Raw genomic sequence first — 56,142 nt, forward strand, 5'->3', positions numbered from 1 at the left:
AGGCTCGGCAAGCCGCGGTTCGGCGCGCGCCATGTGCTGGAGTCGGAGGCAGGGGCGATGGCGGGCTGGGGCGTGCGCCCGGGCGTACAGCTCACGATCGAGCCCTGAAGCCGACCGTTCCGGCCGCTGTGGCTGCTACGGCCGCGTTGGCCGCTACTTGAGCTTGGCGATCTGGGCGGCGAGGAGAGCCGGCGGAATCGTCGGGGTCTGCGGCCCCTCGAGGTTCGCGGTGTAGAAGGTGGCCAGCGAGCCGCCGGAGCGTACGACCTGAAAGACCAGCGGTACGGAGTCGCCCTCGAAGTCGCCCGTCACCTGATAGGCGAACGCGTCGTCCCCGACCTTGGCGACAGGCAGCGACTTTACGCTCTTGTACGTCGACGGCCCCTCGCCGCCGCTCGCCTTGAAGCCGCCCTTGCACGCCTCGACGGCGGTCCGCAGCCGACTGAGCACCGTCGCCGCACCCTGCGCCCCATGGGCGGTGAGGAATTCGGAGACAGCGGGCCGGCCGTCCTTGGCGCCGGTGAGCTGCCGGTACACGGAGGCCTGGGCGACGGGCTCCGGCTTGCCGTTGATGGCAGCAGTGATGGGGATGCACGCGGTCTTGTCAGCGGTCTCACCCTGGAGCGGCGGAGGGTCCATCGGCCCGACGTTGAAGCCGGACACATCACCCTTGGCGAGGACCACCTTCTCCAAGTCGGCTTTGGAGATGTCCTTTTGGGGAGCGCGGGGAGCTTCGGGAGGGGGCGTCGCGGAGGCAGTGGCCTTCTGCGTCGGCGTCGGCGTCGGTTTCGAGGCGTGGGCGGCGTTGTCTCCGCTGTTCCCGCTCTTTCCGTCGCAGGCCGCCGTAAGCCCCGCCGCAAGGGCGAGGACCGCTGCCGCCGCTGCCGTGCGCTGCCGCCTCATCCGTGTCCCGTCCCGCCGGTGTGAATGGTGCCGTTGACGCACGCTAACAGCGGTGTTCGCGCCCTCGCATGGGCCCACGGACCCAATCGGCTGCCTCTACTGCCGTCTCTACGGCCGTCGTTCCGGCGCCGCTTTCAGCGCAGGCCAGCGTTCGAGCATGCGCCGCCGGACATCGGCGCTGAGCCGGCCGAGTACGCCCAGGGATTCGCTCCCGTCGGCCATCCGCGCCACGACCCCGAGCCGGTGCAGCAACCGCTCCCGCGCGCTCACCGTCCCCCACTCCCAGTCCTCGTCCAGAACCCGGGCCAGCTGGTCGACAGTCCCCCGGTGCGCGCGCTGGACCAGCGCGTCGCCCCGGATCAGCCACCCCGCGCAGGCATCGACGAGCTCGCCCTCGACTTCCGCACCGGTCGCCGCCCGCCAGGTGGTGCGGTACGCCGCCTCGGCTTCGGCCAGCAGCGGTTCGGGAGCGGCGGTCACACACCAGCAGGTGGGGAAGCCGATGCGGAGATAGGCGAGTTCCATGAGGCCATTGCCGAGGCAGGCCTGCTCGAAGTCGATGAAGCGTATGCCGTCTGGGGTGTGCAGATCATTGCCGGGGCACGGATCTCCGTGCAGCAGCGCACGCGGTCCGTTCAACTTGCCCAGTCTTGGCAGCAGTTGGTGAAGTTCGTCCTCGACACCGTCCGGAACCCCGGCACCGAGCGCCTGTGCGAAGCCGAGAAACGAGCCGACATCCCTCGTATCGGGCCCGACCCAAGCCGGCAACCCCTCCCCGCCCTCGCTCCCGCTCGCCGCCGCATGCAGGCGGGCGAGCCCAGCCCCGTACTCGACCTCCCACCCCTGGCGCGCCCGCCCGTTCTCCACGTACTCCAGGACGACCACCCGCTCGTCGGCGTCCACGCCGAGCACCCGCGGCACAACGGCCGGCCGGACCCGCGCGGCCAGCCGCAGCGCGGCCACCTCCCGCCCGTACCGCTCATCGGCCTCCGCGCCGGCCACCAGCTGCTTCACGACGGCAGGCGTACCGTCGCCCAGCTCGACCTGCCAGACGGCGGAACGCGGGCTGCTGTCGAGCAGCCGGGCCCTGCGCGGCGCACCCAATTCGGCCCGCAGCCGTTTCCCGAAGGGCACTCTCACCCTCAACTCCCTTCCAGAGGACGGTCAGCCCTTCCCCCCACGGGACGGCTCCGGCAACTGTTTCAGACCTGCGGGCCGCTTACATCGACCGCGCCAGCGCCTGCTTCTCCTCCCACAGCGGCTTCTCCGCCTCGGTCTTCGGCCGGATGACGGTACCCGTGCGCTCCAGCACCACCAGCGAGGCAAGCAACAGGCCCTTGATCAGGCCGTGTTGGACGGGGTGACGGGTCGAGAAGTAGACCTCGTGCAGGCCCTCGACGAAGCCCTGGAACGCCCTCGGGTCGATCTCGCACGTGTCCTGCTCGGACGGCGTGAGACCGGTCGGCACCTGCATCAGCTCCGCCGTGCTCTCGGCGAGAGCGAGGTACCACTTCGCGATGCGCAGGGCCGGATCCCAGACGGTTTCACCGGAGATTTCGAAGTAGTAGCTCATTCCGTGAACTCCAGCCTGATGTCCAGCCCGGGATTCTCGTCCCTGAGCTTCTGAATGCGCTGCTCGAGTGCGGCACGGAATCGAGGGTCGACCTTGGGATTCGTGAACCTGAATCCAATGGGGGCCTGTTCGTACCCCTCCATATGCTTACGGGCTTCCAGATACTTCGCAAGCTTTCCGTTCACCTGTTTGGTGAGCCACGACTCGTCACCGAAGAGTGCGCTCTTCTCTTCCCACAGGACTCCACCATCGATGTGGTCGATATCGGTAATCCTGTTTTTGGTCTTCGGATCGTACACGTCGTACTCGCGCTCACCGTCGAGCGGACCGCAGCCGGTCGGGTCCTCGTTGTGCACCAGAACGGGCGTCCGCCCGGCGAGCACGTAATAGGTGTGTGTCTGAGCGACGGTCAGGTCATGGGTCGTCCGGCGCTCGGTGTAGCGACGCGTGGTGAGCACCTTCAGGTCCGTGCCGTCCAGCGCGCGCAGCCCGTCTCCGGCCCTGATGTCGCCGGCGTCCGCCCAGCGCCGCTGCCCGGTAAGCCAGAAGGGGTGGGTGTCGGTCGCCTCGACCACTGCGGTACCGGACTTCGTACGCACGGTGAGCCGGGTGAACTCCTTGTCGTCGTAGGTGGTGATGGTGTTCGTCACGAGGCGCGTCGCGGTCTTCCCGGTGTACGGGTCGGTGGCCTCGACCCGGTCGCCGATGCGTACCTTCTCGATGGGCATGCGACGCCCATCGGCGAGCAGCACGGGCGTACCGGGCGGGAAGCTGTGCCGTGGGCACGTCTTCGGCTTGTCGTCCGGCTTCTTCTCGCCGTCCTTGGGTTTCTTTTTCTCGACGTCGAGCTTCTTCTTCGCGTCGGCGAGCTTCTTCTCGGCGTCGCTCACGCGTTTGCGGTTCTTGATGAGCCCCTTCAGCCCGTCGTACAGGTCTCCGCCGTGCTTCTTGAGCTTCCTGACGAGCCCGACGGCCTTCTTCCATTTCCATGGCGCGCCGTACTTCGCGGCGAGTTTCCCGACCGCGCCGCCGATAAGGCTGAGGAGCACATTGATGAGCGTCTCGGTACAGGCGCCCATGTCGCCTTTGGTGATGCAGTCGAGGGCGTCGGTGATGCCGAGTTCCTCGGCGAGGATCTTCGCGAGCTCCTTCGCGGCCTCGATCGCCTTGTCCTGGTCGGACTTCTCCGCGCTCTGGGCGTCCTGGAGCTCTTTCAGCGCCTTGTCGTAGTCGAGCTGGGTCTGTGTCTTCTGAGTGTCGCCGTCGTCGTCGGAAGCGGGCCGGCCATCTCCGCGATCGCCCGGGTCGGGATCGTCCTGGTCGCCCTGTGCCTGCGGGTCTTCCCCGCCGTCGACACCACAACTACCGCCGACCGCCTGGCAGATCTTGTTCCCGAGGGCCTTTCCCACCTCGGGCACACCGCCGGTCGCCACCAGCGCACCGATGATCGCGATCACCACTACGACCAGACCGATGTACTCCACCGCGGTCTGCCCCGACTGCGACTTCCGCAGCCCCAATGCCCGGGCATCCGTGCGCGGCAATAACCTACGCACCCACCGGCGAAGCTGACGCACAACCCCCATACGCGACATGCACACGACGCTAGGGCCGGGTGCGTGTGCAGTCGTGGGCCCCAGGACCCAAAGTCGGGCTCACCTTGTGCGGGCACAAGCAGTGGGCCCCGCCGCAGGGAGACTGCGACGGGGCCCACTGCGCGCTCACATCAGAGAAGTTGTAGGGCCTCGCACCTCGTGGCACTCGGCATCGCTCTGACCTGCGCTGTCTCACGGTCGGCGATCGGGCTGCCGAGCCACCCCGTCTCAGGGCGTTGGCATTTCCTCGGTTCGGGGCGCGGGCCGATAGCCGCTGACCTTGGTTGTTTGAGACCGTTCAAGGGCTGGAAGCAAAGCTCGCAGAGACGTCCAGCTCGAACGCCGAACCAGGGTGCGTCGAACTCCATCCCCGGGTCAGCGCGATGCGGATGTGGTTCGCGACGGCAGCGGGTAGAACGGCACGGCTTGCCTGCCGAGCCAGTTGCTGGGGTGTGGTTGATCTGTGCGGATGCGGCAGCTCTCAAGATGTGAGCGTTCGAGGGGAATCGTGGGTTTCCGGCCCGGGCCTCTTACGCCCAGGCCAGCCGCGCTCTCTGCGCCCAGTAGGCTTCGGCGGGCTCAGCCAGCCCGGCCAGCTGTTCGAGCTGATCGAGATTGAGGTGCAGGTCCGCCGCCGTGAGATTGCTGGTGAGTTGCTCGACCGTGGCCGCTCCGGACAGGACGATATCCGCCCAGGGTCGCGCGGCGACCGCTGCCAGGGCCAGGGCGTCGCACGACGCGCCCGCCTCGCGTGCGATCTTCCGCAGAGCGGTGGTGTCCGGCCACATGGCGTGCCGATCGGCCAGGCGGCCATTGGCCATGGCCTCTTTGACGATCACTCTTCGCCCGGTGGCGTGTGCCATGGCGAGCGCCGGGCCCACGGACGGTTCCATGAGGTTGTAGGTGGCCTGCACGCTGCCGAACAGCGCCTCGCCCCCCACCGTGATCTCGAGCGCCGCGCGGATGGCGTCCGCCTGGGCCGGTCCGCTGGTGGACAGCCCGATCGTCACACCCTCGGCGCCGAGCGCCGCCAGCCGCTCGTGCAGCGCGGGATCGGTCAGCGCCGGGCTGTCGGGGGTGACGGAGTGGATCTGGTAGAGGTTGAGCCGGGTGCCCAGCAGCGCGCGTGTCTCCGCGAGCTGCCGGTCGTATGTGGCGGCGCTGTGGTCCTTGACCTCGTGCACGTCGGCGTCGGTGTGCCAGCCTGCGGTGTAGGTGTAACCCCACTTGCTGCCGATCACCACGTCCTGCGCATCGGGACGCCCCTCCAGCCAGGTGGCGAGGAACTCCTCGGCCATGCCGTAGGAGCGGGCGGCGTCAACGTACCGCACGCCCCGCTCGTAGGCCGCGTCCAGCAGCCGGTGGGCGTGTGCTCGCAGCGCGTCGACTGAGCGTTCGGCGGGCAGGTCCGCCTTCCGCCCCAGGTTGATGTAGCCGGGACGGCCGACGGCGGCCAGGCCGAGGCCGAAGGGTGAAATCGGCGAGGCGATGGGGCGTTCAAGGGGCATGCGAGGTGTCCTCCGGTATCCGATCGGCGCGGTATGCGGGTCGTACCAGCCAGCGAGCAGTGGGGGTCTCGCACGCCGTCCGGGTTTCTGAGCTCCCCATGGCTGGGCGAGGGTCGCGATAGCGCTTACTCCTTGCTGGCCAAGCGGGCGCCATGACGGCGTGTCCGGAACGCGCGTTTGGCCAGTGTGCTCTCGTCGAGTTGCTCGGTCGTGCCGTAGTTGCGCCAGCCGGTGAGGCGCCCTTCCGCGTTGTACCTGGCTGACAGCCCGGGAGGGTCCATGTGATCTCCGTGTTCCCGGACCAGATTCTGGGGCAACATGACCACTGCTGTGATGCCTCGGGGGGATGGCCTGCGGAGCTGGACGCGGATGCCGTGGCGGCCGGAGAGCTGGCCGATGACGAACATCCCCATACGTCGCGCCACCGACACGTCGACGACTGGCGGGTTCAGGAGCTTCTCGTTGGCCTCCTCAAGGTCCTTTGCAGTCATGCCGATGCCGGTGTCCTGGATTTCGACTTTCGCGCCGCCGCCGGACAGCAGCCGGCTCGTGACGAGCACCTCGGTGTCCGGCGAGGAGAACGTGGTCGCGTTCTCCAGCAGCTCCGCGATGAGGTGAACGATGTCGTTCACTGCCCGGCCGTCGACGTCCGCAGTTACCAGTCCGCGTAGCTGCACACGTTGGTACTGCTCGACCTCACTGATGGCAGCCCTAAGGACATCCACGAGCCGGACCGGGGCGCTCCAGCGGCGGCCCGCCTCCTCGCCCGCGAGGACGAGTAGGTTCTCCCCGTTGCGGCGCATGCGGGTGGCCAGGTGGTCGAGTGTGAAGAGGCTGGCGAGCAGGTCGGGGTCCTGCTCTCCGTTCTCCAGATGGTCGATCAGCTCCAGCTGCCGTTCCACGAGGCTCTGGCTGCGCCGCGAGAGGTTGACGAACATCGCGTTGATGCGGCCTCGCAGCTGAGCTTGCTCGAACGCCAGCCGTACGGAGTCGCGATGGACGTCGTCGAACGCGCGGGCGACACCGCCGATCTCTTCGGTCGAGTTGATGCCCGTGGGCTCGACCTTGATGGCCTCCAATTGCGCGTCGCTGGAGCCCCGCAGCAGCCGGACCACCTCCGGCAGGCGACGTTCCGTGATATCGAGCGCGGAGGCGCGCAGGGTGTGCAGCGGGCCAACAATCGACTGCACGACGACGTGCGTCACACTCAGCGTGAGCAGGAGGATCAACAGCACGACGAGCGAGGCGATGAACACTGAGCGCTCGGCCTGGTGCTGCTCGCGCGAGCTCTCATCTTCGACCGATCCGACGAGCCGCTTCTCGACCAGACGCATCAGCTCTAGCTTGCGCGTCATGGTGTCGAACCACTCGCCGGCGTCGAGGCGGAGGCGGCTGGTGCCCTGCCGGGTGAGCGCCTGCTTCTGGAGCATCTCAGCCCTGTCGACGTCCCTTCCGCTGACGGTGCGATCGTAGAACTGACGCTGCGCCAGCGGCGCACCGGACTGGAACTCGCCGATCAACGCCTGTTGCTGTCGGCTGGCGAGGGTCAGGACCTGGGCCTCGTTCGAATCGAGGTGTCCCTCGGTCAGCGCCCCGCCGAGCAGGGCGCGTTGCTGGGAGGCTACCTCCATGGCCTGTGTGAAGGTCTCGAGCGCACCGGCCCTCGCGGCAAGGGCCTGGTGGGCGATGTCCGGCGTGAGAAGGTCAAGGGCGTCGGTGAGCTCGGCGATCAACGCCGTGTATGCGTTGACCACGGACAGCCAGCGCATTTTCGAGTGGGCTACCGTGTGGCGCAGTGATGCCACCTTCCCGCCAGCGGCGTCGAGCACCGCGAGCCGGGTAGCCGGAACGGAGTTCGTCCCGCGGCGGACATGGACGGCCTCGGCACGGACCCGGGCGAGTGCCGCGTCTACCTTGGAGCGCTGAGTGTCCAGTCGGCTCGTGTCGCCCGTGCGCCCGGCCGCAACGTAGAGCGCGGTGAGATCGCGTTCGTCCTCCAGCTCCTCCAACAGCCCCGTGCCCTTGTCGACGATACGGACGAGCTGACGGACGTTGTTGATGTCCTGTGCGTTCTGCACTGCGGATCCAATCCGCAGACCGCCGAGCACCAGCACGGTGATGATCGGGATGAGCACCACAGCCAGCAGTTGGGTCCGCACACTCCAGTTACTCGGGGCGAACGCCGCCTGGTTGTTGCCCCGGCGCGGGCGAGGCCCTCCACCTGCACGCCCGGGGCCCGGATCGGCACTTCCGTTGTCGGAACCGTTGCCCCTCGCCCCGGGGGGCTGCACCGGTTCCGTGTCGTGGCGATGCACCGCAGGTTGTGTTTGCACTTGCCCTCGCACCTTCTCCCCGCCATTGAACGTGCGCGATTCAGCGGGGCGCCCGCGCATCGCGGACGCCCCGCTCATCGCGCGAGTGCGCTTGTCGTGACGTCGATGAATGAGGCCATGGCCCCGTGCGTCCCCTGGCAGGTGCCTGCGGACGCGAACTACGCGTCGGTTTCGGAGCTGTTCGCGAACACTTCGTCGGCGGCGGTCGCTGTGGCGATCCGCTCAGCACCGGGGCTCAGCCGTCCGTCGTCTGTGCCCGCTGACCCGTAGGGCCTGGCATCGTCGGCGAGTTCGGCCGTGCCGGCGGCGAGGCCGCCTCGGCGCCGTGGGCCAACCGAACATGCAAGAGGGGTTACTGTCCGCGCCGGCCCAACGCCTGACCAACAAGACCAAGACTCATAGCGAGTCGCTACGGCACGTCCTTATCGCCATGTACGAGCGGGGGTACGCGGTCGAGACCAGGTACCGGCGGGTAGCGGTCGCTCGACCCGCCACGACGCCGCGACGGCTGTGCCGGGCCCCATCTCGGCGCCGGCCCGCCGGCTGGGCACGACCCTCATGACGCCGTCCCTGGGCCTGGCCGCTCGCTCTTCCGCTCGCCCGCCGAGCTGACGGTTGCGAGGGCAGACAGAATGAGTACGGTCGACGCCGCGCCGGGGTCCTCGTGGCCGATGGTGCGGGCGCCGAGATAGCTCGCGCGGCCCTTCCGGGCCTGCATTCCGGCGGTCTGCTTCAGGCCCCGCACGGCGGCGTCGTACGCCGCGCGGGTGGCCTTGGTCAGGTCGCCGCCGGCGGCGATGACGGCCTCGTAGGCGGTCACGGCCGGGCTGAGGGCGTCGATCATCGTCTTGTCGCCCTCGAGCGCCGCGCCGATCCGCTGGATGCCGGCGAGGGCAGCCGCCAACGCCGCCCCGAGTTGTGCCGCAGACACGTCCGGATCCTCGCCGAGGACACTCGCGGCCTGCCGGAACCCGGTGCCGTACAGCGGTCCCGAGGCGCCGCCGGTCTTGCTGATCAATGCCCGGCCGACGGTGGCGAGCACCGCACCGGGGGTGGATGGGTCGGTTTCGTCCAGCATTGCCACCGCCGCCTGCAGACCACGACGCATGTTGATGCCGTGATCGGCGTCGCCTACAGCGGAGTCTAGGTCGGTCAGATGATCGGCGTTGTCTGTCACCAGTCGGGCGGCCTCATGGATCCAGGCCCGGAACATGCTCGCGTCCATTCTCGTCCTTCTCCCTCGTGTGTCCGTGGTCGGTGTCCGGGGCCGCTCAGCGTCCCCAGCGCAGCGCGGGGGTCTCGACAGGGGCATCCCACAGATGGGTGAGCTGTGGCGTGAGCCGGCACACCGTGATCGTGCAACCGGCCATGTCCAGGCTGGTGATGTAGTTGCCGACCAGGTTGCGGGTGATCCACACACCATGGCCGGCGAGCCACTCGGCAACCGCGGCATACACCACGTACAGCTCGATCAGCGGGGTGCCGCCCAGACCGTTGACCATCACGAGTACTTCGCCTGAGAGCGGCATGTCGGCGTGGACGGCGTCCAACGCGACACCGACGATCTCCTTGGCGGAGACGAGCCTGCCGCGGGCGCGACCGGGTTCGCCGTGGATGCCGACGCCCAGCTCGATCTCGTCCTCGCCCAGCTCGAAACCGGGTTTGCCCGACGCGGGCACGGTGCACGGCGTGAGCGCCACCCCGAACGAACGGGTCCGGTCGTTGACCTCCTGGCCCAAAGCTGCGGTCGTGCCCAGGTCCGCGCCGAGCTCGGCGGCCGCACCGGCGATCTTCTCCACGAACACGGTCGCCCCGGTGCCCCGTCGGCCCGCCGTCCACGTGCTGTTCTCCACGGCGACATCGTCATTGACGACGACGCCCTCCACCCGCACGCCGTCGTCGGCGGCCAACTCGGCGGCCATCTGGAAGTTCAGCACGTCGCCGGTGTAGTTCTTCACGATGTGCAGTACCCCCGCCCCGCCGTCAACGGCCCGCGTGGCGGCGAGGATCTGGTCCGGCACGGGAGAGGTGAACACCTCACCGGGACAGGCCGCATCCAGCATTCCGTACCCGACGAACCCGCCGTGCAGCGGCTCGTGCCCGGACCCGCCACCGGACACGAGGCCGACCTTCCCGGCCCTCGGCCCGCCCGCGCGGACGATGTAGCGCTCGGATGTGTTGACCGTCAGCGAGGGGTGCGCGGCGGCCACGCCGACGAGGGCATCGGCAAGCACCTCATCGGGCGAGTTGATGAGCTTCTTCACGGTTGAGGCCCCTTCTCGACTGGATAAGAAACATCAGCGGAAATCGCGCCGTGTGCGCTGCTCGGGTCAGGGCAGCGACGGCTGGCAGCACTGCTCGACGAGTCGCCAGACCTCTTCGGGGGTTTCGCGGGTGAGGGCGATGGCGGCCAGAGAGGTGCAGGTGTCGTGGCGGAGCCGGCGGATGCGGGCGCGTACTTCGTCGAGGGCGGCGGGTGCGACGGAGAGGCTGTCGCAGCCGAGTCCGATGAGGAGGGGGGTGACGAGGGGGTGCGCTGCGGCGTCGCCGCAGACGGAGACCTGACGATTGTGGCGGTGTGCAGCCTTGACGACCCGGGCGATGGCGTCGAGTACGGCGGGGTGAGCGGCCATGGCGGGGGTGGCGGCGGGGTCGCGTCGGTCCAGGCCCAGGATCTGGCAGGTGAGGTCGTTGCTGCCGATGGAGAGGAAGGAGGCTTCGCGGGAGAGGTCGTCGGCTGCGGCGACGGCTTCCGGAAGCTCCACCATGATGCCCAAGGGTGGCGTCGGGACGCCGGCTTCGGCGGCTGCGGCCTGGAGAAGGGTGCGGCAGGCGCGTAGTTCGTCGATGCTCGCGACCATGGGGATCATGATGCGCAGGTCGGTGTCGGCTCCGGCGCTGAGCAGGCTGCGGAACTGGTCGGCGAAGGCGTCTGGTTGGGCGAGCATGAGGGGGAGGCCGCGGCCGATCCGCGCGCCCTGGAGGCGGGACAGGAACGGCGGGAGTTTGTCGTCGGCGAAGTCGAGGGTGCGGACGGTGACGACCTGTCCGGCGAGGTTGCGCAGGACGGGGACGAGGATGGCCGCGTGCTGGTTGCGGGTGGGCCAGGCGGGATGGTTGAGGAAGGGCAGCTCGGTGCGGAGCAGGCCGACACCTTCGGCGCCCGTGGTCAGGGCCGCGCGGGCCTCGGCCGGGGTGGCCACGTTGGCCCGCAGAACAACGCGATGGTGGTCGAGTGTCTCGGCGGGCAGGTGGCGCTCTTGGGCGAGGGCGAGGCGGCGGGTTCGGGCGGTCTCCATTGCGCGCAGGGCCCTGGTGCGTTGGTCGTCGTCGGGGTGGGCGACCGCGGTGGCTCGGTCGGCGTCGAGCAGGATCTCCTGCCCGTCCGGAAGCTCGAGCAGCTGGGGGTCGACGGCCAGCAGGAAGGGTATGCCCAGCGAGCGGGCAACGATCGCAGCGTGGGAATTCGGGCCGCCGGTCACGGAAATGGCGGCTGTCACCGTCCGGCCGGGTTCCAGCAGGTCGGCGGCGCCGATCTCGTGAGCGACCAGGACGAGGGGCTGGTCGGGTGCAGGGCTGGTGTCGCCGTGCAGGTGGGCCAGGACGCGGCGGCCGACCTGGCGGACGTCCGCGGCGCGTTCGGCAAGGGTCGGGTCGTCCAGGGCGGCGATGGTCCGCGCGTAGGTGTCGACGGCCTGCCGGACGGCGACGGGTACCGGCTCGCCGTCGTTCGCTCGTTTGACGGCCTGCTCGCGCAGGTCCTGGTCCTGCGCGATGTAGCCGTTGACCTCCATGATGTCGGCCTGTTCGTCCTTGCCCTGTTCGCGCAGCGATGTGGACAGGTCGAGCAGGCGGGCGGCGACGGCGTCGAAGGCGTCGGTGATCTGCTGCTCCGGGTTGCCGCCGGTGCGGTGCGGGAGCACCGAACTGGTGGGTGGCCGGTCGGTGCGGTGGAGGAAACCCAGGGCTATACCGGGTGCGGCGGTGTGCCCGGTGTAGGTGCGGCGGTCGGTCACCGGGCCACCACCGTCTCGGCGAGGGCGCGGAAGATGAGGGCGGTGGAGGTGGCGCCCGGGTCCTGGTGGCCGATGCTGCGGGCGCCGAGGTAGGAGGCGCGGCCCTTGCGCGCCTGCATCGGCGTGGTCGTGCGCATGCCCTTTTCGGCTGCGTCCGCCGCCGCGAGGGCTGCGGCGGCGAAGTCGGCTCCGGCGTCGGCCTGTTGCTGGAAGGTGGCCAGTGCGGGGGCGTAGGCGTCGATCATGGTCTTGTCGCCGGGTGCGGCGGCGCCGAGCTTCTGGACGCTCGCCAGGCCGGCGGCGAGTGCGGCGGCGAACTGCCGTGTGTCGGCGGTGGGTGTGTCCAGGGCTTTGCCGATGGCGCGGAAGGCGCCGCCGTAGAGCGGTCCGGAGGCTCCCCCGACGCTGGAGATCAGGGTGTTGCCCGTCTTGGCCAGCACTGACCCGGGGGTGTCTGCCTCGTAGTCGGCGAGTGCCGTGGTGGCGGCGGAGAAGCCGCGGTGCATATTGACGCCGTGGTCGGCATCGCCGATGGCCGAGTCGAGCTGGGTGAGGTGGTCCTTGTGCTTCTCCACCGCGGCGGCGATGGCCTGCACCCACGTGCGGGCGAGGTCGGTGTCCACGGAGTCTCCGTTCCTGGTTGGGGTGTTGCTGGCTGACGGTTGGGTGAGTCGGGGGCGGGGGCGGACGTGCGGGGGATGCGGTCCGGTGGAGCTGGCGCGGGAAGGCTCCGGCCCGGCCCTCGCGTATCGCGCGGCCCCGCCCCCGACTCGGCTCAGGTGCCCCAGCGCAGGGCCGGGGTGTTCACGGGTGCGTCCCACAGGGAGAGCATGTCGGCATCGGCCTTGCACAGGGTGAGGGAAACACCGGCCATGTCCAGGCTGGTTATGTAGTTGCCGACCAGGTTGCGGGCGATGACGATGCCCTTGTCCGCGAGTGCGGTGGCTACTTCGTTGAAGACGACGTACAGCTCGATGAGCGGGGTGCCGCCCAGGCCGTTGACCATGACGATGGTCTCGTCCCCGGCGGCCAGCGGCTGGTCGGCGAGGATCGCGTCGAGGGCGGTGGCCACGATGTCCTTGACGGGACGGTGCTTTTCCCTGCTGCGTCCGGGTTCGCCGTGGATGCCGACGCCGACCTCGATCTCGTCTTCGGGCAGGTCGAAGCCGGGCTTGCCGGAGGCGGGGGTGGTACAGGCGGACAGCGCGACGGCGAAGGACCGGGAGGCGCCGTTGACCCGCTTGGCCATCTCCGCGACGGCGGCGAGGTCGGCGCCCTGCTCGGCGAGAGCTCCGGCGATCTTCTCGACGAAGACGGTGGCCCCGGTGCCGCGACGTCCGGCAGTCCAGGTGGAGTCCTGGACGGCGACGTCGTCGTCGACCAGGACGGTCTCGACCGTGATGCCCTCCTCGGAGGCCAGTTCGGCGGCCATCTGGAAGTTCAGGACGTCACCGGTGTAGTTCTTCACGATGAACACCACGCCCGCGCCGCCGTCGACAGCCTGGGCCGCGGCCAGCATCTGACCGGGAACGGGCGAGGTGAACACCTCCCCGGGACAAGCGGCGTCCAGCATGCCGCGTCCCACGAAACCACCGTGCAGGGGCTCATGCCCGGACCCGCCACCGGAGATCAGGGCGACCTTGCCCGGCTTGGTGCCGCCCGCCCGGGCGATCACCTTGTTCTCCGCATCGACCGCCAGCGCGGAGTGCGCCGCGGCGATCCCGGCCAGCGCCTCGTCCAGGACCGCTTCGGGTGTGTTGATGAGCTTCTTCATGACAGGGCTCCTTCGGCAGCGGCGGGCTCGACGACCCGGTTCTCGGCTGCGGCTGCCTTGCGGTGGGAGTTGAGAGCGACATAGAGGAGGCCGGCAGCAACCGCGCCGAGCACCTCGGCGGCCAGATAGACAGGCAGCTGGTCCCAGTGGACCGTGCCCCCGAACAGCTCACCGGTGATCATCGGGCCGAGCGTCCTGGCCGGGTTGATGGATGCACCGGTGGCGGGCGCCACCGGAATGATGATCGCGAACACACCGAGGCCGATGGCCAGGCCCGCGAAGCCGCCGGCCGAGCGCCGGTCGATGGCGCCGAAGACGACGAAGGCGAGCAGGAACGTGCCCAACGCCTCGGCGAAGAAGGCCTGGCCGGTACCGACACCGGTGCCGTAGGCGGCGATACCCAGGCCGACATCGACTGCCTTCCTTCCGAGCACGCCGACTATCGCAAGCGACCCCAGCACGGCCCCGGCCACCTGGGCGGCGATGTAGCCGGGAACGTCCCGCCAGGGCATCTTCTTCGTGGCAGCGAGCGCCAGGGTGATGGCCGGGTTGATCTGGCAGCCGGATATGTGGCCGATCGCGTACACCATGGCGATGACGGCGGTGGCGAAGGCGAGCGAGATCATTCCCAGCTGCGCCATGGTGAACGGGGCGTCGCCGCCCACGATGAGCGTGGCGGGGACCGAACCGACGCCGATGAACACCAGCACCGCGGTGCCCAGCATCTCGGCGAGAAGCTTCTGTGGGTAAGTGTTTTCTTCCATGATGGCGCCCAGCGCCGAGCGGCGACTTGGGCGTCTCACCTCCTCCGCAAGGAGCGGGCTATGAAGGGAGGTGGCCGCCAGGTGGTCAGGGTCGGGAACAACCTGGCGGCCGGCCAGGGGGAAGCCGGGGAACTCAACATCCGGCTGCAATCAGTTCACTATGGATGAACGTTGTTCCGAAAATTAAGCCCACGTTTCCTACCTGTCAAGAGGTTCGGCAGCCATCGCGTTCCGTGGACGTTCCATGGACGCTCCGCGGACAAGGAGAAGGCCCCACGGCGGCGTGCCGAGGGGCCTGGATCAGAGGGCGGGCGCGGAAGGAGGACAGCCAGCGCCGGGCTGCGGGGGCAGGTCAGGTCATCGTGGCGCGCGCGGCCCCCCGGGGGGCGCCCAGGTCGCGGGAGAGGTTGCGGGCGGTCTCCCGGACAGCGACAGCAAGCTCCTGACGTGCCGATTCGTCCAGCAGGCGCTCGACAGGCCCGACGATGCCGATGGCGCCGACCACTTCGCCGGAGCGGTCGAAGACAGGTGATGCGATACCCGCGTCCCCGATGGCGGACTCCTGGTCCTCGATCGCGTACCCCGTCCTGAGGACCTCCTTCAGCTGGCCCGCCAACTCCTGCGGGTCGGTGATGCTGGCGCCGGTGAGTACCGCGGGCTCGCCCGCGAGCAGACCGTCCCGCCCGCCGGCCGGAACGAAGGCCACGATCGCCTTGCCCAGGGCGCAGGTGTTCCACGGGATGCTGGCGCCCACCTCGAGGATCTGCACGGCCCCTTCCGGCCGGAAGGCATGGTGCACCACCAGGACGTGGTCACCGGTGAGCACGGCCACCCACACCGCCTCGTTCGTTCGGTTCGCGAGCTGGTCCGCCCAGGTCAGCGAGCGGGTCCGCAGTTCCTGGGTGTCGAGGTAGGCGTTGCCCAGCTGCACCAGATTCGGGCCGAGCTGATACTTCGAGCTGTCCCGGTCCTGCGTCACCAGCCCCTCGGCCTCCAGGGTGCGCAGCAGCGCATGCACAGTGGGCTTGGCCACGCCCAGGCGGTCGGCCAGCTCGGTCACACCCAGCCGGGGCCCGGTGGACGCAAGCTCCCGCAGGATCTGCACCGCCCGCTGCACAGCCTGCACCATCGAAGATTTCTCCCTCGTTCAGTATTGATGAACAGTATTCCGAGATGTAGCGTCGCTGTTCATGAGAACACCTGTCGGCATAGTACTCGTGTCCCACAGCGCCGAGCTGGCCGCCGGCCTTCGCCTGCTGGTGGAGCAGATCGGCTCCGACACAGTCCCCCTCGCCACCGCCGGCGGAACCGACGACGGCCGCATCGGCACCAGCTACGACCTCGTCCTCGCCGCCATCCGGCACGCCGACCGTGGCGGGGGCGTCATCGTCCTGCCCGACCTCGGCAGCTCCGTCCTGACCGCCCGCACCGTCCTGGAAGACCATCCCCGTCCCGACGTGCTGATCGTCGACGCCCCCTTCGTCGAAGGCGCCGTCGCAGCAGTCGTCACCGCCGCATCCGGCGCCGACCTGAAGACCGTCGCCGACGCCGCCAAGGAGGCCCGCCATGTCCACAAACTCTGACACCACCGCCACGACCACCACGACCACGTCCAAGCACGAGACCGCCGTCGTACTGCCCGCCAACCTGCACGCCCGCCCCGCAGGCCAACTCGCCCGCACCGCAGCCGGATTCACCAGTGCCATACAGCTGGAGTACGCCGAACGGACGGTCAACCCCACCGGCGTCCTCGCCGTGATGGGCCTGGGCGCCACCGCCGGAACCACCGTGACCGTCCGCGCCGAAGGCCCCGACGCCGAACAGGCCGTCACGGCGCTGGCCGCGATCCTCGCCACCGCCGAATAAGCCGACCGCCGCCCCCGCAGCGGAACCACCCCCGTCTTCCGACATGAGCAGCAACAACCAATGGAGGTGGCCGAGGATGAGCATCCCGGCCATGAGCACGTCCGACATCGACGTAGCCCCGCCCCGGCGAACCGAGCATGTCAGCGCGCTGCCGCACATTGCTGAGGCCGTCTCCGCCGTACGCCGACGCGCACGCACCGTCCTCACCCAGTGGCACGTGCCCACCCCGACGGCGGACGACGCCCTCCTGGTGATCTCCGAGCTGGCCACCAACGCGATCGTCCACGCACTGCCCCCAGCAGTGCTGCGGCTGTCGATGCCGGGGAGCGGCGGCCGTCGGGCCCTCCGCATCGAGATCACGGACGCCGGGCCCCCAACCCGGCCGCGCCGGTCACCCGAAAGCCCGCAACCCGCCGAACAAGAACACGGCCGCGGGACCGGCATCATCGCCGCCCTTTCCACGCGCCTCGGCATATCCCACCACCCCGACGGGATCACCCGATGGGCCGAACTCCCCCTGGCACCTTGACCAAACTGGCAGTGCGGCCGCTGCAAGCCCATGAGGACCTCCCGGCCCGCACAGGAATGGCCGGACCCGTGCGGCTCTGAGACTCCCGGAGAGCACGCTGACCTGGTGTCCTGCGGCGCGCTCGACGAGGTGTGCAACGTCGATGTGGAGGTCCGTCTGCCGGACGGTTCCTGCTGGAGCGCGACAGTCTTCACCGTCGCTGAGGTCGAGCGGCTGATGGACCGGTGGTTCAGCAGGGGCGAGGCGTTGAACGGCCGATACTTCTGGTGCTCGGACGGCTTGATCGTCAAAGAGGCTGGGATCACCTCGATGGCCGAAGTCATTGTTGGTCTGCTCGACAACGGTGAGTTTCGGCAGGTTCTTCAGCGGCTGGACGATCCCATGTGATTCGTTCGTCGGTTGACCAGCATGCCTCCAGCTCAGGGCATTGGTGTGAAGTCTGCAGCCTGGTCGAGCAAGAACGGAGAGCCGGTCTCGGCCGGTCTCCAGCCCTGAGCCAGCGCCTCCTTGATGCTCGCGGCAACATGAGCCGGCCGAACGGGCTCTGCCTCAATGCCCAACCAGTTACCGGGGTGCGCCTGTCCAGTCGTGATCACCAACGTCGCGCCCGGACGGTCGGAGCTGGCGAGTTCAACTGCGTAAACCAAGGGTGTCCAGCAGAGACCTTGCATGTAGGAGGGCTTTCTGCGAATCCGCCAACGGTAGGTGATCCCGTCGACAGCGATCCGGCGGGATCCCGTCTTGTTCAGCGTCATCATGCTCGCTCTCTCCCATCGTGGACTGTAGTTCCCTTCCGCTGGGTCATCAGTGGATTTGTCTGGCAGCAGCGACGGTCCCGAGCTGTCGGGCGATGTCGGCCCACTCGTCGTCGGTCAGTAGGTGGGTGGAGTCGATGCGTCGTCGTCGCTGGTAGTTGATCGGGGCCGGCTGCGCGTCGAGGTGTTCCGCGATGTTGGTGAGCGCGGTCTGGATGCTTGGCCAGTGGCGGTGTTCCCGGAGCTGGTTGAGCATGCGGGAGGCCATGAAGCCGGCGGTGGCCTTGCCCAGGTGCCGGGCGACGACATCGATGGACTGACGGATTCCAGCTCAGCCGAGTGGTGCGACGGCCGGTCTGGGCCAGTGCCGCGTCCCCTGTCGCCTCGCCTTCGCTGAACAGACCCTTGTCGACGAGTCCGACTCCGATCATCAGCAGGGTCACGGGGAATTCGTTGGCGATCCATTTGAGGTGATTACTCACCTCGATGCCGCTGCCCGTCAGCCCGACGCGGCAGACCGGCCACCGCTCGTGCCCCTGGGCGGTGAACTCACCGTTCTCGGCGATCTCTCTGCGGTGGAACTCGCGGAGGAAGGCCAGCACCGACGTCGTCTTGCCCAGGCCCGGAAAGGCGTCGACGGCCACGGCACCCTTGGCCTTGTCACCGTCCTGCAGGTTGCTGTCGACGATGTCCCACAGATCCTCGTGGAGCTCGTTCAGCTGCGGGGTCTTGATCGGGCCGAGGTTGGCATGCCAGATCCGCCGCAAGCGGTCGTACTCTGCCCTCGCCTCCGTGCTCAACGCCCTGAGCTGGGCCCGCGTCAATAACTCGGGCCGGCCGCGTCGGGGGGCGTCGGCGAATGCCTTGAAGTCCTCCTTCTTCGACAGAGCCAAGTTGCCAGGTTCGGCAGTCCGGCAACAGGGCTCACGCATCCTCCAGGGCATCCGCGTAGAAGTCGCCCTCGTCAGTCAGGTCTTCCAGATCGGCGTCGTCGTCATCCCCTGTCTCGGCGACGACCGGCTCCGCTTCTGCCGTCTCGGACCGCCCCGCTTCCTGCCCCAAGGCCTTGCGTACGGACGGCAGTGAGGCGACCGACTCCGCCTCGTTCTCCGGCAGTTCGATACCGACCTGCTTCCGCGACAGTCGCAGGGCCATGCGCCGCTCGGCGATCGAGGTGCCAAGACCGAGGTTCCAGCGCTCCAGCAGGTCGGCGACGGCCAGCCTGCCAGCGATCACCGCCCGGGTGGCCCGGACCGAAGTCCGGGCCACCGAAACGAGTGAACCTTGCGACCTGGCAGTCTCAGAACTACGGCATATCTGCCATCTCTTGGCCATCTCTTCTGAGAATTGGCCAAGAAATCTGAGACCCTACAAGAAGTGATCCAGAACCAGGAGACTACGAAGCCGTGCCGCGCGGGAAGGAGACCTCCACGCGCCGGTTCTTCCTGCGGTTTTCCTCGGAGGTGTTCTCCGCGATCGGGAACTGCTCGCCGTATCCCCGGATCTCATAGGTGATGCCTACAGCGGCGAGTTCCTTGGAGAGAACCCCGTGCACCGCGTCGGCCCGCTGCTTGGAGAGCAGATCTCCGTGCGATGCCGACCCCAGATCGTCCGTGAAGCCGAACACCCGGACCTTCGTGGCGTTCTGTTTCTTGATCTCCTCGGCGATCGCCTTGATACGGGAGTTGGCGTCGCTGCTCAGTTCGGCGCTGTCCTTACCGAAGAGGACTTCGGCCTGCAGGCTGAACTTGACCTCGGAATTCGAATCCTCACGTTGCTGGTCGCCCGCCTCATCGCCGACGACCTGTTTGATCTCCAGAACCTTGCCCGGAGCGAGCGTCGCTCCGTCGACCATCTTGAGGTCGGGGTCGCTGACGTCGATCTTCCCCTTGTACACGGAGGTGGCCTTGGGGCGCGGTCCGTCGTCGGCGCCTGCCGACGGGACGGCAACAACAGTCAGAGCGAGGGCGATGGAGCCGATGAACACGGCCCTGCCGCGCACGAATCCTGAAAGGACTGGCATACCCTCACTCGCTTCCGAGCCGGAGCGTCACAGACTGGAAAGTAGGTAGCGAGAACGTCACCTGGTTCACGGTCTCGGGCGGCGCGGGGAACTGCATGAACACAGGGACAGTGGACTTGGCCTCGACACTGCTGAGAGTAGTCACGAGGGGGCGGTTCTCAGTGTCTCGCAGAACGTAGTAGCGCTTCTTCTCCTTGGAATCCACGAAAGTGGCCCCGGCAAGCGAACCGCCTCCGACAGCCTGAGCGATCTCCAACTCGGACCCACGCCAGTCCGTGGTGTCCTGGAAGTCCTGGTCCGTTGTGTTCCGGAGGTTTCCATTGATGGTGACGAAGCCACCCGAGTCCCGTACGGCGGCGGCGATATCCAGTTCGATCCCCTTTTCGCCCTTCAAGGTGGCGATAACCTTGTCCGGCTGAGGTTTGGCGCTGCCTGGATCCCCCTTGCCCCCCTGGTCGACGGCGCCTCCGTTGTCCGGGGTCGACTGGCCGGAGTCGGAGTCCTTGTCGGGCCTGTCACCGTCGCTGCCGCACGCGGCCAGCGCGAAGATCAGCGCCACCGCCGCGGTGACGGCCGCCGCCGCCCTGCGCGCCTGTGAGATCTGCCGCATGCTCATCACTGCATTCCTCTGCTAGTTGTCACTCGGTCAGTTCGCGTCGATCAGACGAACGGTGAAGAGGTCAGCCAGGTCCGGCACGCTACCGAGGTCGTCCGGGTCGATCAACGAAGCCATGCCGTCGCAGTCGAGCTTCGCGCCACTCAACGAGCATTCGGGCACGACGACGGCCCTGGCCTGTGCCTCGCCCTTCTTGTCCGCCGTGCCCGGGATCACCGAATCGCCGATGGTTTTCTTCGTTTCGACCCCGACGGTGAACCCCCAGTACTGCCCGTAATAGCCATGGCAGCCGGTACTGTCCGAGTCGTTCTTCTGCGCGTAGTCGTCGGCGATGGCGCACGCGGCGCCGGTTTCGAATCCCCTGCCGAGGATGAGCTCCGCCCAGTTCTCCGGCAGCTTCGGCCCGAGCAGCTCGTCCACGATCTGATCCCGGGCATCCCGGGCTGCGGCCAGCGCGGCGGCGTCGGCAGCACCCTGGGCACCGTTTCGCTGATCGGCGGACACGCCGACCACGAAATACGCGAACGCGAGGAAGAGCAGGCCCGCCACCACCGTGATGTAGATGGGGAAAGCCTGCCCTGCCTCGCGTTGCCTGCGGGTCACTCCAGCAAGCGTCAGCCGCCGGCCGTGCCGACAACCGTCTTGATCTTCTTGCCGATCGTCTCGCCGATGTCCTGCTTCATCGTCACGATGATTGCGATGATCGCGATGACCGCCACCAGCATGCCGATGTACTCGACCGAGGTCTGACCCTTGTCGGCCCTGCGGCTCATGCGCTCGATCGCTGTGTTCTTCCAGCCGCTCACACGAAGCTGCGTCGCAACGGCGGCCTTGAGCGCGAGGTCCTTCGACATGGTGTTCCCCTCCGGGTCCGGCCGGCCGCACACCGGCCGGTTCGTATGTCTCCTGAGCGCCTTCCGCGTTACCGGCTTCCTCCTGGCCGGTGCCGCTTTCGACACGAGAAACGTACGCCGGACCGATGGCTCCGACAGAGGGTCCCAGGGCCCAATCCAAGGCCCAAAGGGAAGACTGGGCCCGGACGTTCGGAAGCTGGGTCCGAAGGCCCGCATCGCGCATCGTGGCCCTGTCAGCCATGGCCGACCGCCCCCCTCGGCGCACCGCCGCCGCCGTATCCCCGTGCGGTGCCGAGCCATACCGCGATGGCTTCACTGCGGCTGGCGCTGTGCAGCTTGGCGAAGATGCGGTTGATGTGGTTCTTGACCGTCTTCTCGCTGATGAAGCAGGTGGCAGCGATCTGCTGATTGGTCATGCCCGACGCGATCAGGTCCATCACCTCCGCCTCCCTTGAGCTCAGCCCGAACTGCGGCCTGGATCCCGCCTGTTGGGTCGAGCCGTGGCCCGTTGCATGCCGCGCTTCCGAAGACTCTCCCACATTCGATTGCATACGCGAAGAGTCATGCAGCGACTGCAACGAGTTTGATACATAGGAGCCGGGCTGGTGACCGGAGTTGGGACTCCAGTGCGGATCCACTCGCGGCGCCTCAGTGTGTGCAGTCGCACCATCGCGTGTCTGCGGAGCGCCCGGACCCCCTCCGTACGGAGCACCGGTGGTGAACGCCTGCCCCAGCCCTTCCGGTAACGGATGCGGCTCCGCCGGCGCGGGTTCGCCCCGCATATGGGCCAGCAGGGCGGTGGCGGCGGTGGCCGTGAAGTAAGCCCTGCCCTGCCTTATGTCCTTCACGGCGTCGACGAGTTGGTCCGCGCTGAACTCCCCGTGGACCAGGTAGCCCCCCGCCCCCAGGCGCAGCGCCTCCTGCACGATCTCGCTCTCACGGCTGTACGTCAGCATCATCACCGGCGCGATACGCACCAGGTGAGGCAGCGCGGAGATCCCGTCGACGCCGGGCATCCGCACATCGAGCAGAACCACGTCCGGGCGGTGTTGCTGGGCCATCTCATAGGCCTGCCGTCCGTCGGCGGCCTCGGCGACGACCGCGATGTCCTCGCGGCCGGAGAGCAGTACTTGGAGCCCGGCCCGTACTACGGGGTTGTCATCGGCGACGACGACCCGCAACGGTGCAGGTGCCGCCGGAGTGGGAAGGGCGGGGAACCCTCCGGATGCCGCGGCCGGCGGGGGAAGTGGCACTTGGGCAGGAGTGTGCTCGGAGCGCATGGGTGTGCTGTGCGACGACGTGTGCTGGGACACGTGCGACCTCGGCGTCTGCTGTCCGGATGTGTACGACGAATCGTCCGGCATGGTGCGGCCTCCTTTCAGAGTGTGTGGGGACTGTTGTCGGTTGGGACCGGCCAGCTCGTGGGCGACGGGTGTACGGCGGCCGGCAGGCCGCTGGGCAGTAGGGCATTGACGGGGATCTCGAGGCGGACTTCGGTTCCTCTGGTCGCCCGTCCACGGCCGATGCGGATGCGGGCGCCGATTCCGGCCGCGCGCTCGACCATGCCGACGAGTCCGAAGTGACCCGCCTTTCTGAGGTCGTCGAGCGACGTACCTGGCGGCAGGCCGCGCCCGTCGTCGTAGACACTGATCCGTAAGGCTCCGTCCACGACGCCCACGGACACGTCGAGGCAGGTGGGTCGGGCGTGGCGATGGGCGTTCTCCATCGCTTCGGACGCGATGGTCAGCAGGTGGCGGGCGACGGCGTGCGGGACATCGGGGACGGTGGCGTCACCGAGGGTGCGCCAGGTGGCCCGCAGTCCGGTCTTCCGGGCGAAATCATCAGTACGGGCGCTGAGCTCGGCGACGACATCCACCCCGGCGGCGCCGAGGTCGGTCTGACGGCGCAGGTCGGAGAGCAGCTCACGGGACTCGGCGGCGGCACGGCGGGCGGATCTGGCGACCATGCCGGCCTGGTGCTTGACGGTGAGCGGGTCCATCCGGTCGGCGGAGGACGCCAGGCCGTCGGCGGCCATCGCGACGCCGTGCAGGGTCTTGGCGACAGAGTCGTGCATCTCCCGCGCCAGTCGGGCACGTTCACCTTCGACGGCCTCGGTCACCGCGAGCCGTGAGCGTACGTCGCTGAGCGCCTGGGTCGCCGTGCCGAAGCGGAGCATCAGCTGGCGCAGGCTGACTCCGACCGCGCCCAGCACGGCACACAGGCCCGGCAGCAGCGTGGAGCCGGCGATCGAGACCCTGAGCTCGGTGTTGGCTCCATAGGCGGCGAAGATGATCAGGATGGTCAGTGCGGCGAAGACACCGGCGCCTCGCCAGCCGTAGACAAGTCCCGCCAGCAGCGGCGTGCAGATGGTGACGTAGCTCAGCGGGCTGGCCGGGGTCGCGGTGATCAGCAGCAGCGCGCCGAAGAAGGCGTCGATGCCGAGCAGCCACGGGTGCCGCAGCAGCAGCGGGCCGAAGCGCTCCCAGTCGCGGAAGAGGACGTACGACCCCATGAAGGTGACCAGGATCGCGATGCCGACCAGGAGGGTCGGCCAGCCCGATGCCGTACCCATGATGGCCAACGGGGTGGCCAGCGCGATCATCGCCAGCCGGAATCCGAACACCTGTCGGCACATGGCCTGCAGCGCGCTCAGCTGAATTTTGAGCGCGGGTTCGGCCGGGGCGGCGTCGCCGGTTGCCACGCCGAGCACGCCGTCCGCCGTCACGATGCCGGCCGGTCCGGTGGACACCGGGTGAAGCACCATGTGCCTGTCCCCCTTCCTCGGGATCCGCTGCTCATCCGCCGATGCTCATGCCCGAGCCGAGGAACATGCCGGCTCCGATGAGCAGGATGGTGGCCGGGACCATGAGCATGGTCACGATGCCCGTCGCCTGCGGGACGGCCTTGGACGCTCTGCGGCGGGCGTTCTGGGCGTCCGTACGGCGCATGTCGTTGGCAATGGCGATCAGGGTGTCGACGATGGGCGCGCCGAGCTCCTCGCCCTGCTGGAGCGCGGTGACGAACTGGGCGACCTGCTCGGAGGCGTTGCGCTTGCGGAGCTGCTCGAAGGCGTCGCGACGGCTGACACCCATGTCCATCTGGCGCAGCGTGATCTTGAGTTCATCGGCCCATGGCCCCCGGTACCGTTCCGCCACCCGGTCGAGTGCCTGGCGGAAGCCGAGGCCTGCGGAGACGACGACCGCCAGCACATCGAGGAAGTCCGGGAGCGTGCGCTCGATGGCGGCCTTGCGCGCGCGGGTGGCCGCCCAGATTCCGACCTCCGCCCACCAAATGCCGAAAGCCACGAACAGCAGGGCGAGAAAAGGATGGGCGTTGATGAGCAGGGCGAACGCCCCCAACGCGCCGATGAATCCGTAGACGGCACGTCGGGCCGCATACCGGTCGACGGTCAGACCGCCCGGGTTGCCCGCCTTGTCGAGCCTCTCCCGCAGCTTGTTCACTCGCTTGGGGCCCATCATCCGCAGCACCGCGGGCGCATAGCGCATGCCGAGGCGGTCGATGCCGCTGCCCACGGCGCTGGTGCGGGTGGAGCCCACTTCGAGGGCGACAGCGAGATCCGTCGGCAGCTTGGCATCGGCGCGGTAGAGCCTGATCCCGTAGAAGATGCCGGTTACGCAGAGCCCTGCGGCGAGTGCGAGCAGCAGATCCATGGCGCCTCCTCAGACTTCGATCTTGGCCAGGCGACGGACGAGGAAGAAGCCGACGAGATACAGGCCCAGGGCGAGCAGGACGACCGCCTGCCCCAGCGTGTTGCCGGTGATCTTGTCCAGCGCGCCGTTCCAGACGCTGTCCATGAGCATCAGCATCGCGAGGCCCATCCCGGGGACGATGTAGGCGGTCAGCGTCACTTGAGAGAGCTGGGTCCTGACCTCGCGCCGGGTCTCCTTGCGCTCTTCCAGCGTCTCCGTGAGGTTGCGCAGGGAGCTGACGATGGCGCCACCGGAGCGGTTCGAGAGGACGAGGGTCGTGACAAGAACGACCAATTCGCGGGAGGGCAGCCGGTCCGCCAGCTCGCCGAGAGCGTCGTCGATGGAGTGGCCCAGAGCGAGGGCGTTGGCGACCTTGGCCAGTTCGTCTCCGGCCGGCTCATCCAGCTCTTCGGCGGCGAGGCTGATCGCCATCCGCAGGGCGAGGCCCGCCTGGGTGGCGTTGGCGATGATGCGGGAGAGCTCGGGCAGCTGGTTGATGAACTTCTCGATGCGCTTCTGGCGCTGCCAGTTGAGGAAGGCGAACGCGGACCAGAGCGCAATCAGTCCCGCGATCGGGCCGAAGAAGGAAGCGAGTATCGAGCTGGCGAGGAGCCAGAGCCCGGCGACGGCGGCGACCATGTAGACGAAGAACTCTCCCGGGGTGAGATCCAGGCCCGTGGCGGCGAGCCGTCGCTCGATCTTCTTGCCCAAGCCGGTCTGCTTCAGCCTGCGGTCCAAGCCCCTGAAGCGGCGCCGCCGCCCGGTCGTCGTGATCTGCTGCGTCGACGACAGGCGCTGTTCCAGCGCCGCGCGCTGGGCCTTGCCCGACGCGTAGGTATGGACGCCCGCGATCAGGAGCGCGCTGAAGAGCAGTGTGGCGCCGATCGTCAGCTGATCCAGTCGATTCATTTCCTGGCACCTACTCGCTACTTGGCTTCTCTGGAGGCGAGTTGTTCGTCGGACTGTGCGATACCGAAGGCCTGAGGGACGGGCTGACCGGCCATGTAGAGGCGGTCGGCGACCCGGCGGGTCAGCGGGTAGTACTCGAAGTGCCCGTGGATCTTTCCGTCGGCTTCCATCGGCTGGGCCAGGAAGCGGCACACCGAGACGATCTTGAAGGGCTCGCGACCGTGCGAGTCGAGAATCGCGATCTCGGTGATCTTCCGGGAGCCGTCGGCATGGCGGGTGAGCTGCACGATGACATCGAGGGCGGAGTTGATCTGGTCCTGCAGGGCGGCGAAGGGGACTTCCACCTCGGACATCGAGGCGAGGGTCTGCAGCCGCATCAGCGCGTCCTCGGCGCTGTTGGCGTGGACGGTGGCGAGAGAGCCGTCGTGACCGGTCGACATCGCCTGGAGCATGTCAAGTGTTTCGCCGCCGCGGACCTCGCCGACGATGATGCGATCCGGGCGCATACGCAGCGAGTTGCGTACGAGGTCGCGAATGGTGATCCGCCCCTTGCCCTCGACGTTCGGGGGGCGGGACTCCAGACGGATCACATGCGACTGCTGCAGCTGCAGCTCGGCCGAGTCCTCGATGGTGATGACACGCTCGCCCTCGGGAATCAGCCCGGACAGGGCGTTGAGCAGTGTGGTCTTTCCGGTGCCGGTGGCACCGGAAACGATGATGTTCATCTTTGACTGCACCAGCGCCGAAAGCAGATAGAGCATCGGCTCGTCGAGCGACTCGAGCCCGATCAGCTCCCGCAGGGTGAAGGCTCTGGGGAAGCGGCGGATGGTGAGGATGGCGCCGGTCAGCGACAGCGGAGGGATGATCACGTTGACGCGCTCGCCGCTGGGAAGGCGGGCGTCGACCATCGGATTCGACTCGTCCACCCGGCGGTTGACGGTGGAGACGATACGTTCGATGGTCTGCATCAACTGGTCGTTGGAGGCGAACCGCATCGAGAGCTGCTCGACCCGGCCACCGCGCTCCACATAGATCTGGTCCGGGCCGTTGACCATGATCTCGGAGACCGACGCATCCTCCAGAAGGGGTTCGAGGATTCCGAGGCCGAGGGCTTCGTCGACGACCCGCCGGATCAGCTGAGCGCGCTCGACGGTCGAGAGGACGGGACCTTCGCGGCTGATGATGTGGCCGAGTACGCGCTCCAGCCGGACGCGGCGCTCCACCGCGGCGAGCGCCGACATCTCCGCGAGATCGATCTCCTGAAGCAGCTTCGCCCGGTAGGTCGCGACGAGATGACCGTCTTCGCGGTTCCCGCCGTTCTCCTCGGGGGCGCCTCGGCGCTCCAGAAGGCTCATCAGTACTCCCACTCCTTCGCTGTGCGGGTCTGTTCGTCAGTCGCGCGGCATGATGGACGTACGTTTCACCGGGTCGAACGAGAAGCCCGGAATGACCGAGGGAATCCGAACGGTGGCCGTCGCCTTGGCGTCATCGGTGGAACCGCCGCTCATGTCGACGTCGGTGCCCTCTTGGAGGAGGTCGCTGACGGCTGCCTCGCCCGCCGCCTTGGCCGCGGCGTCATTGCTCTGAGATCCGATACGGGCGGCGGTGCGGGCTGCGGTGCCGGCCTGCTGCATGGCGTACGCGGCAAGACCGAACTGCAGCAGGCAGATCCCGATGAGAATCAGGATCGGCAGGAATCCGATGTACTCGACCGCGGTCGCGCCCCTGTCGTCTCTGCGCCTGGTCATCGGTTCAGCCCTCCAGCGGCGAACTGGCTTTGCCGGTCACCGTGCCGAACGAGAAGTCGATCAGGCCCGGTATGAGCACCGGGACCTTCACCCCGACGCTCGCCCGCATGGTGTTGTGCGCCAGATCCGGGCTGCAGTTCTCGCTGAACTCGTAGTCCGGGTCGGCCACGCCCAGGCGCGCGCCCTCGTTGCACTGTGCTGCCGTGTCCAGCTGTCCGTAGGTGACGCCTGCCTCGTGCGCCGCCCGGTCCGCGCCATTGCCCGCCAGGGTGTACGCGTATCCGAACAGCACGGCCTGCCAGAGCAGCACACACGTAATGAGAATGATCGGCAGCATGCCGATGAACTCGACGGCTATCTGGCCGCGGTCGCCTGCGAGTCCCCGTTTTCGGGCCCGCACGCCGACCCGTACATGCCTTCCGGGCCAGTTGGTTCTCATCCTCCTGCCCCTCACTTCCCGTCACTCGATGCGTCGCCACGTGAACGGCGTCCGAAAGCGAGCGACCCCCGGTCGTTCGCGGCCCTTCCGCCCCTGGCCCTGCCCTTGCCCTCGTTCTCCGCCGTTTGCACCAGGCCGAGCTCTCCGGCCAGGCCCCACAGCGCCTGTTTCACGGTGCTCTTGGCCTCCAGGTCCTGCATTCGGCCGGCGTCGACCGCGCCCTGGAGCTCCTTGAAGTTCGACGGGACGGCGATGGAGGCCACCCGGGTGCCGGTGATCCGTTCGATCAGCGCCGGCTGGATCTCGGTGTTGCGTATATGCCGGTTGACCAGAGTGACGGTCTCCTCCGCCTTGCGGATCTGGAGCCTGTCCCAGAGCCGGACCATGCGCTTGGCGCCGCGCACCGCGACCACGTCCGGGGTCGTCACCAGCACCGCCTTCTCCGCCATCTCGATGGCGGTCGCATTGGCGCTGCTCATCTGTGAGCCGCAGTCGATGACCACGACCTGGTAGCGCTGGCGCAGCGCGCTGACGACCTGTCGTGTCACCCGGTCGGTGACTTCCTCGCCGCGTTCGCCCTCGCCGGGAGCGAGCAGCAGGCCGAGCCCGGTCTCGTGGTGGAAGACCGCGTCCTGGAGCACACGGGGCGAGATGTCCTGGATGCCCGCCAGGTCCACGATGGAGCGACGGAACTGCACATCCAGATAGGAGGCGATGTCACCGGCCTGCAGATCCATGTCGACGAGTGCGGTGTGGTGGCCCGATGCCTGTGCCGCCAGAGCCAGTTGGACCGCGATCAGCGTGGTGCCGACGCCACCCTTGCCGCCCGCGATGGCGACGACTGTGCCACCCGGACCGGAGAAGACCTCCGTACCCTGCCCGAGGTGGCGGCGTACGCCGACGGACCAGCCGGCCGCCGCCTGGACCCGGGTGACCAGCTCCTCGTAACTCAGTGGCAGTCCGATCAGACCTCGCGCACCCGAATCCATGGCCGCCGAGAACAGCCCGGGGCTGGCATCGGTGGTGATGAGCACGACCCCGACCGCCGGAAAGCGCAGTGCCACTTCCCGGATCACCTCGAGTGCCGGTACCGGTCCGATCCGCTCGTGCACGAGGACGACCTCGGGCAGCTCGTCGATCGACTCGCCGGCCAGTCGGGCCAGTGTGTCGAGGAGCGTGGTCGAGTCGCCCACCGGGCTGGCCGGCTCCGCGTCCGGGAGCTGGCTGAGCAGGGTGGCGATGGATCGGGCGGCATCGGCGTCGCCGACGGCCGGGATGATTCGCGTGGTCATACAGCCCTCACTTGTTCTTGTCTTCGTCGAGGGTGTAGGTGCCGTCTCCCGGGCGCAGCGTGGTGGGGCTGCCATTGCCGAGAAGTGCCAGGCGGACGTGCTCGGCGAAGGACTCGGCGTAGGCCAGACGCTGGGCATCCGTGGTGTTGAGGGCGAAGGTGATCGGCACGGCTTGGGTGAGTCCGCTGCCCCGGTCGTCCTTGTCGGGCTTGAGGGCGGTGATCCGGCCGACGTCGATGACCTTGGCGTTGGGGACGATGATGCGGGACTGGTCCACGTCCCCTTCCTTCTTCCCGGCAAAGGTGGCGAAGATGTTCACCAGCGAACCCGGCGTGATCTTTCCTGCCACACCGGTGGCCGCGTCGATCATGATGGCGATCTCCTGCTCGCCATTGCCGACCGCGGGCTTCCTCACCATCATGTCGTCCTGCAGCAACGAGCCCTTCTTGAGCTGCGTGACAGCGATCTTGTCTTTCACCACCGCAAGATCGGTGACCGCATTCTGCGACAGCCAGCGTTTGGGCATGGAAATCTTCTCGAACTGCCCCGGCTCCAGAACCGTGTAAGGGGCCACGTCGGATTTGATCCGGTACGCCGTGACCTCGGGCCCGACCTTGGAATTCACATCACTGATGACGGACAGAACGCCGGCGAACACACCGAAGGCGCAGAGAACCGACAGGAGCAGAAGTATGACGCCACGGCGCTGACGTGAATTCATGGGCAGGAGAACCTCGTTCAGAAGCGTTGACGGAGTGGACAGAGTCGGGACTGTGCACGTACCTGAGCTGCTGCGGCTGGGCCGTTGAGGTGGGGCGTCCGGGGAGCAGCCCCAGCCGCCGGTTACGACCTCTGGTGCATGGGGGCCCCTTGGTTCAGGACACCAGGCGTGCGCGTTTGGTTCTCGGCAGGGGCGAGCGGCGCCGAGCAGAAGCCGCAGCGATCACCGATGAGTTCAATTCCGCACCAGGTGCACACCTCTCGCCGTACGGACGACACCAGTTGGTAGAGCACGGAGATATCGGGCAGGTAGGCGGCGAATTCGATCAGTCTGGACGTGCCCCACCAGCGAGGGGAGTCGGAAAGAAGTGCGGTCTCCTGCACTGCCTGCACCTGCCATGCCGGAGCCAGTGTCGAGGTCACCCACTCGGTCTGCAACTGTCCTTTGGCGAACAGCAGTTGCGTACTGAACTCGGGACCGGCGAGCTGACCCGTGCCAATCTTGATCAGCTGCGGGCCGGGGTTGGCGAGTACGGCGAACTGGGAGCCCGGAACCCAGGACTTGGCATGGGACTTCAGGCTCACCGGTACTCGGTCGAGCTTGGTGACGGAGTTGAGCAGCGCACCCGCGTAGATGTAGTGGGAGAGCAGGCGGGCGGCGGAGGCGACGATCCCCGCGCTGAAGTCGCAGATGGATAACTGACGTAGCTGGCGCCCCAGTACGGCCACGCCCAGCGGCGGCAGATCCAGCTTGAGGAGCGCGATCCGGTCGCTCTCCAGGACCGACCGGACGGTGTGCAGCCGGCGTTCGTGGGCGACGGGTATGGACGCGGGATAGAGCGCGATCACATAGCCGTGCTGCTCCAGCAGGACGGTCATGTCGGCAAGGGCGGCATCCAGGGGCTGAGCATCCGGCGCCTGCAGCAGAGCCGCAGTGGGGGTCTGGTGGTCGGTAGGCGGCAGCACCAGATCGGCGCTGGTGACAGCTATTGCGGTCGGCACGCTGGTTCCCCGTTCAGCTCCGGGCGCCGGGGTTCCGGCGACCGCAGATACCTACAGCTCCGTGCTTCTGCTTCAGCACTTTATCCACGTCATACGAGGCAGAGAACACCTTTCAGATCTCTGGGCCACAACCCGCACACGCTCCGCACAGGCGAAAACGGGCGAAGGCGTCAGAGGTTAACTCTCGTTTCACGGAAGTGAATTCATGCCGTAGCAGCTCTGTTTTGGGCCCGCCTTGGGTCTCCGGGCCCAAGCCGACCCGGCGCGCTCCTTCGTACGCTCCACATCCGATTCCTTGTGCGAGAGGCATGGGGCCACCGAGGGGGACGTCGGATGAGACGGCACCGAGAACGAAACCCGGCACGCGACCGGGGCACCACGGCCGTTGAGTACATCGGAATACTGGTGGTCCTCATCGCCCTGATCGCCGCGGTGACGACGCTGGACGTGGGCCGCGTGATCGGCGACAAGATCCGCTGTGTGATCACGGGCGGTTCCTGCAGTTCGGCTCCCAGGCCCGAAGCCAAACCCAGGACCGACGCCGACTACGAGCCCCCTCTCTGCCAGATCTCCTCCATCACCGACAAAGCCGGCGCAAAAGCCAAGATCCTCTTCATCGAGTGGGGCGAGGAGTACGGCTTCCAGCAACAGAGCTTCAAGGCCAACACCGACGTCAACGGCGACGGCGCCGTCGACGATCGTGATCAGCGGGTGATGATGACCTTCACCGACGCCGCCTCCGTCGCCGCCAAGAAGGACTGGAAACCCGGCGCCAAGATCGGGAAATTCGGCTCGGACAAGGTCGAGCTCGGCGCCGGGATCAAGGTCACCAACGGCGACACCTGGGTCTTCGACAGTGAGGCGGACGCGGCCGCCTTCCGTAAGGACCTCGAGGAGCTCAAGACGTACGAGCTCACCAATCGGCACGCCAACGCCCAGGGTGGCGGGCTCGGCAACAGCATCCTCTACTTCCTCGGCAAGGGGCCCCTCGCCGAGGAGGAGAAGCTGCGCAAGCGCATCGAGGAGAAGCTCGGCAACCGTCACATCAGTTACGGCAAGGTCGCGCTCGAGGCCAGTGCCGCCGGCGGGCTCAAGCTCTCCGCCGGCGACGAGAAGAAGCTCGGCGCGACCCTCGGCGGGTCCTTCAAGTTCACCCCCGAGGCGACCTGGACCGACAACGACTTCAACGGCACCAAGTCGTATACGTACAGCGCGTCGATCGAGTACGGGACCAAGGTCGGGTACGAGGCCGGGCCGCTCAGCGGTGAGTCGTCCGCGTCCACCACGCAGACCGGCACCATCACCGTCACCCACGACAAGAAGACCGGCAAGCTGCTGCGTATCGACATGACCCGCACCGTCGAGAAGGGCGGGACCAAGGACGGGGCGAAGGTCGGCGGCGACAACGGCAAGTCGGGCACGGACAAGCGGGGTGGCAGCGGCGGGGTCAAGGGCAGCGATCAGACCACCGGGATCGAGGTCGTCACCAACTCCATGACGTTCGCACCGGGGGCCGAGGGCGATGCCGGACGGGCGATCGCGCAGGACTGGCTGGACGGGAGCGGGCAGTACGGCGCGCCCTTCGCCTATATGTTCAACGCCCACGCCCCGACGCAACGGCCCGGTGCCGACGACAGATTCGGGCAGCTGCTCTTCGACGAGGGCCTGTCCAGCAAGACGACATACACAGGTCAGACGGAGGCGGCCGAGTACGGCTTCGAGCTGAATCTCGGGCTCAGCCTCGGCTTCTCGGTCTCCACCGAGAAGAAGGAGGAGACCCTCAATGCCGCCGAGTTCCTGGGCGCACCCCATGGGAACGGTCGTCACTATGTGCCGTACAGCTACTGCGCCAACTGACCAGCCCGAGGGAGCACCTGCGATGCGTAGCCGGAAGAAGACCGCCGCCGCGTGGCTGCTCGCAGCCACCCTGTTCGCCGCCGGATGCGGTACGGACAAGCCAGGCCGGGCCCCCGAGGACTGGGGCACGCTGCGGACACCTGCCCTCACCGTCGCCCATCCGCCCGCCTTCAAGCCGCAGAACGACGCGGAACGCAGCAAGCACAATGCGGCCGCCGCCACCCTCACCGCCGACGGCAGCGCAGTCGGCGTGATCACCGTGCAGCTGGACTTCACCGAGGCCGATACGGCGGAGGAGGCCGCGATCGGCGCGGAGGCGGGCATCGCGCTCGGCTCGAAGCTGCACGGGCAGCGGGACGTCAAGGTCACGGGCCCGGACGGCAAGGATGCGGAAGCCCGGCGCGTCGACTTCGAGTTCGTCCAGCAGGGGACGCGGATCAAGGGCGTGATCGTCGCCGGGCTGGACGCGCAGAAGAAGGCGTACGCCGTACGGATCGACGCGGCCGGGGGACGGCTCGCGGACGGCGACCTGAAGAAGATCATCAGCTCGATCACGGTCACGGCGCGATGACGCGATACGGCTGTCAGCGGGCGCACCAGGAGCGGCGTGGTGCGGCGTTTCTGGCGCTCGTACGGGCCTGGGCCGCCGGAGCCGTCGTCCTGGTCTTCACCGAGTACGCCCAGGCAACACTCGTTTACGACTACGTGGCGACGGGCCCGCGCCTGGAGACCTTCGGCGGCCGGCTGCTCCTGATCCATCTGCCGAACGCGCTCTGCATCGCCTCGGCGGCATGGGCGGCCGCGCGGGTCCACCACGAGCCGTACCGGGCCTCGACACCCCGGCACCTGACGGCGGCGTTCGCTGTACCGGTCGTGGCGCAGCTGCTCAACATGGCTGTGCAGTGGGAGGAGTTGGCGGCGGAGGGCCTTCTGCTGTCCAACGCGGTGCTGGTGGTGGGGTGCGTGGCGGGATACGCCGGGGACCGGCTGCAGGACGGGGACTGAGCACGGCCGTCCCGCACCCACGCCGGATGCTCGGTGCGCGTCCGTATACGAATCATCGCCAGAGGTCTTGACAACCTTATTGGTCTGGACCAGTTTGTACGCCCAACGGTGGCCACCGTTCCCTACCCCCTCCACACCCCCCAACTCCCCCACCGGAGGCAGCAAGTGGACCGCACCACACGCTCACGGAGATGGCTGGGTGCCGCCCTGGCGCTCGCCGTCGGAACCGGGCTTTCCCTCATGGGCATCGCCGGTACCGCAGAGGCCGCCGACATCAACGTCGCCAAGAACGCCGGCTTCGAGTCCGGGCTCACCAACTGGACCTGTTCCGGCGGCAGCGGCGTCACCGCCTCCTCCCCCGTACACGGCGGCGCCTCCGCGCTCAAGGCCACGCCTGCCGGGCAGGACAACGCAAAGTGCACGCAGACCGTCACGGTGAAGCCCAACTCGACGTACACCCTCAGCGCCTGGGTGCAGGGCGGCTACACCTACCTCGGCGCGAGCGGCACCGGCACGACGGACGTCTCCACCTGGACGCCGGACTCCGCCGGCTGGAAGCAGCTGTCCACCACCTTCACCACCGGCAGCAGCACCACCTCTGTGACGGTCTACACGCACGGCTGGTACGGGCAGGCCGCCTACTACGCCGACGACGTCTCCGTTTTCGGCCCCGACGCCGGCGGTGGCGGCGACCCCTCGCCGACCGTGCCCGCCGCCCCGGGCGGTCTCGCGGCCGGATCCGTGACCTCGTCCTCCGTGGCGCTGTCCTGGAACACCGTGTCCAACGCGACGGGCTACAACGTCTACCAGAACGGCACCAAGGTGCAGTCGGTCACCGGCGCTTCGGCGACCGCGACCGGGCTGAGCGCATCCACCTCGTACCATTTCCAGGTGACCGCGACCAACGCGGCCGGTGAGTCCGCCAAGTCCGCGGCGGTGACCGGTACCACCTCGGCCACCGGTGGTGGCGGAGGCGGCGGAGGCGGCGGATCGGTGCCCAAGCACGCGGTGACCGGCTACTGGCAGAACTTCAACAACGGTGCCACCGTCCAGAAGATCAGCGATGTGCCGGCCAACTACGACATCATCGCGGTCTCCTTCGCCGACGCGACCGGCACGCCCGGCGGTGTCACCTTCAATCTCGACTCGGCCGGGCTCGGCGGCTACACCGTCGACCAGTTCAAGGCAGACATCAAGGCCAAGCAGGCGGCCGGCAAGTCCGTGATCATCTCGATCGGCGGCCAGAACGGCACCGTCACGATCAACGACTCGGCCTCCGCCACGAACTTCGCCAACTCCGTCTACTCGATGATGCAGACATACGGCTTCGACGGCGTCGACATCGACCTGGAGAACGGCCTCAACTCGACGTACATGTCGCAGTCGCTGCGTTCGCTGTCGTCGAAGGCGGGCACCGGACTCGTCATCACGATGGCCCCGCAGACCATCGACATGCAGTCGACGTCGAACGAGTACTTCAAGACGGCGCTCAATATCAAGGACATCCTGACCGTCGTCAATATGCAGTACTACAACAGTGGTTCGATGCTCGGTTGCGACGGCAAGGTGTACTCGCAGGGCTCGGTGGACTTCCTCACCGCCCTCGCCTGCATCCAGCTGGAAGGCGGTCTCGCACCGGCCCAGGTGGGGCTCGGTCTGCCGGCCTCGACCAGTGGCGCGGGCAGCGGCTATGTCTCCCCGACGATCGTGAACAACGCGCTGGACTGCCTCGCCAGGGGCACGAACTGCGGCTCCTTCAAGCCGTCCAAGACATACCCCTCGCTGCGCGGCGCGATGACCTGGTCCACGAACTGGGACGCCACGTCGGGCAACGCCTGGTCCAACGCGGTGGGTCCGCATGTGCACGCCCTCCCGTAACCGCCGTTCCTGACTCCCTGGAAAAGCAGCGCCGCCGCTCCCCCGGCGGCGCTGCTGTACGTCGCCGCGCGTTGCTGTACGTTGCGCCTGTGAACGTGATGGGGGACGACTTCGGCATCAGCCGCCGCACTCTGCTGCGCGGCTCGCTCGGCTTGGTGGCCACAGTCGGCGTCGTCGGCGCGTGCAGCGCGGCGGAGGAGGACGGGCCGAAGAAGCGGGCCACGGCGTGGACGTTCGACGGCAGTGTCTACGGCGAGCTCACGGTCGACGGCGGCACGGTCTACGTCGCCACGGTAGGTCCCGACCTTCTGCACGCGCTGGACGCCGGGACCGGTGACACCCGCTGGAGTGCGAAGGGCGGCGAGTCGACCGGCACCGAACCCGACGTGGTCACGGTCGCGGGCGGCACGGCCTTCCGCGTGAGCCAGGACGGGCTGGTCCACGCGTACCGCACGAGCGACGGCAAGCGCCTGTGGCGTACCGGCCCGCTCGTCGAGGAAGGCGAGCCCGACCGGCCGTTCGTGCTCGGCAGTGTGCTCTGCGTCCAGCTGCGCGCGCGGACCGACGACGACGGCAAGATGCTGGAGCCGGGCGTGGTGTGCGGGATCGACACGGGCAGCGGCCGTGTCCTGTGGCGCAGCGACGCGTCCTGGCTCTTCACGCCCGACCCGAAGCGCGGTGTTCTCTTCAAGGAGACACCCGACGGCGTGGCCGCCTGCGACCCCGCCACGGGTCGGGTCCGCTGGCACGTCGCGGCAGCCCGCGGCGAGTACTCGCCGTCGTTCGCACTCGGCCCCGACGCAGTCCTCCTCGTCTCGGGCCCCAAGGGCAACACCCGTCTGTACGCGTACGACGCGGCCGACGGCACCCCGCGCTGGAACGTCCCGGCCCTGGACGGCACGATCACCGCGACCCCGGACGGCGGAACGGCCTACCTCCACGACGGCCGCGGCCATCTGCACGCACACGCCACCGCCGACGGCCGCCGGACCTGGACGGCGACAACCGCCCCTCACGCGCGCGACGAGGTGGTTCCGTACACCGGCACGGTGCTGCTCTCGTCCGGCGACCAGTACAACGGCGAGGACGGCCGGAGCATCGGCGACGACCGCCCCGGCTATGTCCTTGCGCACTCCGCCCTGACCGGCCGCCAACTGTGGCGCCAGGACCGCGAACAACCGTCGTGGACCCTCCCGGTCCCGGTCGGCCGGCTGGCCCTCGTCGGCCACGACACGGCCTGGTGGGCGTACGACATCGCCACCGGAGAACCGCAGTGGCGGGTGCCGTGCGACGGGGCGCTGGCGGACGACCCGGTGGTGCGGGACGGGATGCTGTACGGCCCGGACACCGAGGGCGTCCGGGCCGTACGGCTCTGATGTCGGCCGGGGTCAGCAGTACCCCCCGTTCCGATGTATCTCCAATTGGGCGAACGTGGCTGATTGTTGGTCTCATCCGCTTGACGATCGGCGGTGCCTGCCATGAACGTGCCCGCCCTCCCCACTGGTCCCGGAGCGTGACAGGCGTCACCAGGGACGCGTTCGGGTGATCACGCAAAGGGGTCCGACGTCTCGGCCCTTCCGCGCGGTAGCGTGCCGATGGCTGAAGCGCACTCTTGACCGGGTCATGCCAGCCCCTCAAGATGTGCGCACACACCCGCACCACGTGCGTCGCAACTGAGCAACCCCCCACACTCCCCACCCAGGAGACAGCATGCGACTTCGCCCACGCGGCGGCGGCAACGGAAAGCTGAGCGGCAGGAAGACCGCCACCCTCGCGGCCCTGCTGGCGCTCGCAGTAGCCGCACCGTTCACCGCCAACGCCTCGCCCACGAAAGCCGCCACCCCCGACGCGACATCCCCGGCCGCCGCCGGGGAGGAGCAGATCCTCCAGTACGAGATCCAGGGCCCGTCCACCGTCGCCGCCCGTACCGCCATCGCCGCCACCGGCGTCTCGGTCGACGAGGCCGACGCGCACTCCCTCGTCGTCAGCGCCACCGCCACCGAGGCGAAGCGGCTTCGCGCACTCGGATACAAGCTCGTCGCTCTGTCCGCTCCCCCGGCCAGAACCAGGAGCGGCGTGGCTGTCGAGCCGTTCGACTTCCCGTCGGCCGACTCGCGCTATCACAACTACGCCGAGGCGACCGCCGAGATCGATCAGCGGATCGCCAAGTACCCGGGCATCATGAGCAAGCGCGTCATCGGCAAGAGCTACCAGGGCCGGGACATCATCGCCGTCAAGGTCAGCGACAACGTCGCGACGGACGAGAACGAGCCCGAGGTGCTCTTCACCCACCACCAGCACGCGCGCGAGCACCTCACCGTCGAGATGGCGCTGTATCTGCTGCGCGAGCTCGGCGCGGGCTACGGCACCGACTCCCGGATCACCAACGCCGTGAACGGCCGCGAGATCTGGATCATCCCCGACGTCAACCCGGACGGCGGCGAGTACGACATCGCCACCGGCTCCTACCGCAGCTGGCGCAAGAACCGGCAGCCCAACTCCGGTTCCTCGTCGGTCGGTACGGACACCAACCGCAACTGGAACTACAAGTGGGGCTGCTGCGGCGGATCTTCCGGCTCCGCCGGATCCGAGACCTACCGCGGCGCGGGGGCCGAGTCCGCGCCCGAGGTCAAGGTGGTCGCCGACTTCGCCCGCAGCCGGGTCGTCGGCGGCAAGCAGCAGATCAAAACGGCCATCGACTTCCACACGTACAGCGAGCTGGTGCTCTGGCCGTTCGGCTACACCAACGCCGACACCGCCCCGGGGCTGACCCAGGACGACCGGGACGCCTTCGCCACGGTGGGCAGGAAGATGGCTGCGAGCAACGGCTACACCCCGGAGCAGTCGAGCGACCTCTACATCACGGACGGTTCGATCGACGACTGGCTGTGGGGCAACCAGAAGGTCTTCGCATACACCTTCGAGATGTACCCGACGGGCTTCGGCGGTGGCGGCTTCTACCCGCCCGACGAGGTGATCGAGCGCGAGACGAGCCGCAACCGGGACGCGGTGCTCCAGCTGCTGGAGAACTCGGACTGCATGTACCGCTCGATCGGCAAGGAACAGCAGTACTGCAAGAGCTGACGGATCTGCGGATCTGAAAGCCTGCACATCAGGGTGTCCCGGGACGGATGAAGTCCCGGGGCACCCTGCTCACATCCGTACGGTCAGACGACCAGACTCAGCGCCGCCGCCATCGCGAAGCCCGCGAGCGACAGCACCGACTCCAGCACCGTCCACGACTTGAGCGTGTCGCGCTCGGTGATGCCGAAGTACTTGGAGACGATCCAGAATCCGCCGTCGTTGACATGCGAGGCGAAGATCGAACCGGCCGAGATCGCCATGATGACCAGCGCCAGGAAGGCCTGTGAGTGGTCGCCGTTCTCGACCAGCGGCAGCACGATGCCGGCCGTGGTGACGATCGCGACCGTCGCCGAGCCCTGCGCCACGCGCAGCACCAGCGAGATCAGATAGGCGAGGACGATGACCGGCAGCCCGATGCCGTTGAAGGTGTCGGAGAGTGCCTGCGCGACACCGCTCGCCTTCAGTACGGCTCCGAAGACGCCGCCCGCACCGACGACGAGCAGGATGTTGCCGACCGGCTTCAGCGACGAAGTCGACACGGACTCCAGGGACTTGCGGGACCAGCCGCGCCTCAGGCCCAGCAGGTAGTACGCCAGCAGCAGCGCGATCGTCAGGGCGACGAAAGGGTGACCGAAGAACTCGATGACCGAGCGCAGCGTGGAGGGGTCCAGTGCTATGGAGGAGAACGTCGCGGCGAGGATCAGGAGCAGCGGCGTACCGATGATGGCCAGGACCGTGCCGAGGCCGACCGGGCGCTCCCGCGGGGTGCGGCCCGCGGCGGTCTGCTCGGCGCGCACGGCGGCCTTGGCTTCCTCCGCGGCCTCCAGCATGTCCTGCGGGACCTCGACGAACAGACGCTTGCCGATCCAGGCGGCGTAGCACCAGGCGGCGAGGACCGCCGGGAGGCCGACGACGATGCCCATCAGGATGACCCAGCCCAGTGAGACATGGAGCAGGCCGGCGGCGGCGACCGGGCCGGGGTGCGGCGGCAGGAAGGCGTGGGTCATCGACAGACCGGCCAGCAGCGGCATCGCGTAGAGAATAATCGACTTGCCGGAGCGCTTCGCGGCGGCGTACACGATCGGCGCGAGGACGAAGATGCCGACGTCGAAGAAGACCGGGATTCCGAAGATCAGGCCGGTGAGGCCCATGGCGAGAGGGGCGCGCTTCTCGCCGAAGAGGTTCAGCAGGCGCGAGCTCAACACCTCGGCGCCGCCCGACACTTCGAGAATCGCGCCGAGCATGGTGCCGAGACCGATGATGATCGCGACGTGTCCGAGGATGCCGCCCATGCCGGACTCGATGACCGAGACGGCGGCGGACTTCTGGACGGTGCCGAAGAGTTCGGTGACGGAGAGGCCGGCGGCCAGGCCGACGGCTATGGAGACGGCGAGGAGCGCGACGAACGGCTGCAGCCTGACCTTGATGATCAGGAGGAGAAGGAGCGCGATGCCGAGGGCGGCGACGGTCAGCAGACCGGCGGTGCCGTCGATGAGCAGGAGCAGACCGCCCGTGTGGGGTGGGGTCTCCGGTGGTGCGTCAGCGGCGAGCAGCATGGCGGGGGACCTCGTTGTTCGGGGGATTTTGGGTGTGGGGGATCACGGCGCGGCGCTCGGGGGGAGAGCGCCGCGCCGTGAAGAGCGGGGTGGTGCAAGATCAGCCGCAGGTCAGCCGAGGACTGCCAGGGCGTCGATCTCGATGAGCAGACCCTTGGGCAGGCCGACGTACACGGTCGTACGGGCGGAGGCGGCCTCCTTGAGGCCCTGCTCCTCGAAGTACGCGTTGTAGATCTCGTTCATCTCGGCGAAGTGGGCCACGTCCGTGAGGTAGATGCGGGTCATCATCACGTCGTCCCAGCTCGCGCCGCCCTCTTCGAGCACGGCCTTGACGTTGGCGAGGGTCTGGAGGGTCTGCTCGCGCAGGGTCGGGCCCGCGGGCGTCGGAGGCTGCCCCGCTACGGCGGGCAGGAAGCCGACCTGGCCCGCGACCTGGAGGATGTTGCCCTTGCGGACGCCGTGGGAGAACTTCGCGGGCGGTGCGGTGTGGGTGGCGGGGGTGATCGCGATCTTCTCGCTCATGGAGCTTCCTTGGGTGGGACGGCTTTGGAATCAGGTACAGCACCGGAGTACTCCCGGCTGATGGCGTCCGCGGTGCGGCGCAACAGAGGGAGAAGGGTGAGGAGTTCCTCTGCGGTGACGACGACATTCGGCGCGGAGACCGACATGGCCGCGACGACGCGGCCGTCCGCCCCGCGGATGGGGGCGCCGATGCAGTTGATGGACTCCTCGTGGCCGCCGAGGTCGGTGGCCCATCCCTGTTCGCGGACGACGGCGAGCTCCTTGAGGAACGCGGCGGGGTTCGGGATCGAACGGGATGTGTACATGGGGTAGTCGAGCTTCTCGGCGAGAGCGCGCCGCTCGGCCTCGGGGAGGTCGGCGAGCAGCAGTTTCGCCACCGCTGCGACGGTGATGGCGACGGGCTTGCCGATCCGGGAGTACATCCGGACGGGATAGCGGCTCTCGACCTTGTCGATGTAGAGGACCTCGCTCTCCTCGTACACGGCAAGGTGGACGGTATGCCCGCACTGCTCGTTGAGCTGTACGAGATGAGGGTGGGCGATCTCCCGTACATCAAGGTTCTCGACGGCTTCCTGGGCGAGCGCGAAGAGGCGGGCGCCGAGACGGTAGCGCTGGTCCTGCTGGCGGTAGACGAGTCCGTGCTCGTGAAGCGTACGGAGCAGGCGCAGGGCGGTGGACTTATGCACTCCGAGCCGGTCGGCGACCTGTCCGAGGTCGGCGGGTCCCTGCGCGAGCAGCGGCAGGATGCTCAGGGCGCGATCGACGGTCTGGCTCATGGCGTAGGTACCTCCTCATCCACGGCTGCGGTCCAGCCGGGGCCGAGGTGCAGTGTCTCCCAGCCGCGGGCGTCGAGTGCGACCAGCCGGTCGGCATACGCCCGCGTGGGCGGCATGGCGAGATCCGCGTCGGCGGTGAGCGTGGCGGCGGCCATGAGATGCCCGTGCCGCAGCCGGTGGTGGGCGGGGAGCCCGCGGAGGGTGGCGGAGAGAAACCCGGCGGCGAAGGCGTCGCCGGCGCCGACGTGGGCAACGACATCGACGCGGGGCGCGGGTGCGTGGGTGACGGTGTCGGGGGCGGGTCCGCTGCGCGGGGCCAGTGCCGGGCGGGCCGGAAAATCAGCCTCGCCGGCGTTTGAGGCGCGGGGCTCCTGGGGCGGAGCCCCCGGTTCGGGCAGGGGCGGGGAGGGGACGGGCTCCGCGTCCCGTACGTACGCCGTCGCCCCCTGCGCGCCCTGCTTCACGATCAGCACCTCCGGCTCCGGCAGCGCCGCGCGGACCGCCGGCGCGCCGCGCAGGCCCCACGCCGCCTCCGCCTCGTCCTCACCGACGAACACGAGGTCCGCGCCCCGCGCCAGGTCCAGGAGCACCAGCGGGTCCTCGGCCTCGCGCCACAGGTTCACGCGGTAGTTCACGTCGAACGAGACGAGCGCGCGGCCCGGCCTACGTGTCGTCAGCTCGCGTATCAGGGCGAGGCAGTCCGCCGAGAGCGCCGCCGTGATCCCGGACAGGTGCAGGATCCGCCCCGACCACACGTCCTCGTCCCGGACCGTCGACCGCGACATCGCCGACGCCGCGGATCCCGCCCTGTAGTAGAGGACCTCATGCGCATCGGCCGCGCGGTCGCCGGCCGTACGGAAGTAGATCCCCGTCGGCCGCTGCGGATCGCGCTGCACCGCCGACGTGTCGACGCCGTACGACGCGATCGCCGCGACCAGATGCTCACCGAAGCCGTCCGCGCCGACCCGCCCGACCCACTTCGCGCTGTGCCCGGACGCCGCCAGACCGCACGCCACGTTGGACTCGGCTCCGCCGATACCACGTACGAACGACGGCACATCGGCGAGGCGCCCCTGCCGCGTGGGCAGGAACGTGACCATGGACTCGCCAAGACAGACGACGTCGACGGGTCCCGGCACGGTCGCGGTCACAGTCGCTCAAGCTCCTCGCTGGTCGGTCGCCGGAGACTCCATTGACCCGGCGTGGCTCGGATGTTAGACAGCGATAAGCGAAGTGCGCAATGGGTGTTGCAAGGAATGCAACGCGACAGAATGCACGTACCGTACGGCAATCTCCCGAGGAGGCCCCATGGCTGCCGACGCCACCGACATCGCCGCCGGACGACTCGACCGGCTCGCCGACGAACCGGTCGACCACCGCTTCAAGGCCCTCCCCCCGGACGCCGAAGCCGCGGGCCTGACCGTCGGCGCCCTGGCGGCCGAGCGCCGCAACCTCTTCACCGGCGGCTTCACCACCCCCGTACTCGCCCTCTCCGCCGAGTCCGTCGAGCACAACCTCGCCCTCCTCGAGACGTACTCCGAGCGCCACGGCCTCGTCTTCGCCCCACACGGCAAGACCTCCATGTCGCCGCAGCTCTTCGCCCGCCAGCTGGAGCACGGCGCCTGGGGCATCACCGCCGCCGTCCCGCACCAGGCCCGCGTCTACCGCGCCTACGGGATCCAGCGCATCTTCCTCGCCAACGAGGTCGTCGACCCGGCCGCCCTGCGCTGGCTCGCGCACGAGCTGGACACCGACCCCGGCTTCCGCTTCATCTGTTACGTCGACTCCGTACGCGGAGTCGAGCTGATGGACGCGGCCCTCGGCGACGCCGGCGTCTCCCGCCCTCTCGACGTCGTCGTCGAACTCGGCGCCGGCGAAGGTGCCCGGACCGGAGCACGTACGGAAGCCGACTGCGCAGCCGTCGCCGACGCGGTCGCCGCCGCCGCAACCCTCCGCCTCGTCGGCGTCGCGGGTTACGAGGGCGAGGTACCGCAGGCCGACGGCGACCGCGTCCGCACCTGGGTGCGCCGCCTCACGGCACTCGCCGCCGACTTCGACAAGGCCGGCCGCTTCGCCGCCACCGAGGAGATCGTCGTCAGCGCGGGCGGCAGCGCCTGGTTCGACGCGGTCGCGGACGTCTTCGGCGAGATCCCCGAACTCTCCCTCCCCGTACTGAAGTTGCTGCGTTCCGGTGCGTACGTCTCGCACGACGACGGCCACTACCGCCACCTCACCCCGTTCAACCGCATCCCGCTGGAGGGCGCCCTCCAGCCCGCCTTCCGCCTCTGGGCCCAGGTCGTCTCCCGCCCCACCCCCGACCAGGCCTTCGTCAACGCGGGCAAGCGCGACGCGGCATACGACCTCGACCTCCCCGAGGCCCAGGTCGTCCGCGACGGCCGCACCGGCGAAATCCGCCCGGCGCACGGCATCACGGTCAGCGGACTGTCCGACCAGCACGGCTGGGTCCGCACGACCGCGGAGGCCGAGCTCGAGGTCGGCGACTGGGTCGGCATGGGCCTGTCCCACCCGTGCACGAGCTTCGACAAGTGGCAGCTGATCCCGCTGGTCGAGGCCGACGGCACGGTCACCGACTACATCCGCACGTTCTTCTGAGGGGCCGGGCCATGGACCTCGTCATCCGCGACGTACGCGTCATCGACGGCTCCGGCGGACCTTCGTACCGCGCCGATGTCGGCCTGGACGACGGCCGCATCGCCGCCGTACGCCGTGAGGGCGACCCCGCCCTGTCCGGGACCCGCGTCCTGGACGCGCACGGCCTCGCCCTGTCCCCCGGCTTCATCGACATGCATGCGCACAGCGATCTCGCGCTGCTCCGCGACCCCGCGCACGAGGCCAAGGCCGCCCAGGGCGTCACCCTCGAAGTGCTCGGCCAGGACGGCCTGTCGTACGCGCCGGTCGACGAAGCCACCCTCGCCGAAGTCCGCAAGGCGATCACCGGCTGGAACGGCGACGGCTGCGACGTCGACTTCGACTGGCGTACGGTCGGCGAGTACCTCGACCGGCTCGACCGGCAGGGCATCGCCGTCAACGCCGCGTACCTCATCCCGCAGGGCACGGTCCGGATGTACGCGGTGGGCTGGGACGACCGCCCCGCGACCCCCGCCGAGCTCGCCCGGATGAAGCAGCTCGTCGCCGAAGGCCTCGAACAGGGCGCGGTCGGCATGTCCTCCGGCCTCACCTACACGCCGGGCATGTACGCGGGCGACGCCGAACTCACCGAACTCTGCCGGGTGGTGGCGCGCTACGACGGCTACTACTGCCCGCACCACCGCTCGTACGGCGCCGGGGCTCTCCAGGCGTACGAGGAGATGGTCTCGCTCACCCGCGACGCCGGCTGCGCCCTCCATCTCGCGCACGCCACCATGAACTTCGGCGTGAACAAGGGCAGGGCTCCCGATCTCCTCGCGCTGCTGGACGACGCGCTGGCCGCCGGCGCGGACATCAGCCTGGACACCTACCCGTACACCCCCGGCTGCACCACGCTCGTCGCGATGCTGCCGAGCTGGGCGAGCGAGGGCGGCCCGGACGCGATCCTGGCGCGCCTGCGCGACGACTCCACCGCCGAGAAGATCCGCCACCACATGGAGGAGATCGGCGCGGACGGCTGCCACGGCGTACCCATCGAGTGGGACACCATCGAGATCTCGGGCGTGAGCGACCCGGGGCTCGCGAGCTGCGTCGGCAAGACGATCGCGCAGTCGGCGGCCCAGCGCGGCGAGGCCCCGTGGATCACCGCCCGGCGGCTGCTCATCAACGACCGGCTCGGCTCGACGATCCTCCAGCACGTCGGCCACGAGGAGAACGTCCGGGAGATCATGCGGCACCGGGTCCACACGGGCGGCAGCGACGGCATCCTCCAGGGCGACAAACCGCATCCGCGCGCGTACGGCACCTTCCCGCACTATCTGGGCCGGTACGCAAGGGAGTTGGGCATCCTCGGCCTGGAGGAGACGGTGGCCCACCTCACCTCCCGCCCGGCGGCCCGGCTGCGCCTGCCGGACCGCGGCCTGGTCCGCGAGGGATACCGCGCGGACCTGGTCCTCTTCGACCCGGACACGGTCGCGGCGGGCTCGACCTTCGAGTCCCCGCGTACGCTGCCGGTCGGCATCCCGCATGTGCTGATCGACGGCAGGTTCGTGATCGAGGACGGGCGCCGTACGGACGTGCTGGCCGGCCGCTCCATCCGCCGGACGGACCACCGACCCGCCCGGCTGCCGCCTAGCGCACGCCCTGCGTCCTGAACTGGATGCTGATGCGAGGCCCCACCGAGCGCGCCGTCTTCGGCACGGCATGCTCCCAGGTCCGCTGGCAGGAACCGCCCATCACGATGAGGTCGCCGTGCCCGAGCGGCCTGCGCACCGGGAGCCGGCCGCCGCCCCTGGGCCGCAGCACCAGATCGCGCGGGGCACCGACGGACACGATGGCGACCATGGTGTCCTCCCGGGACGCCCGCCCGGCCGTGTCGCCGTGCCAGGCCACGCTGTCGCGGCCGTCGCGGTAGTAGCAGAGTCCGGCCGTGACGAACGGCTCGCCGAGCTCGTCGGCGTAATGGGCGGAGAGGGCGGCGCGGGCCTCGTCCAGGACGGGGTGCGGCAGTGCGTCGCCCTCCCGGTAGTAGGCGAGCAGCCGGGGCACCGCCACCACCTGCTCGTACATCTGGCGCCGCTCGGCCCGCCACGGCACACCGGACGCCAGCTCCTCGAACAGCGCGTCCGCCCCGCCGAGCCATCCGGGCAGGACATCGATCCACGCCCCGTCCCCGAGCACGGTCCGCCGTACGTCCTTCAGCTGACTGGGACGGATCTCGTCGGTCTGGTCGAAGAGGGAACCCTGGAGGTGTGCTGCCATGCCTCCAGGGTACCTCGGTATTCGAACATATGAACGGATCACTCGAGGTGAGGGAAGCTCCCCGCCGCCGGGGCCCGGCCGGGGCCCCGTTCCGGGTCACGGCACGGCGAGCGTCACGGCACCACAGGCGTCACGGCACCACGGGCGTCACGGCACCACGGGCGTCACGGCACCACGGGCGTCACGGCACCGCAGGCGTCACGGCACCGCAGGCGTCACGGCACCACGGGCGTCACGGCACCGCAGGCGTCACGGCTTCGGCAGCGTGCAGCCCGGCCGCCCCAGGTCGATCTTGTTGTCGAGGCCGACGCACGGCACGATCCCGTACGTCTCCTGGCCGTAGTTGATGCCCGGGCGCACCGTCACCTTCCCGTTCTCGTCCACCTCGCACGGGTTGTTGTCGGTGCAGCGCTGGCCGTCCTCGTTGCCGGTGTTGTTCACCGCGACGACCTTGCCCGTGGCGTTGTCGACGACGGGCGAGCCGGACGTACCACCGATGGTGTTGCAGCTGGAGGTGTAGCGGACCGAGTCCTTCCAGGTCCACTCGCCTTCCTTGAGGCGGTACGCGAAGCCGTCGATGTTGCAGCTGTAGATCCGCTTCCAGTACCCGGACACGACCTTGATGGCGGTGCCCTGCACCGGGTGCTCGGCGTTGATCTCGAGCGCCTTGATGCCGTAGCTGCTCTGGATCTGGGCGTAGGTGCGGGTGAGTTGGTACAGCGAGATGTCGGTGTCCGTCATCGTCGCGTATGCGATCTTGCTGGCGCGCAGCGTGGCGACTCTGCTGCCCGCGGAGTTGAGAAGGCCGAAACTACGACTGGACGGCTGATCGACGATGACCTCACCGGCGGCCGGGAAGCCGCTCTCTATGCAGTGCCCGTTGGAGAGTACGAGGGCGGGGTCGTCGGGCTCCGATGCGGGCATCCGCACCACCGATCCGGAACAGTTGCTGAGCGCCACCGTTCCGGCGAAGTCGACTGCTTTGACGCCGACTTGGGGAACAGTGGAGGTGGCGGCCGGTGCCGCGTCCGCGGTGGTGACCGCGATCGCGGGTGCCGCGCCCGCCCCGAGGAGTGCCAGGGCGAGGAGCGCGCCGACGAGAGGCTTGTTCATGTGGGGGTCCCCTCTTGCGACTTCAGTGACCGAAGAGTCTTCGGTTTGTCATGCGCATTGTTGGCGCATTCACGTCGGCCGACAAGGTACGGAATCCGGTCAGCCGGGCGCGGACCGGCACCGGTGCACCCTCGCGCCGGCCCGCGTACTGACGACGAGTCACCGGCGCAGCCGGCTCGGACGCGCCGCTCCCCTTCCGCGGGCCGTTTTCCGGATCATCACGGCCTTGTGAGCGAAAACATCCCACTTAGCACCCTGCCGCCGGGACGAACCTCACCGACACGCGCGAAGGGGTCGAAAAACCGTTCCTGCTGTCCCCCCGCTCCGTACCCCGGCAGTGACTTCGCCCGCGGGCGCGCGTTTGCCGCTTATGGCAAGGACTACCGCGCCTGCTCGATGGCAGCGCGTCCAGACGCTCTCAGCCCCGAATCCGACGAGCCCGCCCGCAGGCGCCAGCCCGATCTACGAAGAGCTCGAACAGGAGTGGGCCGCCGCCGGCCGCACCCTGCCGGGCCGGCCTGACACCGAGTGGATCCGCCTCGCCCACTATCCGCCGCCGGCGGAGGGCGAAGCGGACGCCCGCCCCGGTCCCCCACCGCCGCGCAAGGGCTGGCTCCACGACCCGCACCCGGCCTGACGAGGTCACCGACCACGGACGGTCTGCGTCACCTCCGCCCCGGACATCGGCGGCGCGGAAGCGGCGCCCGGGCCGGCGCCCCGCCGCGCAGCCGCCTGCGCACCCGGGCGACGAGGTCGGCTCGACGGCCGGGCGAGGTCGGCTCGACGGCCTGGCGGCTAGCTCCGCCCGGCCGCCCGCCAGTCGTTCAGTCGGGCACGCCACCCGCGCGCGCCCCGGAACCGTGTGTCCACGCCCCCCGCCGCCCTCGCGCGCCGGCCCGCCTGCGCGGCGCGCAGCCGCAGAGCGGGCTCAAGACCGGACCGGGCCAGCAGCAGCCGCTGGTTGATGACGGCCCGCGGACGCCAGTGGCTCTTGTACGCCTCGTCGCCCCGCAGCAGGCTCAGAACCTGCCGGCCCGTGCGCGCCGCGAGCTCCGCGTCGTGTCGCAGCAGCATCGTCGCCACGTCCACCTTCTTCTCCCACAGCCCCGGGTGGGCGCCGTGCAGATAGCCGCCCGTCAGATACCCGGACTGCAGGGCCACATGGGCCGCCACCACCTCGCCGTCCAGCCGGAACTCGGTCAGCGCGGCCTCGCCGGCCCGCACCATGCGCTGCGTCGCCCGTGCCAGATGCTCCGCGAACCGCGGCTTGAGGTGTTCCTGGGCGCCCCCGCGCCCCCGCCACTGGAGTTCGTGCAGCCGCAGCAGATGGTCGACGGCCGCGGGCACCTCGTGCTCGGGCACCGCGTAGCTCTCGATCTTCAGCGCGTCGATCTCGCGCAGCTCGGCCTGCAGTCGCTGCGCCCGGTCGGTCGGCAGCCGCTTGACGAGCTCCTCGACCGGGACGGCCGGGAGCTCCAGGCAGACCGAGTCCGTGAGCCGCCGTCGCGCCCCCGTCCACGCCTCGTACAGCCGCTGGGCCGTCGCCCCCGGCCGTACCTCACGCAGTTCGATCACCGCGTGCCGTGCGGCGCGGTGCAGTCCCCGCTCGAGCCCCGTGATGGCGATCTCCGCGTGCTCGTCGTCGACGAGAACGTCGCCGAAGTCGGAGATTTGGCCTCCCATCGGGACAAGCAGCGGCATCGGACGATGTACGAGCATCAGGGGCGCGGCCGCGACGAGACGTCCGCCACGGCGCACCAGGACGACACGGAGCCGGCCGCCCCTCCCGTACGAGAGCCACCAGGAGAGCAGCCAGGCGTGGCTCTGGAAGGGCGTGGCCGTGGCGCACCGGCGCTGCAGCGCCTCCCACTCCGGGCGGAGCCCGGCGAAGTCGCGGGGATCGCGGCACAGCCTGACGGAAATGACCGTTCGCTCGCCGGCCATCACACCAGCTCCCGCTCGCCGGCGAGTACGGACTCGGTCGGCGGCATTGCCTGCAAACAGGCGGGCGGCGCCCACCAGTTGGGCAGTGGGGTGTCCCACGCGAGGAGTGCGCCGATTCGTTGCGACGGCGATCCGGGGGTGGCGGGCTCCTGCTCGGGCGAGTCGGTCATCGGCTTGCTCTCTCGGTCGAGGGGTGGTGTCCGGGGCGGGCGCGTACACCACGAAGGCGTCGGCGGGGAGCACCCGTTGCGCGCGGGTGGCGAGCCGCTGTCCGTGCTCGGCTGACGTCCTCCGGCGTCGCGAGGGCAGGCGGCGAGACGGCGTCCGGCAGGTCTGCAGCGCCGACGGGACCGCCGCGTGCACGGCGAACACGAGTCCGGGCCGGGGCAGTTCGGGCAGAGCGCAACGGTGAGGGCCGGCGTGAGTCCGTCGGCGACGAGCAGTCCCGCGGCGGAGCCGCGTCTGCCGAAGCTGCGTGAGCCGAAGCCGCGCGGGCCGAAGCTGCGCGGGCCGAAGCTGCGCGGGCCGAAGCTGCGCGGGCCGAACGGGGTGGCCCGGCCTGTCGCCTGGGCGATGTGGGACGTCGGCGCGCTCTCCGTGGTCATCACTGGGTGCGCTTCCTCGTCCTGGGCCGGGGCGAGCCCAGCAGTTCCTGATGCGGGAGTAGGTGGTGCAGCAGTTCCTGGTAGAGGCCCGAGACCGCTGCGGCGGTCTCCCGCACGTCGTATGTCGCCCGTGTGTGGGTCCGGGCCTGGTGGCCCAGCGATCGCCGCAGTTCCGGCGCGGTGAGCAGCGTCGTGAGCGCCGCCGCGAGGGCCGGCGGGTCCTCCGGCGGTACGAGTCCGAAGGCTTCGTGGCCGGGCGGCAGACTCTCGCCGGCCCCGCCGACGTCGGACAACACGACAGGAAGGCCGCAGGCCATCGCCTCCAGCGGGGCGAGCGCCACGCCCTCCCAGCGGGAGGGGAGCACGGCGACGTCCGCCGCGCGGAACCAGGGCCTGGTGTCCCGGCACACCCCGGCGAACACCACGTCCGGAGGGGCGAGTCGCATCAGCGCTTCCCGGTCGACCCCGTCCCCGACCAGCACCAGACGGGCGTCGGGCACGGCCGCGCTCACCTGCGGCCAGGCTTTCAGCAGGATGTCCTGGCCCTTCTGCCGGCAGAGCGGGCCGACGCAGACCACCAGGGGCGCGGCGGCCGGGATGTGGCTCAGCTGCGGCAGCGCGGCCCGCGCAGACGTGCTGCTCACCGTGTCGTCGGGGCTGAAGTGGCGCAGGTCGATGCCCATACGGACAACGGCCCAGCGGGCGGCGATTCCGGCCTGCTCCCCGGCCCTCCGCTCGGTCTCGCTGACGCACAGGGTCCGGGTGGTCCAACGGGTCCCGTACCGCTCCCACTTCAGCGCCAGTTCGGCGGCGCGCCCTTCCACCGCGTCGAAGGACCAGGCGTGCGGCTGGAAGACGGTCGGAACACGTCCGCGTACGGCGAGGCGGGCGGCGAGCCCTGCCTTGGCGCTGTGCGCGTGGACGAGATGGGGGCTGCTGCGGCGGATGAGGCCGGCTGCGGTAAGGACTTCCCTGACCAGCTGGAGGCCCGGGGCGCCTGCGGCGGCCCAGGTGTACACCCGGGCTCCGGCCGCCGCGGCGTCCGACGCGAGCGTCCCGCCGGGCGGGCAGGCCACGACAGTTCGGAAGCCTTCGGCGACCTGTGCCCTGACCAGGTCGGTGACGACGCGTGCGACTCCCCCGTCCACCGGCTGCACCAGGTGAAAAATCGTCAGTTGGCTCTTCTCACTCCAACTTCTCTGCAGCACGGGCGGCTCTCTTCGTACGCGGACTTCAGATGGCTCGGGCGAGCAGCGCCGCCGTGAAATTCAGCGGCGAGAATCTGCCGACACAAAGAGAACGCGGTGCCGTTCCAGCCCGTACGCCTTCCGTGCCGCTCGGAGAGCCGGAGCATTGGTTCGTCGCTGTTCGCTCCGGCGGCGCCGTTCCGGAGCATGTTCGTTCAACGTAACAAAGTAGGAGTGCACTTTGTCAGAAAGCTAGTTGGAAATCACGTAGGACTCGCCGGTACCGAAAGGCCAGAAGCCAGGGGTGCCTCCTGCGGTCGCGTGTCGTTACCCATGTCGACGGCGGCGAGAAACGCAGCCGGAGAACAGGAGTCGTAGAGATGAAGTACTCAAGGGTTGCTGCGATCATTGCCGGCTCCGTGGTGGCAATGGGGGCGGCATCTCCCGCGGTCGCCGCGACGACGCCCATGCCCCCCACGACCCTCAAGGCCGGCCTTGACCAGGCCCTTGGCCAGACACTGCCGAGCAGCGACGAGTCCATGGTGGCCAAGGTCGCCGACACGGCGATCGACATGAACAACGTCAAGGGCGACGCCCCTCAGCAGGCTCTGAAGAGCACGGGCGCGGTCACCCCGATGCTGGGCGGCATCCAGCTGGGCGGCTGAACGGGCCGTCTGCGGCAGCATGTTCGGGAGGGGGTGCGACCGTCGGCGGTCGCACCCCCTCCCGCTTATGCACAGCTCAGAACAGCGAGAGGGTGGCGCCACCGATCGGCAACGGTGGCGCCACCCTCGTGTGGCGAAGCGCGGGGGTCAGCCGTTGGAGGCGGCGTTTCCGGAGGCCGAGTTGAGGAGGCCGACCACGTTGACGGTGTTGCCCGCGACGTTCACCGGGACGTGTACCGGAGCCTGGACCAGGTTGCCGGAGACCACGCCCGGCGATTCGTTGGCGGTGCCGTTCGCCTTGGAGTCGGCGAACGCGGAACCGGAGGCGGCACCGGCGGCGAGACCAGCGGTGACCAGCACCAGGGCGGCCTTCTTGGCAGTCTTCATGGAAATAGCACCTTCTGCTCGATGTTCTGCCCACAATCAGGGCTCACACAGATCGAAACGGGTTCCCCATAGAGATGACACGGCCGATGATGCTGGTACCCCTGTTCAGCCCAATTACCCTACGAGCGCGCCAATGCGGGCCATGTGAGTGAGCCCGCAGAAACGATCCTCACGAGTCCAGAGGTCGCTCAACATGCCCTGGGCAGGCAGCGTCCGTTCCGTGTTGTACGGACACCTGGCCGGTCGCCGCGATTTTCATATTGTTTTCATCGCCTGATTGCGCGCCGAGTGCCCCCGCGGCGCCTTGATCAGGAATTGTCCGGCTGTGCGGAATTAATTCGGCAAAAGGGTGAATCCGGGGCCGGGTGGCCGTCCCGGAGTGATGGAATGGCGGAGCAGAACGTGTACGGGATCCATCCGGGTAAATACCTCCAGCCGGCGGCGCATTGCGCCGTGGAGCAGTCATGCCACCTGTTGGCATGGCGCATCCGGGTTCGCTCGGCGATCTGCCTCGCCCGGCGGAGGACCTCTCGAAGGCCCTCCGCCGGCATTTAAAACGGGTCACATATGACACAATTGCGGCATTCGAGTGAACGCACGGAACCAAACCCTTCGAACAGAGTTGATCAGCCCGCCCCCGAGCGCCATACGTTCGAGCGGGCACTTATTCAGGGAAACAAAAGTTCCAATAAGGCAGAAAAGGCATACCGAGAAGCAAGAAAAACATTATCGCAAAGAATCTTCCCGGCAGTACGATAACTCTGCCGTGCTGCATACGAGTGACTTTTCGAGTTGGCGGCCATATTGAGGCTTCTTGACGGGAATCGAATCGTTACTAGTCCTGCAGGGGTGTTCATGAACAGGGAACTGGAAGCGCAGCGCGAAGGTCGGGCTTGCGTACAGCACCACTGCTGAAAGGATCAAAACGATGAAGCACACGAAGGCTGCAGTGGTTGTCGCCGGCATCGTCATGGCCATGGGCAGCGCTGCCCCCGCCATGGCGGACGCGGGGGCCGATGGCACCGCCAAGGAGTCCCCCGGTGTCGTGTCGGGCAACGTCATCCAGATTCCGGTCCACGTGCCGGTCAACGTCTGCGGCAACACCGTCAACGTGATCGGCCTGCTGAACCCGGCCATGGGCAACACCTGCTCCAACGACTGACATTCTCCACAAAGCGGCACCGAGGGGCACGAAAGTGCGCCTCGGTGCCGCTTTTCTCTGATGGCTGGTTCCGGCGTATCGACGAGAGGCCGATAACGGCCCTAGCCAGCCCCCGCTTGGCTACCTACCATTCCACTCGATCCGGCTCTTCGAGAAGCACCCGGAAATGCTTGAAGGGTTGACATGGTCACGGCTAGCCATGGTCACTTCCGGATGGACCCCTCACATTTCCCCGATGGGAGAATCATGTCCCGTGCACTTTTAGCGGGTGGCGCGACAGCGGCAATTCTCGCTTCGTTGCTGGCCTCTCAGAACGCTTCCGCCGTTAGCATCACGCCCCCGGACAAAATCACGATCGACATCGCGACAGTCAACGGATCGGGCTGTCGCCCGGGGTCCGCCGCGGTCGCCGTGTCCGAGGACAGCACCGCCTTCACCGTGACCTACAGCGAGTACCTCGCGAAGGTGGGCGTGGGTGCGAACCCGACCGACTTCCGGAAGAACTGCCAGCTCAACCTGGTCGTGCATGTCCCACAAGGCTTCACATACGCGATCGCCAGCGCCGACTACCGCGGCTTCGCGAGCCTGCAGTCCGGCGCCACCGCGATGCAGAAGGCGTCGTACTACTTCCAGGGCTCGCCGGACACAGCGGCCAGAAATCACCCCTTCCGGGGCCCCCTCGACGACAACTGGAATGCGACCGACTCCACGGAATGGGGGCAGTTGGTCTGGGCGGCGTGCGGCGTGAAGCGCAACTTCAACATCAACACTGAAGTGCGGGTCAACGCGGGGACATCGGATCCGAAGAAGACGACCAGCTTCATGACCATGGACTCGACGGACGGTGCCATCAACACCATCTACCGGCTGGCCTGGAAGGAGTGCGACGAGCCCTGACAGGACTGTGCTGAGGTTCTGCGCTCGGACCGGCCGCCCTTCGGTGGCCGGTCCGAGCGCGCGCTTGTAAATCGGTTGCCCCCCGTGTGGCCGTCTGCTGCACTACCCGGGTAACAGCCCGATCGACCCAGGAGACGGTAATGCGCACTGCGTTCATGTCCACCCAGAAGGTAATTTCCACCTGCCTAGAGGACATGACACTTCGTGCGAACGCTGAACTTGGGAATTCTGGCGCATGTCGACGCCGGTAAGACGAGCCTGACCGAGCGGCTGCTCCACTCCGCCGGTGTCATCGACAAGATCGGCCGCGTCGATGACGGCAATACGCAGACCGATTCCCTGGCGCTGGAACGGCAACGCGGCATTACGATCAAGTCCGCCGTCGTGTCGTTCGCCATCGATGACGTCACGGTCAATCTGATCGACACACCCGGTCACCCGGATTTCATCGCCGAGGTGGAACGGGTGCTGAGCGTGCTCGACGGTGCCGTACTGGTCGTCTCCGCCGTGGAGGGCGTGCAGGCGCAGACCCGCGTACTGATGCGGACACTGCGGCGCCTGCGCATTCCCACGCTCATCTTCGTGAACAAGATCGACCGCAGTGGTGCGCGCGACGGACGCGTACTGCGGAGCATCTCCGAGAAGCTGACCCCGGCGGTCATCCCGATGGGATCGGCCGGCGGACTGGGCACCCACGACGCGCACTACGCGCCATACACCGCCGCCGACACCGGCTTCACCTCCGGGCTGGTCGATCTGCTCGCCGACCACAGCGATGCGTTTCTGGCCGCGTACGTCGACGACGAGACGGCAGTCAGTTACGGACAACTCCGCGGCGAGCTGGCGTCGCAGACCCGGCAGGCTCTGGTGCATCCGGTGTTCTTCGGTTCGGCGGTCACAGGCGCGGGCGTGGATTCGCTGATCGCCGGTATCAGGGAGCTGCTGCCCGCGACCGAAGGCGACGCCTGCGGCCCGGTTTCGGGCACAGTCTTCAAGGTCGAACGCGGTTCGGCCGGCGAGAAGATCGCGTACGTCCGCATGTTCTCGGGAGCGGTACACACGCGGGACCGGCTGCGCTTCCGCGGGGACGACGAGGGGAGGGTCACCGCGATCAGCGTTTTCGACCGCGGCTCAGCCGTCCGGCGCGCGTCGGTCGGCGCAGGGCAGATCGGCAAGCTGTGGGGTCTCGGCGCTGTCCGGATCGGCGACGCGATCGGCGCCTCGCAAACCCCGGCCCGGACCCCGGGCCCGGCCCCGGCCCCGGCCCCGGCCCCGGAAGATCAGCATTTCGCCCCGCCGACCCTGGAAACGGTCGTGGTCCCCTGCCGCCCCGCCGACAAAGGCGCGTTGCACCTCGCGCTCACCCAACTCGCCGAGCAGGACCCGCTGATCAATCTGCGGCAGGACGACATTCGGCGAGAGGTATCCGTCTCGCTCTATGGCGAGGTCCAGAAGGAGGTCATCCAGGCAACGCTGGCGGACGACTTCGGTATCGACGTCACCTTCCGCGAGACGACGACCATCTGCATGGAACGGCCGTTCGGCACCGGCACGGCAGTCGAGATCATCGACAAGGAGCCCAATCCGTTTCTCGCGACCGTCGGTCTGCGCATCGATCCGGCGCCGGCCGGCAGCGGCGTCGCATTCCGGCTGGAGGTCGAGCTCGGGTCGATGCCGTTCTCGCTCATGAAGGCGGTGGAGGACAC

At 68.5% G+C, this 56,142-nt stretch carries 58 protein-coding genes (2 of these 58 only partly in view); 18 read left to right on the forward strand and 40 right to left on the reverse strand.

Features of this window, described 5'->3' with window-relative positions; translation table 11 throughout:
- A protein-coding gene (locus tag AB0D12_RS26975; RefSeq protein WP_362687894.1) for a DUF192 domain-containing protein crosses the window boundary here: on the forward strand, positions 1-108 show its 3' end. It extends 315 nt beyond the left edge of the window; only the last 108 of its 423 coding nucleotides appear in the window; its start codon lies beyond the left edge, outside the window; its stop codon occupies positions 106-108.
- A 45-nt stretch (positions 109-153) separates the two neighbouring features.
- Here the strand turns inward: AB0D12_RS26975 and AB0D12_RS26980 are convergent, their stop codons facing one another.
- The 13 genes from AB0D12_RS26980 to AB0D12_RS27040 form a co-directional block, all read right to left on the reverse strand.
- Positions 154-903, reverse strand: a complete 750-nt coding sequence (locus AB0D12_RS26980; protein ID WP_362687897.1) for a hypothetical protein — start codon at positions 901-903, stop codon at positions 154-156.
- Positions 904-1,011: 108 nt separating this feature from the next.
- The gene (locus AB0D12_RS26985) at positions 1,012-2,049 is read right to left on the reverse strand and encodes an aminoglycoside phosphotransferase family protein (RefSeq protein WP_362687900.1); all 1,038 of its coding nucleotides are present in this window, start codon (positions 2,047-2,049) and stop codon (positions 1,012-1,014) included.
- 73 nt (positions 2,050-2,122) lie between these two features.
- Positions 2,123-2,476 carry a DUF6086 family protein gene (locus AB0D12_RS26990; RefSeq protein ID WP_362687903.1) on the reverse strand — a complete coding sequence of 118 codons (354 nt, stop codon included), beginning with the start codon at positions 2,474-2,476 and terminating at the stop codon, positions 2,123-2,125.
- Entirely contained in the window at positions 2,473-3,996 is a 1,524-nt protein-coding gene (locus AB0D12_RS26995) for a polymorphic toxin-type HINT domain-containing protein (RefSeq protein WP_362687906.1), read from the reverse strand. The genes AB0D12_RS26990 and AB0D12_RS26995 overlap by 4 nt, the downstream gene beginning before the upstream one ends.
- Positions 3,997-4,601: 605 nt before the next feature.
- Positions 4,602-5,579, reverse strand: a complete 978-nt coding sequence (locus tag AB0D12_RS27000; protein ID WP_362687908.1) for an aldo/keto reductase — start codon at positions 5,577-5,579, stop codon at positions 4,602-4,604.
- 125 nt (positions 5,580-5,704) lie between these two features.
- The gene (locus AB0D12_RS27005) at positions 5,705-7,738 is read right to left on the reverse strand and encodes a nitrate- and nitrite sensing domain-containing protein (RefSeq protein WP_362687911.1); all 2,034 of its coding nucleotides are present in this window, start codon (positions 7,736-7,738) and stop codon (positions 5,705-5,707) included.
- 730 nt (positions 7,739-8,468) lie between these two features.
- Positions 8,469-9,137: a dihydroxyacetone kinase subunit DhaL gene (gene dhaL, locus AB0D12_RS27010; protein ID WP_362687914.1), complete on the reverse strand. Its 669-nt coding sequence runs from the start codon at positions 9,135-9,137 to the stop codon at positions 8,469-8,471.
- 46 nt (positions 9,138-9,183) lie between these two features.
- Complete coding sequence (dhaK, locus tag AB0D12_RS27015; protein ID WP_362687917.1) at positions 9,184-10,176, reverse strand: dihydroxyacetone kinase subunit DhaK; 993 nt, start codon at positions 10,174-10,176, stop codon at positions 9,184-9,186.
- Positions 10,177-10,242: 66 nt separating this feature from the next.
- Positions 10,243-11,928 (reverse strand): putative PEP-binding protein, encoded by a 1,686-nt coding sequence (locus AB0D12_RS27020; RefSeq protein ID WP_362687920.1) that lies wholly within the window; start codon positions 11,926-11,928, stop codon positions 10,243-10,245.
- A complete protein-coding gene (dhaL, locus tag AB0D12_RS27025) occupies positions 11,925-12,551 on the reverse strand; it encodes a dihydroxyacetone kinase subunit DhaL (RefSeq protein WP_362687923.1) in 627 nt (208 codons plus the stop codon). Before dhaL (AB0D12_RS27025) ends, AB0D12_RS27020 begins: the two co-directional genes overlap by 4 nt.
- Positions 12,552-12,703: 152 nt before the next feature.
- Positions 12,704-13,702 (reverse strand): dihydroxyacetone kinase subunit DhaK, encoded by a 999-nt coding sequence (gene dhaK / locus AB0D12_RS27030; protein ID WP_362687926.1) that lies wholly within the window; start codon positions 13,700-13,702, stop codon positions 12,704-12,706.
- Positions 13,699-14,466, reverse strand: coding sequence for an aquaporin (locus AB0D12_RS27035; RefSeq protein ID WP_362687929.1), 768 nt, complete (start codon positions 14,464-14,466; stop codon positions 13,699-13,701). Before AB0D12_RS27035 ends, dhaK (AB0D12_RS27030) begins: the two co-directional genes overlap by 4 nt.
- Positions 14,467-14,818: 352 nt before the next feature.
- Positions 14,819-15,595: an IclR family transcriptional regulator gene (locus tag AB0D12_RS27040; protein WP_362687932.1), complete on the reverse strand. Its 777-nt coding sequence runs from the start codon at positions 15,593-15,595 to the stop codon at positions 14,819-14,821.
- A 61-nt stretch (positions 15,596-15,656) separates the two neighbouring features.
- Between AB0D12_RS27040 and dhaM the strand changes: the two genes are divergently transcribed.
- The 4 genes from dhaM (at position 15,657) to AB0D12_RS27060 (ending at position 17,248) form a co-directional block, all read left to right on the forward strand.
- A complete protein-coding gene (gene dhaM, locus AB0D12_RS27045) occupies positions 15,657-16,049 on the forward strand; it encodes a dihydroxyacetone kinase phosphoryl donor subunit DhaM (protein WP_362687935.1) in 393 nt (130 codons plus the stop codon).
- On the forward strand, positions 16,033-16,332 hold the full coding sequence (locus AB0D12_RS27050; RefSeq protein WP_362687938.1) for an HPr family phosphocarrier protein: 300 nt from the start codon (positions 16,033-16,035) through the stop codon (positions 16,330-16,332). The genes dhaM and AB0D12_RS27050 overlap by 17 nt, the downstream gene beginning before the upstream one ends.
- A gap of 91 nt (positions 16,333-16,423) precedes the next feature.
- On the forward strand, positions 16,424-16,861 hold the full coding sequence (locus AB0D12_RS27055; protein WP_362687941.1) for an ATP-binding protein: 438 nt from the start codon (positions 16,424-16,426) through the stop codon (positions 16,859-16,861).
- Positions 16,862-16,963: 102 nt separating this feature from the next.
- Positions 16,964-17,248 (forward strand): hypothetical protein, encoded by a 285-nt coding sequence (locus tag AB0D12_RS27060; protein ID WP_362688225.1) that lies wholly within the window; start codon positions 16,964-16,966, stop codon positions 17,246-17,248.
- Positions 17,249-17,280: 32 nt separating this feature from the next.
- On the opposite strand, the gene AB0D12_RS27065 is transcribed toward AB0D12_RS27060, so the two are convergent.
- From AB0D12_RS27065 to AB0D12_RS27145, 17 genes are all read right to left on the reverse strand, one after another.
- Positions 17,281-17,616 carry a hypothetical protein gene (locus AB0D12_RS27065; RefSeq protein ID WP_362688228.1) on the reverse strand — a complete coding sequence of 112 codons (336 nt, stop codon included), beginning with the start codon at positions 17,614-17,616 and terminating at the stop codon, positions 17,281-17,283.
- Between the two features lie 49 nt (positions 17,617-17,665).
- Entirely contained in the window at positions 17,666-17,884 is a 219-nt protein-coding gene (locus tag AB0D12_RS27070; protein WP_362687944.1) for a hypothetical protein, read from the reverse strand.
- A 656-nt stretch (positions 17,885-18,540) separates the two neighbouring features.
- Entirely contained in the window at positions 18,541-18,885 is a 345-nt protein-coding gene (locus AB0D12_RS27075; RefSeq protein WP_362687947.1) for a hypothetical protein, read from the reverse strand.
- Positions 18,886-19,012: 127 nt separating this feature from the next.
- A complete protein-coding gene (locus AB0D12_RS27080; protein WP_362687950.1) occupies positions 19,013-19,618 on the reverse strand; it encodes an OmpA family protein in 606 nt (201 codons plus the stop codon).
- Between the two features lie 25 nt (positions 19,619-19,643).
- Positions 19,644-20,249, reverse strand: coding sequence for a hypothetical protein (locus AB0D12_RS27085; protein ID WP_362687953.1), 606 nt, complete (start codon positions 20,247-20,249; stop codon positions 19,644-19,646).
- A gap of 36 nt (positions 20,250-20,285) precedes the next feature.
- Positions 20,286-20,858 carry a pilus assembly protein TadG-related protein gene (locus AB0D12_RS27090; RefSeq protein ID WP_362687956.1) on the reverse strand — a complete coding sequence of 191 codons (573 nt, stop codon included), beginning with the start codon at positions 20,856-20,858 and terminating at the stop codon, positions 20,286-20,288.
- Positions 20,859-20,869: 11 nt separating this feature from the next.
- Positions 20,870-21,109 carry a hypothetical protein gene (locus tag AB0D12_RS27095; protein WP_362687959.1) on the reverse strand — a complete coding sequence of 80 codons (240 nt, stop codon included), beginning with the start codon at positions 21,107-21,109 and terminating at the stop codon, positions 20,870-20,872.
- A 233-nt stretch (positions 21,110-21,342) separates the two neighbouring features.
- Positions 21,343-22,473: a response regulator transcription factor gene (locus AB0D12_RS27100; protein WP_362687962.1), complete on the reverse strand. Its 1,131-nt coding sequence runs from the start codon at positions 22,471-22,473 to the stop codon at positions 21,343-21,345.
- Positions 22,474-22,487: 14 nt separating this feature from the next.
- Complete coding sequence (locus AB0D12_RS27105) at positions 22,488-23,873, reverse strand: histidine kinase (protein ID WP_362687965.1); 1,386 nt, start codon at positions 23,871-23,873, stop codon at positions 22,488-22,490.
- Positions 23,874-23,904: 31 nt separating this feature from the next.
- Positions 23,905-24,780 carry a DUF5936 domain-containing protein gene (locus AB0D12_RS27110; RefSeq protein ID WP_362687968.1) on the reverse strand — a complete coding sequence of 292 codons (876 nt, stop codon included), beginning with the start codon at positions 24,778-24,780 and terminating at the stop codon, positions 23,905-23,907.
- Between the two features lie 9 nt (positions 24,781-24,789).
- Entirely contained in the window at positions 24,790-25,728 is a 939-nt protein-coding gene (locus AB0D12_RS27115; protein WP_362687971.1) for a type II secretion system F family protein, read from the reverse strand.
- Between the two features lie 17 nt (positions 25,729-25,745).
- Positions 25,746-27,083, reverse strand: coding sequence for a CpaF family protein (locus tag AB0D12_RS27120; RefSeq protein ID WP_362687974.1), 1,338 nt, complete (start codon positions 27,081-27,083; stop codon positions 25,746-25,748).
- Between the two features lie 36 nt (positions 27,084-27,119).
- Positions 27,120-27,476 (reverse strand): TadE/TadG family type IV pilus assembly protein, encoded by a 357-nt coding sequence (locus AB0D12_RS27125; RefSeq protein ID WP_327325774.1) that lies wholly within the window; start codon positions 27,474-27,476, stop codon positions 27,120-27,122.
- A 4-nt stretch (positions 27,477-27,480) separates the two neighbouring features.
- Positions 27,481-27,915, reverse strand: a complete 435-nt coding sequence (locus AB0D12_RS27130) for a hypothetical protein (RefSeq protein ID WP_362687977.1) — start codon at positions 27,913-27,915, stop codon at positions 27,481-27,483.
- A gap of 11 nt (positions 27,916-27,926) precedes the next feature.
- Complete coding sequence (locus AB0D12_RS27135; RefSeq protein ID WP_362687980.1) at positions 27,927-29,207, reverse strand: AAA family ATPase; 1,281 nt, start codon at positions 29,205-29,207, stop codon at positions 27,927-27,929.
- A 7-nt stretch (positions 29,208-29,214) separates the two neighbouring features.
- The gene (gene cpaB / locus AB0D12_RS27140) at positions 29,215-29,928 is read right to left on the reverse strand and encodes a Flp pilus assembly protein CpaB (protein ID WP_362687983.1); all 714 of its coding nucleotides are present in this window, start codon (positions 29,926-29,928) and stop codon (positions 29,215-29,217) included.
- Positions 29,929-30,050: 122 nt separating this feature from the next.
- The gene (locus AB0D12_RS27145) at positions 30,051-30,929 is read right to left on the reverse strand and encodes a hypothetical protein (protein WP_362687986.1); all 879 of its coding nucleotides are present in this window, start codon (positions 30,927-30,929) and stop codon (positions 30,051-30,053) included.
- A gap of 333 nt (positions 30,930-31,262) precedes the next feature.
- Between AB0D12_RS27145 and AB0D12_RS27150 the strand changes: the two genes are divergently transcribed.
- The 6 genes from AB0D12_RS27150 (at position 31,263) to AB0D12_RS27175 (ending at position 38,753) form a co-directional block, all read left to right on the forward strand.
- The gene (locus AB0D12_RS27150; protein ID WP_362687989.1) at positions 31,263-32,786 is read left to right on the forward strand and encodes a hypothetical protein; all 1,524 of its coding nucleotides are present in this window, start codon (positions 31,263-31,265) and stop codon (positions 32,784-32,786) included.
- Between the two features lie 22 nt (positions 32,787-32,808).
- Positions 32,809-33,357 carry a hypothetical protein gene (locus AB0D12_RS27155; protein WP_362687992.1) on the forward strand — a complete coding sequence of 183 codons (549 nt, stop codon included), beginning with the start codon at positions 32,809-32,811 and terminating at the stop codon, positions 33,355-33,357.
- Positions 33,354-33,791 (forward strand): hypothetical protein, encoded by a 438-nt coding sequence (locus AB0D12_RS27160; RefSeq protein ID WP_362687995.1) that lies wholly within the window; start codon positions 33,354-33,356, stop codon positions 33,789-33,791. Before AB0D12_RS27155 ends, AB0D12_RS27160 begins: the two co-directional genes overlap by 4 nt.
- Positions 33,792-33,986: 195 nt before the next feature.
- Positions 33,987-35,669, forward strand: coding sequence for a glycoside hydrolase family 18 protein (locus tag AB0D12_RS27165; RefSeq protein ID WP_362688231.1), 1,683 nt, complete (start codon positions 33,987-33,989; stop codon positions 35,667-35,669).
- A 98-nt stretch (positions 35,670-35,767) separates the two neighbouring features.
- The gene (locus tag AB0D12_RS27170; protein ID WP_362688234.1) at positions 35,768-37,045 is read left to right on the forward strand and encodes a PQQ-binding-like beta-propeller repeat protein; all 1,278 of its coding nucleotides are present in this window, start codon (positions 35,768-35,770) and stop codon (positions 37,043-37,045) included.
- 334 nt (positions 37,046-37,379) lie between these two features.
- On the forward strand, positions 37,380-38,753 hold the full coding sequence (locus tag AB0D12_RS27175; protein ID WP_362687998.1) for a M14 family metallopeptidase: 1,374 nt from the start codon (positions 37,380-37,382) through the stop codon (positions 38,751-38,753).
- Positions 38,754-38,836: 83 nt separating this feature from the next.
- Here the strand turns inward: AB0D12_RS27175 and AB0D12_RS27180 are convergent, their stop codons facing one another.
- The 4 genes from AB0D12_RS27180 to AB0D12_RS27195 form a co-directional block, all read right to left on the reverse strand.
- The gene (locus AB0D12_RS27180) at positions 38,837-40,309 is read right to left on the reverse strand and encodes a gluconate:H+ symporter (RefSeq protein ID WP_362688001.1); all 1,473 of its coding nucleotides are present in this window, start codon (positions 40,307-40,309) and stop codon (positions 38,837-38,839) included.
- 111 nt (positions 40,310-40,420) lie between these two features.
- Positions 40,421-40,831: a RidA family protein gene (locus AB0D12_RS27185; protein WP_327325764.1), complete on the reverse strand. Its 411-nt coding sequence runs from the start codon at positions 40,829-40,831 to the stop codon at positions 40,421-40,423.
- On the reverse strand, positions 40,828-41,607 hold the full coding sequence (locus tag AB0D12_RS27190; protein ID WP_362688004.1) for an IclR family transcriptional regulator: 780 nt from the start codon (positions 41,605-41,607) through the stop codon (positions 40,828-40,830). Before AB0D12_RS27190 ends, AB0D12_RS27185 begins: the two co-directional genes overlap by 4 nt.
- The gene (locus AB0D12_RS27195; RefSeq protein ID WP_362688237.1) at positions 41,604-42,707 is read right to left on the reverse strand and encodes a sugar kinase; all 1,104 of its coding nucleotides are present in this window, start codon (positions 42,705-42,707) and stop codon (positions 41,604-41,606) included. The genes AB0D12_RS27190 and AB0D12_RS27195 overlap by 4 nt, the downstream gene beginning before the upstream one ends.
- A 208-nt stretch (positions 42,708-42,915) precedes the next feature.
- Between AB0D12_RS27195 and AB0D12_RS27200 the strand changes: the two genes are divergently transcribed.
- A complete protein-coding gene (locus tag AB0D12_RS27200) occupies positions 42,916-44,220 on the forward strand; it encodes an alanine racemase (protein WP_362688007.1) in 1,305 nt (434 codons plus the stop codon).
- An 11-nt stretch (positions 44,221-44,231) separates the two neighbouring features.
- On the forward strand, positions 44,232-45,869 hold the full coding sequence (locus AB0D12_RS27205; protein WP_362688010.1) for a D-aminoacylase: 1,638 nt from the start codon (positions 44,232-44,234) through the stop codon (positions 45,867-45,869).
- Here AB0D12_RS27205 and AB0D12_RS27210 read toward each other — a convergent pair.
- Together AB0D12_RS27210 and AB0D12_RS27215 are read right to left on the reverse strand one after the other, a co-directional pair.
- Positions 45,847-46,476: an alpha-ketoglutarate-dependent dioxygenase AlkB gene (locus tag AB0D12_RS27210; protein WP_362688013.1), complete on the reverse strand. Its 630-nt coding sequence runs from the start codon at positions 46,474-46,476 to the stop codon at positions 45,847-45,849. The two genes, AB0D12_RS27205 and AB0D12_RS27210, sit on opposite strands and share 23 nt — an antisense overlap.
- A gap of 249 nt (positions 46,477-46,725) precedes the next feature.
- On the reverse strand, positions 46,726-47,589 hold the full coding sequence (locus AB0D12_RS27215; protein WP_362688016.1) for a serine protease: 864 nt from the start codon (positions 47,587-47,589) through the stop codon (positions 46,726-46,728).
- A gap of 370 nt (positions 47,590-47,959) precedes the next feature.
- Here AB0D12_RS27215 and AB0D12_RS27220 point away from each other — a divergent pair, with 370 nt between their 5' ends.
- The gene (locus tag AB0D12_RS27220) at positions 47,960-48,226 is read left to right on the forward strand and encodes a hypothetical protein (protein WP_362688019.1); all 267 of its coding nucleotides are present in this window, start codon (positions 47,960-47,962) and stop codon (positions 48,224-48,226) included.
- A gap of 158 nt (positions 48,227-48,384) precedes the next feature.
- Here the strand turns inward: AB0D12_RS27220 and AB0D12_RS27225 are convergent, their stop codons facing one another.
- The 3 genes from AB0D12_RS27225 to AB0D12_RS27235 form a co-directional block, all read right to left on the reverse strand.
- Entirely contained in the window at positions 48,385-49,533 is a 1,149-nt protein-coding gene (locus tag AB0D12_RS27225; protein WP_362688022.1) for a GNAT family N-acetyltransferase, read from the reverse strand.
- Complete coding sequence (locus tag AB0D12_RS27230) at positions 49,533-49,703, reverse strand: hypothetical protein (protein WP_362688025.1); 171 nt, start codon at positions 49,701-49,703, stop codon at positions 49,533-49,535. The genes AB0D12_RS27225 and AB0D12_RS27230 overlap by 1 nt, the downstream gene beginning before the upstream one ends.
- A gap of 434 nt (positions 49,704-50,137) precedes the next feature.
- Positions 50,138-51,346, reverse strand: a complete 1,209-nt coding sequence (locus tag AB0D12_RS27235; RefSeq protein WP_362688028.1) for a glycosyltransferase — start codon at positions 51,344-51,346, stop codon at positions 50,138-50,140.
- 359 nt (positions 51,347-51,705) lie between these two features.
- Between AB0D12_RS27235 and AB0D12_RS27240 the strand changes: the two genes are divergently transcribed.
- Positions 51,706-51,990 carry a hypothetical protein gene (locus AB0D12_RS27240; protein ID WP_362688031.1) on the forward strand — a complete coding sequence of 95 codons (285 nt, stop codon included), beginning with the start codon at positions 51,706-51,708 and terminating at the stop codon, positions 51,988-51,990.
- A gap of 147 nt (positions 51,991-52,137) precedes the next feature.
- On the opposite strand, the gene AB0D12_RS27245 is transcribed toward AB0D12_RS27240, so the two are convergent.
- Positions 52,138-52,377 carry a chaplin gene (locus AB0D12_RS27245; RefSeq protein WP_362688034.1) on the reverse strand — a complete coding sequence of 80 codons (240 nt, stop codon included), beginning with the start codon at positions 52,375-52,377 and terminating at the stop codon, positions 52,138-52,140.
- A 928-nt stretch (positions 52,378-53,305) separates the two neighbouring features.
- Between AB0D12_RS27245 and AB0D12_RS27250 the strand changes: the two genes are divergently transcribed.
- The 3 genes from AB0D12_RS27250 to AB0D12_RS27260 all read left to right on the forward strand — a co-directional run.
- Positions 53,306-53,539, forward strand: a complete 234-nt coding sequence (locus tag AB0D12_RS27250) for a chaplin (RefSeq protein WP_362688037.1) — start codon at positions 53,306-53,308, stop codon at positions 53,537-53,539.
- Positions 53,540-53,785: 246 nt separating this feature from the next.
- Positions 53,786-54,436 carry a DUF4360 domain-containing protein gene (locus AB0D12_RS27255; RefSeq protein ID WP_362688040.1) on the forward strand — a complete coding sequence of 217 codons (651 nt, stop codon included), beginning with the start codon at positions 53,786-53,788 and terminating at the stop codon, positions 54,434-54,436.
- Between the two features lie 204 nt (positions 54,437-54,640).
- A protein-coding gene (locus AB0D12_RS27260) for a translation factor GTPase family protein (RefSeq protein ID WP_362688043.1) crosses the window boundary here: on the forward strand, positions 54,641-56,142 show its 5' portion. Its footprint extends 544 nt past the window's final position; only the first 1,502 of its 2,046 coding nucleotides appear in the window; it begins with the start codon at positions 54,641-54,643; its stop codon lies off the right edge, out of view.

The organism is Streptomyces sp. NPDC048479 (assembly GCF_040651435.1).
Classification (GTDB): domain Bacteria; phylum Actinomycetota; class Actinomycetes; order Streptomycetales; family Streptomycetaceae; genus Streptomyces.

Coding starts and splice junctions, on each gene's coding strand:
- AB0D12_RS27110 (WP_362687968.1), bottom strand. CDS start 24,780: ATGGATCTGCTGCTCGCACTCGCCGCAGGGCTCTGCGTAACCGGCATC.
- AB0D12_RS27170 (WP_362688234.1), top strand. CDS start 35,768: ATGGGGGACGACTTCGGCATCAGCCGCCGCACTCTGCTGCGCGGCTCG.
- AB0D12_RS27135 (WP_362687980.1), bottom strand. CDS start 29,207: ATGACCACGCGAATCATCCCGGCCGTCGGCGACGCCGATGCCGCCCGA.
- AB0D12_RS27055 (WP_362687941.1), top strand. CDS start 16,424: ATGAGCACGTCCGACATCGACGTAGCCCCGCCCCGGCGAACCGAGCAT.
- AB0D12_RS27105 (WP_362687965.1), bottom strand. CDS start 23,873: ATGGTGCTTCACCCGGTGTCCACCGGACCGGCCGGCATCGTGACGGCG.
- AB0D12_RS27050 (WP_362687938.1), top strand. CDS start 16,033: ATGTCCACAAACTCTGACACCACCGCCACGACCACCACGACCACGTCC.
- dhaL (WP_362687914.1), bottom strand. CDS start 9,137: ATGGACGCGAGCATGTTCCGGGCCTGGATCCATGAGGCCGCCCGACTG.
- AB0D12_RS27130 (WP_362687977.1), bottom strand. CDS start 27,915: ATGAGAACCAACTGGCCCGGAAGGCATGTACGGGTCGGCGTGCGGGCC.
- AB0D12_RS27250 (WP_362688037.1), top strand. CDS start 53,306: ATGAAGCACACGAAGGCTGCAGTGGTTGTCGCCGGCATCGTCATGGCC.
- AB0D12_RS27215 (WP_362688016.1), bottom strand. CDS start 47,589: ATGAACAAGCCTCTCGTCGGCGCGCTCCTCGCCCTGGCACTCCTCGGG.
- AB0D12_RS27155 (WP_362687992.1), top strand. CDS start 32,809: ATGCGTAGCCGGAAGAAGACCGCCGCCGCGTGGCTGCTCGCAGCCACC.
- AB0D12_RS27240 (WP_362688031.1), top strand. CDS start 51,706: ATGAAGTACTCAAGGGTTGCTGCGATCATTGCCGGCTCCGTGGTGGCA.
- AB0D12_RS27120 (WP_362687974.1), bottom strand. CDS start 27,083: ATGAGCCTTCTGGAGCGCCGAGGCGCCCCCGAGGAGAACGGCGGGAAC.
- dhaK (WP_362687926.1), bottom strand. CDS start 13,702: ATGAAGAAGCTCATCAACACACCCGAAGCGGTCCTGGACGAGGCGCTG.
- AB0D12_RS27255 (WP_362688040.1), top strand. CDS start 53,786: ATGTCCCGTGCACTTTTAGCGGGTGGCGCGACAGCGGCAATTCTCGCT.
- AB0D12_RS27220 (WP_362688019.1), top strand. CDS start 47,960: ATGGCAAGGACTACCGCGCCTGCTCGATGGCAGCGCGTCCAGACGCTC.
- AB0D12_RS27085 (WP_362687953.1), bottom strand. CDS start 20,249: ATGCGGCAGATCTCACAGGCGCGCAGGGCGGCGGCGGCCGTCACCGCG.
- AB0D12_RS27125 (WP_327325774.1), bottom strand. CDS start 27,476: ATGACCAGGCGCAGAGACGACAGGGGCGCGACCGCGGTCGAGTACATC.
- AB0D12_RS27040 (WP_362687932.1), bottom strand. CDS start 15,595: ATGGTGCAGGCTGTGCAGCGGGCGGTGCAGATCCTGCGGGAGCTTGCG.
- AB0D12_RS27225 (WP_362688022.1), bottom strand. CDS start 49,533: ATGGCCGGCGAGCGAACGGTCATTTCCGTCAGGCTGTGCCGCGATCCC.
- AB0D12_RS27065 (WP_362688228.1), bottom strand. CDS start 17,616: ATGACGCTGAACAAGACGGGATCCCGCCGGATCGCTGTCGACGGGATC.
- AB0D12_RS27150 (WP_362687989.1), top strand. CDS start 31,263: ATGAGACGGCACCGAGAACGAAACCCGGCACGCGACCGGGGCACCACG.
- dhaM (WP_362687935.1), top strand. CDS start 15,657: ATGAGAACACCTGTCGGCATAGTACTCGTGTCCCACAGCGCCGAGCTG.
- AB0D12_RS27205 (WP_362688010.1), top strand. CDS start 44,232: ATGGACCTCGTCATCCGCGACGTACGCGTCATCGACGGCTCCGGCGGA.
- AB0D12_RS26990 (WP_362687903.1), bottom strand. CDS start 2,476: ATGAGCTACTACTTCGAAATCTCCGGTGAAACCGTCTGGGATCCGGCC.
- AB0D12_RS27070 (WP_362687944.1), bottom strand. CDS start 17,884: ATGGCCTCCCGCATGCTCAACCAGCTCCGGGAACACCGCCACTGGCCA.
- AB0D12_RS27100 (WP_362687962.1), bottom strand. CDS start 22,473: ATGCCGGACGATTCGTCGTACACATCCGGACAGCAGACGCCGAGGTCG.
- AB0D12_RS27230 (WP_362688025.1), bottom strand. CDS start 49,703: ATGACCGACTCGCCCGAGCAGGAGCCCGCCACCCCCGGATCGCCGTCG.
- AB0D12_RS27180 (WP_362688001.1), bottom strand. CDS start 40,309: ATGCTGCTCGCCGCTGACGCACCACCGGAGACCCCACCCCACACGGGC.
- AB0D12_RS26980 (WP_362687897.1), bottom strand. CDS start 903: ATGAGGCGGCAGCGCACGGCAGCGGCGGCAGCGGTCCTCGCCCTTGCG.
- AB0D12_RS27185 (WP_327325764.1), bottom strand. CDS start 40,831: ATGAGCGAGAAGATCGCGATCACCCCCGCCACCCACACCGCACCGCCC.
- AB0D12_RS27175 (WP_362687998.1), top strand. CDS start 37,380: ATGCGACTTCGCCCACGCGGCGGCGGCAACGGAAAGCTGAGCGGCAGG.
- AB0D12_RS27115 (WP_362687971.1), bottom strand. CDS start 25,728: ATGAATCGACTGGATCAGCTGACGATCGGCGCCACACTGCTCTTCAGC.
- AB0D12_RS27095 (WP_362687959.1), bottom strand. CDS start 21,109: ATGTCGAAGGACCTCGCGCTCAAGGCCGCCGTTGCGACGCAGCTTCGT.
- AB0D12_RS27000 (WP_362687908.1), bottom strand. CDS start 5,579: ATGCCCCTTGAACGCCCCATCGCCTCGCCGATTTCACCCTTCGGCCTC.
- AB0D12_RS27245 (WP_362688034.1), bottom strand. CDS start 52,377: ATGAAGACTGCCAAGAAGGCCGCCCTGGTGCTGGTCACCGCTGGTCTC.
- AB0D12_RS27200 (WP_362688007.1), top strand. CDS start 42,916: ATGGCTGCCGACGCCACCGACATCGCCGCCGGACGACTCGACCGGCTC.
- cpaB (WP_362687983.1), bottom strand. CDS start 29,928: ATGAATTCACGTCAGCGCCGTGGCGTCATACTTCTGCTCCTGTCGGTT.
- AB0D12_RS27190 (WP_362688004.1), bottom strand. CDS start 41,607: ATGAGCCAGACCGTCGATCGCGCCCTGAGCATCCTGCCGCTGCTCGCG.
- AB0D12_RS27195 (WP_362688237.1), bottom strand. CDS start 42,707: ATGGTCACGTTCCTGCCCACGCGGCAGGGGCGCCTCGCCGATGTGCCG.
- AB0D12_RS27160 (WP_362687995.1), top strand. CDS start 33,354: ATGACGCGATACGGCTGTCAGCGGGCGCACCAGGAGCGGCGTGGTGCG.
- AB0D12_RS27035 (WP_362687929.1), bottom strand. CDS start 14,466: ATGGAAGAAAACACTTACCCACAGAAGCTTCTCGCCGAGATGCTGGGC.
- AB0D12_RS27210 (WP_362688013.1), bottom strand. CDS start 46,476: ATGGCAGCACACCTCCAGGGTTCCCTCTTCGACCAGACCGACGAGATC.